Below are 57671 nucleotides of genomic sequence, written 5' to 3' on the forward strand. Positions count from 1 at the left end.
TTTGACAGACAAACAAATAAAATTATAGCAATTGGCAGGCAGGCCATGCAAATGGAGGGTAAAACCCACGATAACATCAGAACAGTAAGGCCCCTTAAAGATGGCGTTATTGCTGATTTCAATGCTGCTGAAGCCATGATCAAAGGTATGATCCGCATGTTAAATGGCGGTAAAGGCTGGATGTTTCCTTCGTTAAGAATGGTAATCTGTATTCCCTCCGGTATTACTGAAGTTGAAAAACGTGCAGTAAGAGACTCTGCTGAAATTGCAGGTGCTAAAGAGGTTTACCTGATCCATGAGCCTATGGCTGCTGCTGTGGGTATTGGTATCGACGTGGAAGAACCAATGGGCAACATGATCATTGATATAGGTGGTGGTACAACTGAGATCGCGGTAATCGCTTTATCAGGTATTGTGTGCGATCAGTCTATCCGCGTTGCGGGAGATAACTTTGACTCTGATATTGTAAACTACATCCGTCGCCAGCACAACATTATGATTGGCGATCGTACTGCTGAAAAAATTAAAATTGAAGTTGGTGCTGCATTACCTGAATTACAGGATCCACCAGCTGATTTTGCGGTACAGGGAAGAGACTTGATGACTGGGGTTCCTAAACAGATCACCGTATCTTATACTGAGATTGCGCATTGCTTAGATAAATCAATTTCAAAAATCGAAGAGGCTATTCTTAAAGCTTTAGAGATTACTCCGCCAGAGCTTTCTGCTGATATTTACCAAACAGGTATCTACTTAACAGGTGGTGGTGCATTGCTTCGTGGTTTAGATAAACGTGTAGCTGCTAAAACGAAATTGCCGGTTCACGTTGCAGAAGATCCTCTTCGTGCAGTTGTACGTGGTACAGGTATCGCCTTAAAAAACATTGGCGGTTTCAAATTTTTAATGCAATAATTAAATGAAGATAAACTAAGGGCTTCCCTCTTATATTTAGAATATGCGTAACCTTTGGATTTTTATAAGCAGATATAACGCATTTTTCTTCTTCATCATTTTCTTTACTGTTGGAGTTGTTCTTACCGTAAGAAACAACTCCTACCAACGAAGTGTAACCATTAACTCGACAAATAAAGTTGTTGGTGATGTGTACAACAACCTTAATGTATTAAAAAAATACATTAACCTGGGTTCTGTAAATGATAGCCTGGCAGTAGAGAATGCGAAACTGAAGACGGAGATACTTGCCCTTAAAAATATAGACACGGCTAAGGATGTTGTAGTAAAAGACACGGCCGGAGTACCTCAATACACTTATCTTTCGGCCAGGGTTATTAAAAACTCCATTACCAACCGGAATAACTTTATCACTATTAATCGTGGCAAAGCCGATGGCATGGAAACTAATATGCCTGTCATTTCGCCAGGAAGGGGCGTTGTAGGCTTTGTACAGGATGTTTCTGAGCACTTAGCTACTGTACGTTCGCTACTACATAAGGACACGCACATTAGCGTGAGCCTAAAGAGAAACAATGCGGTAGGATCGTTAGTATGGGGCGACAGAAATTCCGATTACAGAAAGGCCTATATTAAAGATATTCCTAATCACTTTAAAGTAAATCTAAAGGATACGGTAGTTACATCGGGGTTCTCATTTTTTCCTTCGGGCATTCCTGTGGGCACAGTTAGTAACACTGGCATATCCACCGGAGATAACTTCATGACCATTGAAATCAATCTGTTCAATGATTTTAGTACCTTACAATACGTTTACGTCATTAAAAATAAACTAGCAAAGGAACAAACAGAATTAGAAGCGAAATTACCCAATGAGCAGTAGATTAGTATTAACAAACGTAGTCAGGTGGTTTATACTACTTTTATTTCAAATCCTTTTACTAAGGAATTTGAGTTTCTACAATATGGCAACTCCTTTTGTTTACATATTGTTTTTGCTATTGCTTCCATTTGGAATTCCCAACCTGTTACTTTACTTAATCGCCTTTGTTACCGGTTTAACTCTTGATGCATTTTATGATACATTGGGTGTTCATACCGCAGCTTGTGTAACTTTAGTTTTTGTAAGGATACTGTTTATTTCTGTAACGGTAAGCAGGGATGGCTTTGATGAACCGGAACCTACTCTGGGAAATATGGGCATTAAATGGTTTCTTCTATATGCTTTTTTATGCACTTTTGCACATCACATTGTGCTGTTCTTTTTAGAAACATTTAGATTAACTGAATTTTCATACACGCTACTAAAGTGTCTTTTAAGTGGAATTTTCACACTGTTTCTTGTTACCTTGATCGAGTTTATATTTTATAACAGAAAGGTACGCTAATGGATAATCTGTTTAACCGAAAATATATTGTACAAGGATTATTCATTGTTGTTTCATTGATATTATTAGGTACACTTTTTTATATACAAGTATTTAGCGACAAATATTTCCTTTCTGCAGAGAGTAATGTGTTGAGAAAGCTTTACACTTTTCCGGCCCGTGGAGTTATTTTAGATAGAAACGAAAAGATTCTTGTACAGAATGAGCCGGTATACGATTTAATGGTTATACCTAACGACGTAAAAGAATTTGATACGCTTGCTCTTTGTGGCATTATTGGTATTGATACCATAAAATTCAAAAAGAATTTTAAGAAAGCTTTAAACCAGTCGAGATACCAACCTAGCATATTTGAAAAACAACTTTCCGTAAGTATTTATCAATCGCTGTCAGAAAAACTATATCGTTTCCCTGGTTTTTTTGTACAAAGCAGAACGATAAGACAGTATCCCGATAGCATAGCCGGTCACTTTTTAGGGTATATAAAAGAAGTAAGCCCTACCGATATTGAAAGATCTGAAGGCTATTACAGACCTGGAGATTACATAGGAAAAACAGGTGTAGAGAAAGCTTATGAAACTGCGCTAAGAGGTGAACGGGGTGTAGTAAATATGCTTTATGATGCGCACAATGTACCAAAGGGTAGTTATGCGGAAGGGAAATTCGATACTTCGGCGGTTTCAGGAGAGCAATTGATATCTTCTCTGGATGTAAGAATCCAGAAACTAGGTGAAGAATTACTGAAAAATAAGGTAGGCAGTATAGTAGCAATAGAACCTGCTACTGGCGAAATCCTCGCTTTTGTAAGTAGTCCGGGTTATGATCCGAATTTAATGGTTGGCCGCCAACAGGGCAATAATTATATGGATTTACTTAAAAATCCAAACCGTGTGCTTAACATTCGTCCTATACAAGGTTATTATTCGCCAGGATCTTCTTTTAAGCCTTTAGATGCGCTGATTGGGCTACAGGAAGGCGTTATTGATGAGAACACCACATTTAATTGCCCGGGCTATTTCCGTGTTGGAAACCACACTACTAAATGTGAGCACGTTGACGGAAATATTGCATTGCGAAGAGGTCTTGCCAGATCATGTAATACTTATGCATGTTATGTATTTCAGAAACTATTAACACAGAAAAAATTTAATAGGAATCAGCAAGTAGCATATGATTACTGGCAAAAGAAAGTAAAGCTCTGGGGCCTTGGCGATACCCTTGGTATAGATTTACCGGGAGAGCGTAAAGGAAGGCTATACGACGCATCTTATTATTCAAAAAAGTACAGCAAGTATTGGGGCTATTCAACTGTAATTTCGTTAGCCATTGGGCAAGGCGAGATGGATGCAACCCCTTTACAGATGGCAAATATTATGGCGGCCATTGCTAATAAAGGTTATTATATAAAGCCTCACCTGGTTAAATCTATCGGAAAAGATCATGTGATTAGAAAGGAATATCTAAAGAAAAACTATGTTGGTGTTGATGCAGCACACTTCGGGCCTGTAATTGATGGGATGCAGGAAGCAGTAAATTCGCCATGGGGTACTGCTTTGGCTTCGAGAATAGATGGAATTATAATGTGTGGAAAAACAGGTACTGTACAAAATCCACGTGGCAAAAACCACTCCGTATTTATTGGCTTTGCCCCCAGAGATAATCCAAAAATTGCCATCGCAGTTATTGTAGAAAATGCTGGCTACGGGGGCACTTATGCGGCGCCAATTGCAAGTTATATTACAGAGAAGTATCTTAAAGATAGTATACCTCCAAACAGAAGAGGTGGAGTAGAATGGATGAAAAAACAAGTTATTCTTCCTGCGCTACCAAAACCAAAAGTGAAAACCAAAGCAGCCCTTATTGATTCTGCTAAAAAAGCGGATTCACTTAAAAAAAGCATTAATGCTGTTGAACCAAAAAAAGTGATAGATAAAAAAAATGACTAATCAGCAAAGCAACAGATTCTTCTTCAATGTAGATTGGATTACTATCCTAATTTACATTGCTTTGTGTGCGGTTGGTTACGTAAATATTTATGCTTCAGTACATAACACGACTGACACCTCTGTGTTTAATTTTGGCAGCAATTACGGAAAACAATTGATCTATGTTATTGCGGGTCTGGTGTTGGGTTTTTCAATTTTGCTATTGGATGCCAAGTTCTTTAGCGTCTTCTCGCCTATTGTATACGGTGTTACAGTACTACTACTCATTATTGTTTTGGTGGTTGGTAGAAATGTCGGTGGTAACCAGGCCTGGATATCACTAGGTGGTGGGTTTCGATTGCAACCCTCTGAGTTTGCGAAGTTTGGTACGGCTCTATTGCTCGCCCGGTATATTAGCAGCTTCAGTCCTAAATTCAGAGATTTAAAATCTATAGCTTTTGCGGGATTGATTATGGGCATTCCTCTTGTGCTTATCATGCTTCAGCCTGATGCTGGATCGGCTCTTGTATTTTTGGCTTTCATGTTTCCAATGTACAGAGAAGGTTTATCTGGTTACTTTTTGCTGATCTTTTTAGGAATGATTGTGTTATTTGTGGCCGACTTCCTTGTTCCATTAAAAGTATTAATTCCTACTATTCTGCTTATTGGAGGTTTCTTTGTTTATCAAAACAAGCGAAAACAGAAGGTTATGTTTTCTGCAATTCTTGTAACAATAATAGCAATTGCTTATTTATTTGTGGTAAAACTAGCCTACGAGAAGGTTTTGAAACCGCATCAACGTACAAGGATAGAGCTGATATTAGGATTAAAGATAGACCCAAAGGGTGTTGGTTATAATGTGATACAATCTAAAATAGCTATCGGTTCGGGCCAACTTACAGGTCGTGGTTTTTTACAGGGGACCCAAACTAAATATGGTTATGTTCCAGCTCAGAGTACTGACTTCATTTTCTCTACAATTGGAGAAGAATGGGGTTTTGTAGGTTGCTTTGTAGTGATTGGATTGTTCTTATTCCTCTTACTTCGCTTAATTAACCTTGCAGAGCGACAGCGATCTACATTCTCCAGAGTATATGGTTATTGTGTTGCCAGTATCCTGTTCTTCCACGTATTCATAAATATTGGTATGGCCATAGGCATTGTGCCTGTAATTGGCATACCCCTACCCTTTATCAGTTATGGAGGATCATCGCTTTGGAGTTTTACAATATTGTTGTTTATATTCCTTAAGCTGGACTCAAACAGAATGGGCTTTATCTAAGCCTATGAAAAACGCTGACTTAGCAATTCGTAAAATTTATCTACAGTAGTCTGTTTTGAAGCCCAGTTGTTCTTCTCTGCATAGTTATTTTTTAGGAACGTATCTGCAGTCTTTAAATCAGGCATTTTATTGATCAGGTCGATGGCTTCGGAATAAGCAAGATTATAGCCATTAAACAAATCCTTAATGTATAATAGTTTTTCATTAAGAGTTATTCCTTTTTTAAGATCTGTTATTGTGGGCTTGTTGCTTTCCAAATTCAAATTAACAGAGCTATTATTGTTCTTGCCTGCCAGAATATCGTTTAAGGTAGGCCTTACATTACTTACAGGCTCTTGTTGTATTGGTTCTGGTGTAGTTTCATTTACAAAAGCTTTGGCTGGCTCAGGGGCTTTAAAAACAACAGGTTCAGGAGTAGGTATTGGAGCAGGTTCTAGCGCTTCTGGTTCTTCCTGTACTTGAACGACTGGTTCTTCTTTATAAACAACGGGTTCCTGAATTGGTTCTGGTTCCTCGTCAATTGTTGCTTCTTCAATTCCGCTAGTCACAAGAGCAGGTTCCTGAATTACTTTTTCAGTCGGCTGCTGATCAGTTGTTTCAAACTGCGACTTGCTTTCCATTAACCTCTGCTTTTCAGCAATAATGCGTTCTTCTTCTTTACTTAATGGCCTGTCAAAAATACTATCAACAGATTTTTCTTCGAAGTCAAACTTATCAGTTGATGAATTATCATTTAAAATAAATTCAAAAGACGGAACGTGGTTCTTAACTTCTTCCACTTCCCGAACATTCTCTGGTTCTTGAGAAATTAAAGGCTCTTCCTTTTCTACAACACTGTCTAAAGTATGTTCAGGTATTTCCTTTACAGGCTTATTGTTATTTAACTTCTTTACAATTTGAACATGATCCGACAAAAAATTGGCATTTGCCATAAACAGTTCCAGTTCTAACTCATTCAATTGCTCTGGATTATGAGCTAAAAACTCGTACTGATCTTGAAGTTCGTTTAGTATTTGTCCTATTTTTTTGAAAATATCACCTTGGTTCATCATAATTTAATAACGGAAGAATTGACTTTTTATGTTGGTAACTTGCCATTCAAAAGTACTACAAAATTCTGATATTAGCAGGCTATAAGTACTACAATACGATGTTATTCAGCGAACAAAATTACAGAAGAGGAGAGTTTTGCGGTAGCATAGAGGTAATTTGCGGCTCTATGTTTTCGGGCAAAACAGAAGAATTATTAAGGAGATTAAGAAGGGCTCAAATTGCTCAGCTGAATGTTGAAATCTTTAAACCTAAAACAGATACCAGATATGACGAAAATGCAGTGGTGTCTCACGATTTAAATTCAATTCAATCAACACCGGTAGAAACATCATCTTCAATACTACTTTTAGATGCCAATACTCAGGTTGTCGGTATTGATGAGGCTCAGTTTTTCGATGAAGACCTGCCTGACGTATGCAACAAACTTGCTCAAAAAGGAATAAGGGTTATTGTAGCCGGGTTAGATATGGATTTTCTTGGTAAACCTTTCGGTCCCATACCAGCGCTAATGGCTATTGCAGAATTGGTAACAAAGGTAAATGCAGTTTGTGTTCGTTGTGGTAGTCCGGCGATGTACTCTTTCCGTAAAGTTGCTAGCGAATCGAAAATATTATTAGGCGAAAAGGACAGTTATGAGCCTCGTTGCAGACGGTGCTATCATTTGGCCGATAACGTTATCCTGAATTAAAAAGCATAAAGTGATTACAAAGCTAGGCCAGGGGACAATTTTTACATCGTTTTCCTCTAAGGTATTTCTCACAGCAGTCTTTTTTCTTTTTATCCTTTTTTTCCTGCTTAGAGTGTTTGTTCTTTTTATGTTTCTTTGACATGGCCTATATTATCAATAAACAAAAAAAGGTACATACTGTTTCATCAGTATGTACCTTAAAATACCAGGGTAAACTGGCTAAATTAGATTAAGCCTCGCTTTCGTATTTAATCTGGCCAACGTGTTTGTCAATCTGCCATCTTCCAGTTCCTTCTTCTCCGATTACATCAAACAATTCAAGGGCACGACGAGCTTTATATTCTTCTTCTCTTTGTTCTCTAAAGAACCAGTTTAAGAACTCAAGAGTTACATAATCCTGTTCTTTATGGCAACGAGCTGCAATGCTTTTAATAGATTGGGTTACGCTAATTTCCTGATCCAAAGCTTCTTCAAAAACCTCACGGAAAGAGTTATATTCAATTTTGATATTTGTGATGTCAGGAGAAATTGCTGTACCTCCCATATCTAAAACATATTTATAGAATTTAAGCTGATGGGCTCTTTCTTCTTCGGCTTGCTTGAAAAAATAATCAGATGAAAAGTCGTATCCATTGCGATTACACCATGAAGCCATAGAAAGATAAATAGCTGATGAGTGGGCTTCTTTTTTTATTTGCTGGTTAATAAGTGTCTCTACATCTGATGAGAGTAAGCACTTTGCGCGAATGATATCTTTCATAATTACTATCGTTTAAATGATATTATAACATCAAAAATAATGCAATAAATTAAGAATAGATAATATTAGAGTAATATGGAAAGATTCTAATTCTAAGTTAATCAGGCAACTATACGATGCAAACGATCGAATATGATGTGATTAAGCTCTAACATTACAAATGTACCTTGTAATAGCTCTTTTAAAGCAATAATTTCCAGGATAGAAAGTACATAGCAATGATCGCAAGCGCAGATAAAAATGATTTCAAGATCTGGTGCTTTGGTGCTATTTAAAAGCAAATTTTCTATATCGATCTGATAAACTGCTTTTTTAAGTTTAAGTAAGTTACGATAATCGAAACGAGCAAGTTTACCGGCAAAATCTATATACCAGCAGTTCTCACTGTCTGATTGATAGATGGCACCTTTGTTAGTATTAAATACTTCTGTAAAATTGATTGAAGGTAGTATAACTAAATCCTGCATGTTCACATTTAAACTCTTGATATTGCAAAGGTTACTATTATTTAGAATTAATCCAAATCGTTTGGTAATTTATTTTAAAAAAATTAAATGATTGGTATTCTGAGCGCCTGGCATTAAAGAGATGAAACCATCATAAGAAGACTTTCTAAAGCTACTACTTACGATGGTTTCTTATTCAGATTTGGCTTGTGTCTCGGTTAATTCAAAGAAAGCATGATTTGCTTATAAAAAGATTTACACAATTGTCTAAATATTAAGCGATTTTGACATAACCAATTTGCGTCTTAAGGCTTATCCCACCATAATCGCCCAGTTAAATCATCGGCACCATTAAATTGTCGCTGGATCGCTTCAGAATAATGTGCTTTGTTGTTAGATGATTCTTCTGTTGGATACGCCTGCCTTCTAGGAATTGCTTTAGCTGGATTACCTACGGGTGAGCTCAGTTCAGGATAACCAGTCCTTCTCCACTCAGCCCATGCTTCAAAGCCGTTCATAAATAAATGAACCCAACGCTGGTAGGCAATTTGTTTAAGGCCATTTGCAGGATTATATTGAATTTCGGCATGTGCTTTCATTTTTGCCAGACCACTAATATCATCATTGTTCCATTGCCTAACGGACTGTTCAATTCCCATGTCGTAATTTGTTTTAGCTTCGACATCTGCCCCTGGAATCCAGTTCATTTTTGCAGCTTCAGCTTTAGCAAAAAGAGCCTGCGCAAAAGTAACCAGGTAAACCGGGGCGTCCTGTTTACGAATAGCTAACCCCAGTAACGAGGGGTCCTTTTTATCAACGCCCTCTACAAGTCCAAACTCTAACCCTGTATAGTCTCCGGCTTTATTGGCATCCCCATAAACCTTGAGTCTTGGGTCGTCAAGTGGTTTTATATAATCTACCAATGGTTTGCTTAAAGCCCACCACTTACGGTTTTGGTTTGAAATCTGATCATACCAATAGTTTTCATTAGCCGCATTCGCCAAATGTTTGTAGACAAGATTATCTTCATTAGACTCCATAATACCCGCAGCTAAAGCCTTATTGAATTCCACTTTTCCTGTATTCGGATCTATCTTTGAAAGTCTGAGTGCTATTAATAAATGAAGGGTATTTCCCAGCTTTTTCCATCGCTCCATGTTTCCGTTATAAACAATATCGTTTGAGATATCACCTGCAACAATTTGTGAATTTGCTTCATCCAGTAACTTAAAGAGACTATTATAAATTGACTGTTGTGTATCATAAGCGGGGGTATAATTATTTTTTCCCTTTAAAGCCTCACTAAATGGAACATCTCCCCATCTATCTGTTATATGCCAGAAAAAATAAGCTTTTAAGATCTTGGCAACCGCAAGCTGGTTACTTATGGGCCCCTCTGATGGCACTAAAGATGGAGAAGTTAGAACCGATTCCAGGTTCTGCAACGGGCCTGTATACAGCGTATAAAAGCTGAAGTTAACATTATTATAAAGAGAGAGATCGGGATATAATGCTTCTGACAGAAATTGAGCATAATACTCTCCCTGAGGGGATGAGCTCAAAGTAGGCAAACTAAGCTCTGAGTTTGCTATTAATTGGGTACCAGAGGCAACCGTTGGATTATTTGTATCTCTGTTTATGGATTCGTCGAATTTATTACAACCAGAAAACAAGAACACGGTTGCCGCTACGAATAATACTGATTTATTTATCTTTTTCATGACTGCCTATGTTAAAAGTTAATATTCAAGTTAAGGCCATATGAACGAACCGTGTTCAGTCCTCCCGTTTCAAGCCAGCTAATGGATGAACTTCCACTTGATAGTTCTGATGGGTCCAGTCCTTTTGGTGCTTTTTGCCATATCATAACAGGATTACGTGCAATAAAAGCAAGCTTAAGTGATCGGAAAGGCAGTTTAGAAAACATTTTTTTGTCGAACGTATATCCTATACTTAATTCTCTTAATTTAATATATGAGGCATCATATAGATACTCTTCATACACATTTGTTCCTAGAGTGTTTCTGTAGTAGGCCCTTGCCTCAACATAAGGACTGGCTTCCTGTCCACTAACATCAGTGCCATTTATTACAGTGCCTGGAGCATACACGCCATTAATCTTTATCCCTCCACCCTCAGCTACAGCATCACGAATATTATGTCCCTTGTCATTCATAGCAGCAGTCTCTTCCGCCTGTCCTGATTTTTGGGCAAGCATTTTGGACCAGCTAAAGAATCGGCCTCCTTTTTGGAAATCAATCATCGCCGCTATACTAAATTTCCAGAGGTTAAATGTATTTAGAAATCCGCCAGTGTATTGAGGTAGCACTGTTCCAAAATTATGAGTAGCGGGTGTGTAAAGTGGCATATTATTAGCTCCTAGCAGAATTTTACCAGTTGCAGGATCACGCTGGTAGGCCTGCCCGATAAGGCTTCCGTACGAGCCCAGTTCATAAGAATTAAGGAACACTGACTTACCGGCATAGGTATTTGAGCTAATTGGATAAACCTTTGAATCAGTACCCAACTTTTTAATCAGGTTTTTACTATGTGCAAAGTTAAAAGCAGCATCCCATGAGAAATTTTGAGATCTTATCGGTGACCCATTTAAGGTGAGTTCAACCCCTTTGTTTTCTATCTCACCTGCATTAATTATAGTAGTATTAAATCCAGTTGTACCCGAAACTTTTAACTCAATAATCTGATCCTTATTTTGCTGTTTATACAACGTAAAGTCAACTCCTAAACGATTATTCAAAAACTTCAAATCAAGACCGGCTTCATAAGAATGAGCAAATGATGGTTTTAATTCAGGATTTTTAATATCATCAGGGACATAAATAGTATTTATAGTCCCTAGAGGACCATCATATATACCACCAATTCCATATACAAATGACGTTCTATAAGGACTAACATTTGATCCGGCGATTGCATAACTAAGTCGTACTTTTCCATATGAAAGCGGTTTCCATTTTAACAATTCGCCGAAGACCATGCTACCCGAAACCGATGGATAGTAGTAAGAATTATTCTTTTTAGGCAAGGTGGATGTATTATCATTTCTGATTGATGCATCTAAATAATAGATGTTTTTATATCCAAAAGATGCCATTGCATACAAGCTTCGTATCTGTTGCCTAAGTAGGTACGACGTAACAGTAGGCCTATCCTTTGAGGCCGCAATATTATAAAAGTCGGGACTAATTAAACCCCCTTCTGTTTTTTCAAGTAAATAGTTATACTTACGGGTATAAATATTAGAACCAATATTGGCAGCTAATGAAAAGTCATCCCAGCTCTTATTATACTGACCAAGAAATTCATAATTCATTTCTTTGTTCTGGTATTTGCCAGTAGAGAATGAACTTAAATAACGACCACCTACGGCAGACCGCTCCTCAATATTCTGAATATAGCTATCAGTTCTGACAAAGCCGCTTAATTTCAATTCAGGCAAAACCTGATAAGTTAAACCAATATCACCAAATATGCGATCTCTATCATCATTATTTAGGTTCTCATTCGCTTCAAAATACGGATTATTCCAGTATAAAGGCTGGTAGCTATCTAACGAACCATCGGAATTAGGCACATCCAAGTTCCAGTGCAGAAACGTGCCGTCAGCGTATTTATAGTCTTTCAAACGTTTCATATCTATATTCCGTTGAAACCACTGCACAAAATTTCTTGACCCTCCATCATATCCTTGTGAAGGTCTTTGACCTTTATTACCTGCGTAATTTATGTTAGCAGATGCCGTAAGCTTAGTTGTTACATCAAGGGAAGCATTTAGTCCTAGATTGTTTCTTCTAAGCCAGGTATTTGGTTCAATTCCATTTATATTTCCATTGGTATAACTTAGCCTGAATGTTGAATTTTCTCCACCTCCGGAAACAGATATGCTATTCACCGCATTGTTTCCTGTTTCAAAAAAATCCTTAATATTATTAGGATGAGGAACAAACGGAGTTTCCTGTCCGTATGTAGGATCCTGAGGATAGAAACTGAATACTTGCCTAACTGGTGTACCATCCATTTTTGGGCCCCAGCTCTCATCATAATCCATCTGAACATATTTCTGGCCGTTATCAAGCGTATTCCAGGTTTGTTTAGAACCTGCCCCATATAAATTTTGCATTGGCATCAGATTCCCAACCTTTTCAATTGAAAATGCAGAACTAAATTGAACATCGACTTTTTTAGGTCCTTTTGCTCCCTTTTTTGTAGTGATCATTATAACGCCATATTGCCCGCGTAACCCATAAAGCGCTGATGCTGCTGGCCCTTTTAATACGTTCACTGATTCAATATCGTCAGGATTTATATCCTGAGCAACGTTTCCATAATCAGCACCGGTATAACTTCCATCACTACCTGAAGCACCTCCCCCACCATTAGAGAAATTACTGTTAGATATCGGTGTTCCATCAACCACTATTAAGGGTTGATCTGAGCCTGCAAGGGAATTAACCCCACGGATTTTAATCTTTTGGGTACCCCCCATGCTGGCTCCTGATGACCCTACAACTTGCACTCCTGCAATTTTACCGGCAAGGGAACCAATTACATTCTGCTCTTTGGTAAGCGTTAGGTTATCACCTTTTACCTCCTGAGTGGAATAACCAAGAGAGCGCTCACTTCGTTTAATACCCAGAGCAGTTACTACCACTTCTGATAATGACTCAGAGTCTTGCATCAATGAGATATTGATTTCGGTACGACCATCAATAGCTACTTCCTGACTAATAAACCCAAGGTATTTTACAACAAGAGTTGTGGCATTTGCAGGGACTGAAATACTATAAGAACCGTTGGATTGGGTTGAGGTGCCAGTTGAAGCACCTTTAACGAGCACGCTTGCGCCCGGAATTCCTGTTCCGTTACTTGCATCCATTACCTTACCCCTGATAACTTGCTGGGCAAAACTATAAAATGCGAGAAAAAAGGAACAGGAAAAAATTAGGGAAAATTTCTTCATGTCGGTTAGTTTTTAGGTTTGTTAGAGAAAAATACTAAAAAAAATGAAGAAAATGCGACTAACCTGATGAACTCAGATCAAAACAGGATTAATCTTTATTAAAATACATCACAAATTGATTGTAGCTATCAATTTTATTACAATCTGGAAGCCATTATCTCACTGATCTTTCCATTTACCTTAACTTTTACCCTTTTTGGATGGCTTGAGCTGATGCGATAACTGATAATCTTACCCTCTTTCCAACTCATATCAACTGTAAAATTTCCTCTTGCTCTTAGACCTTTAATCGATCCATAAGCCTTCCAGGCATCAGGCACAGCGGGCAAAAGATCAATAAAGCCGTCATGACTTTGTATTAGCATCTCTGCAATTCCTGCTGTTGCGCCAAAGTTTCCATCAATTTGAAAAGGAGGACCTGCCGAAAGCATATTAGGATAAACACCACCACCTGCACCGTAATTGATATCAGTTCTCAAGGTGGGTTTTAAAATCTCTTTAAACAGCTTAAATGCGCGATTCCCATCATGTAGTCTGGCCCAGAACAATAGTTTATAAGCAATGGTCCAGCTAGGGCCATCATCGCCTCTTACTTCAAGTGTTTTTTTTGCTGCCTCAGCAAGATCTGGGGTTGAAAGAGGTGTAATTAATGCCGCTGGGTATAAACCATATAAATGTGATATATGACGGTGCTGTAAATCTGTTTCTTTATAATCTTCTATCCATTCCTGAATTCTTCCATCCTTACTGATTACCCCTGCCGGAGGAACAGATTTCAGTTTTTCCTGCAGTTCGTTTCTAAACTCTGCGTCTACATTTAAAAGCTTTGAGGCTGTTATTACATTAGTAAACAATTCTCTTACAATCTGATTATCAATGGTAGGTCCCATGGATATACTTGCCGTTTTACCATTTGGAAGGTAGAACGTGTTTTCGGGCGATACCGATGGCGAGGTTACTGACCAACCAGTTTTTGGGTCTTTTATCAATACACTTTTATAGAATTTAGCAGAGCCTTTTAAAACCGGGTAAATGCTTTTTAAATAATTAACATCCTGGCTAAAAGCATAGTGATCCCACAAATTATTACACAACCAGCCTGATCCCGCATTTGTTGCCCCCCATGAGGCACTCTCTCCTGGCTCTGTAAAGCCCCACACATTGGTAATAACGTGGGCAATCCAGCCATCGGCATTGTAATATGCCTTTGCGGTTTTCTCTCCTGGTTTTACAAGACTCTTAACCAATTCTGCCAGTGGCAAATTCAATTCTGAAAGGTTTGATACTTCAACCGGCCAGTGGTTCATTTGCACATTCACATCTAAATGGTAATCGCCATTCCATGGTGTATTGATTTGGTTTGCCCATAACCCCTGAAGGTTTGGGGGAAGCAAGCCTACTCTGGTACTGCTTATACTTAAATACCGACCAAATTGAAAAAATAAGACAGGTAAAGATTTATCATCTGCAAAGTTCTTATAAAAGAGGTCTAACCTTTTATTAGTGGGAAACTTAGCTGATTTTCCCTGTCCCAAATCTATATTTACTCTTTTAAAAAGCTTGGCATAATTTAAGATATGTTTCCCTTTTTGGAGTTCATAAGGAGTTTTTAAAGCAGCAGATAACAATTGCTTTGTTTTCTCTTTAAATGCAAATCCTTTAAAATCTGTTGCAGCAGAAACGTAAATAACTAATTCTGTTGCATTTTTTACAATAAGAACATTCCGATCTACTGTAACCTTTCCCCCCTTCAACTTTGTATTTACCCTGGCCTGATATTGCATCCCCTTGCCATCAGTCCCATTATCAAGTTGACCATACATTTGCAATTCAGTTCCCTCGGTTTTTACTACTGATTTTTCTGATCTGCTAATAGAGATTTTGCAATTTAATTTTCCGGGTTTATCAGCTGTTATTTTGATCACATCAATATCCCCACTAAAGCTTGTAAAATACTCTCTTCTATAGTTTACTCCATCTACTTTATAGCTGCAGTTGGCTATCGCTTTATCCAGAGATAATTCTCTGTGATATGCTTCAGGAGTTATTTCGTCAGGCTTTAGGTTTCCGTAGTTAAAGTCAATTTCGAGATTTCCGAGCACCTGGTATTTGCCCCATTTTTCGCCTCCAGAACCCAGTCCTTTACAAACAAAATCTTTATTTACAAGATCCTGGGCTTCATCGTTTTTTCCTTGAAGTATCAACTCTCGTATCTTCGGCAAACTTTTGTAAGCTTCGTAATTATTAGCATCCTGAGGACCACCCGACCAAAGTGTAATGTCATTTAATACAATCTTCTCTTTCGATATCCCGCCGTCTGGAGTCATACCTAATCTTCCATTACCTAGAGGCAAAGTTTCTTCCCATATTTGTGCAGGTTTGTCGTACCATAAATTTAATGGCTTTTGTTGCGCGCTAACTTTTAAAGTAGCATAGGCTGTTAAAAAAAATAGCGAAAATAGTCTTCTAGTCATTCGGTTTGTTATACTTGGTTGCTATATGAAGGTAAAAGTAGCTGGTCTTGATTTCTTTTAAAATGTACAAACTTTAAAAAAGAATGGATTAAACTATCTTATCTCTGTTGAAAAAGTTAAGGATTAAACAAAAATAGACGACAGACACAAATAAAAAAATAGCAAAAACATTCATCGACATGAACTATTCACTTATCAATAGCATTATCATATCTTAAGAATACACTAATAAAATACTATTGCTAGACTAAGAATGATCAATCCCATCAAATAGCAAACCCAAATAAGAAGAATAATCCCTATACTTGTTAGATACATGACACATGAACGAGAAAAAAATACAAGATGGATTTGAGGGAGAAAAATACATCAGTATCCCAGCCTCTGCGTGGAAAAGTGTAATTAAGGGTAATCGCGTAATGAATCAACTATATGTTACCTATATCGGTTATTTCCCAAAAGCGGCTTACCATTATAGAGAAAGACCCGAGGGCTGTACCGATAATATACTGATCTATTGTACCAGAGGAAAAGGATGGTTCATCATCAATGACAAGCGCTTAGATGTTGGTCCGAATGAGTTTATTATTGTACCAGCTACAAAAGTAGCCATGAGTTATGGAGCAGACATAAATGATCCATGGACAATTTATTGGGTACATTTTAGTGGGAAGGACATCGATACTTTTAACAAGGAATTTAACATTAATCTTTATGATGGTGCACAGCAAATTTTATTGAATGAAAAGGGCATCCAAATTTGGGAATCCATGTACCAAAATTTAGAACTTGGTTATAGCAAAGAAAATCTAACAAATACAAATTTATGCATGTATCATCTTCTGGCTACTTTTCTTTATCCCGAAAAGCATAGTAGCGTTAAAGTTCAGGATGAAAAGAATATGATTAAGGAAACTGTGGCGTACATGAAGAGCAATTTAAGTGAGAGACTTACGGTCGAAGATCTTGCGAGTAAAAACAACTTGTCTACCTCACATTTTTCAAAAATGTTTAAAAAGTCTACAGGTATGTCTCCAATGGATTACCTGATTCACCTGAAATTGCAAAGGGCATGTGTACTCCTATACAATTCGGAAACCAAAATAAAAGAGATAGCTACTTCTCTTGGTTATGACGATCCTTTTCATTTTTCACGATTATTCAAAAAAAGTATGCGCATTTCTCCAAATCAGTACCGGACCAACAGAAGGAAAAAGCTTGGATAGAGAATAACAAAAAAAAATAAACACACAGATAATCAACTACTAATGCGACAAAGTGAAATTATTTTAAAAAAAGATTTTGTCATCCAAAAAAAGACACTACATTTGCAATCCCAAACGGGAAGTAGGTACGGTAGCTCAGTCGGTAGAGCAATGGACTGAAAATCCATGTGTCGCCGGTTCGATCCCGGCCCATACCACTACTTAGAAAAGCTCAATTTCATAACGAAATTGGGCTTTTCTGCTTTAAAAGGCACATTTCCGCTCCAATTTCAATGTCAGTCTATTCAGACTTAGTTTACGAGTTAAACAGGTTTTATTGTTTAATTCACCGAAAATGTTCCACAATAGTTCCACAAAAAAAAAGAACTGGAAAATTTTCGGTCTAACACCCAAATCGAATGGCAACTGTTCGACCAGTGGTCAACCCGCACCAGCAAAAAAAAGACGGGACATGGAATGTAAAAATCATTGTGACCCACAACAGAAACAAAGGGTACATTGAAACCCAACACTTTGTTGTTCAAAAGCAATTGAGAAAAGACTACACCATCAAAGATCAGTTTATCCTAAGCGCTTTGAATCCTGTACTCGATGGGTACAGAAAGAAGATCAGCGAACTTGGAGAAAAACTAAACGCTCACACCGCTAAATCGCTAACAGATTTACTGAAGAATGGCGAGCTAAAGCCGGAATCAATTAATTTCATCGCTTTTGGATGGAGTGTCGTTAAGCTCATTGAGCAAAAGAAACGCAAGGGATGTCTCGGTAATTTCAAAGCCGTGATGTATGGTCTTCAGGATTTTTTCAAATCCGACGTGGTCCCGATTACCGAGTTTACATCAAAAATGCTTTTTAGGTATGAGGAGCACCTTCGCATGCCCAGGGTAATGATGCGGCCCGACCAATTTGGAAATATGCGACCAAGGAACTCTAATGGGGTCACTGAGGGTGGTCTACACAATCACATGAGAGATCTCAGAACGATCTTCAACGATGCTATTAAATTCTATAATGACAAGGAGCGCGGCGTAGAGATCATTAAGCTCTACCCTTTCGAAAACTATAAGCTAAAAAGCGCTCCCGAGCGTGACAAACCAAAGCTAACCATTGAACAAATAAAAAAAATCAGGGATTTAAAAGTGTTGAGCTTTGAGCAGATCAGAGTGCATCAAAAAGCCATCCTCGAAAATCCGGAATATACCATGAAAGACATGGTTTATGTATTGCGGGATTCCAGAGAGCATCAGGCAATTGAATTAGGCATGCTGAGTTTCTACCTGTGCGGAATGAATGCGGTTGATCTTTATAACTTGCCTCCGGCAGATGAGGTTACGATCCATAGGTTGAACTATAATCGGTCTAAGACGAAGGACAGGAGAAAAGACCGGGCATTTATCAGCTTGCATATTCCTGACATTGCTATTCCACTTTATGTTAAGTATGCAGGAAAGCTTCAACATAAATATGCCAATTCATTGTTCTTGGATTCTGCGTTGAGTTATGGCATGCGCAAAGTTGGGGCAAAACTGGGGATTCAAAAGCTGGAGTTCTATGATTTTAGACATGCGTTTGGAGACCAGGCTAGGAATATTTGTGGTTTTAGTACAGAAGACGTAGGTAAGGCCCTTAACCACAAAGACAATGCGAATAGGATTACAGACATTTACATTGCTAAAAACTGGAATCTCTTAGATAAAATTCAAGGCGCGGTAATTGGTTTATATATCGACAAAATTGAAGATAATGGATTTTGTAATCCAACTTCATTTAGTTTTCGAAGCACAGGCAAATACATTTAATAATTAATTCTATTAATTGCATTTTGCAGTTCGGTTAATTTTATCTACAATTGCATCGAGAGCGTTAAATTTTGAAAGCGGTACATGTAGCCATACAGTATCGCTTTCTATTTTTATAGGTCAGCTGCGAAAACGATTACACTATCGACTAATCAAATGTCAGTCTCTGATGACTTCGATCCTATAGTGGTTCGAATCCCCACAAGTTCACAAACAAAGTTTCCCATATGCGAAATATTCTTGAAAATCTTTATAAGGTCTTTAGATGTTTCTAAAGGAAATTGAAATATTTAGATAAGAAACAGGCTTCAAACTATAAAAAACCACTTTATTCCGAAATGGGGGGTCAGTTTGCGAGATGAGATGTCGTTTAAAGGTTCTTCCGCAATTTTACCTCATATAAGGGCGGCCAGGCCGGAAGACTCATAATCAATGAGCTAAAGTATTGAAAATAAGTTTTTTTTAAGCTTTATGGATATGCCAATAAATTTTTTACAACATCCTATTCGGCTATAAAGAAAATAAAAGGCATATCTCCATTAAGTATATTAAATGAAAATACAAGGCTTAGTCTTTAAAATTAACTTCTCATTGGGGATTTTACTTCAAAAGTATTAGGGCAACAATGATCAGGTTGAAACTTTTGAATAGTTCCCCGCTTGAAGTCTGGTAACATTTAGGTTTTTAGCGCTTGATTCCGTCAGTATTATCCAACCTGGCAATAATGCCCCAACCATAGAAATAATTTGCAAGCGCTATCATTATCTCGTTTTTGCCTTTACGCAGAGGAAGTTTAATGGTGGCGTTTTCTATAGTGCATCTTCCCTCCGGACTTTTTTGTGCGGGCGTACCAAAGTAATTTTTATCAACGTATATAATTTGACCATTCAAGAAGAACCATACCTCGTCATTAAAGCCGAAATTTAGAATTCTTTCCTGATCCTTATCGGAATCGATTGTCGTTTTAAGCCATGTAAGTCGCCGGGCATCATTTTCTTTCAGTCCATATATTCTGGTAAGGTTAACAATTCCACGCGCTTCAGCTTTTATCGGTGACCATTTTGTATTACTATCTGGTAACTCCGAAGTAGTTAGCTTTCCATACATACTTGGCAAAGAGAATTTTATTTCTTGTCCAAAAGGAAAATCTTTCGCAGGCGCCACCATCCAATCTCTTAAATATCTTGTGTCACCAGTGGTTGTAATATAACCAGATTCGGAACTTAGGGCCTCCGTAGCATTTGGTTTGATTGTAAAATTGGCATATATAACATTTCCCGAAAGCGAAATGCCGCCGGAGTTACGCCCACCTTCCAATTCAGGAACAATGAGCGCAGGCTTGGCCATATCATTTATATAAACCCTCATCTGTTTACCGGATACAACCAATTTTACATGATTCCATTTATTTTGATGTATCGTGGCACCTGCCTGATACTCATCGGTCAAGTCCCAGATACTCATGCCATCTATTAAGGCCGCATATTGCAATGTTGTTCTGGTTTCTGGTTTTACAGTCCCAAAAGAACGGATATAAAAATTCTCGCCATTTTTATGGTCTTCGGACATGCGAAAATTAATTCCCGGAAATCCCATGCCGCTAAGTTCTACATCAAATTCAATTGTACCATTGCTGAAATTGTGATTTTTTAAAAACACCTGAAATGCACCTCCATTTTTCCCCCTTATAACACGCGTATTTTTGTAGGTTATAAATTCAGTTGTAGCGGTGTCACTTTTCCAATATTCAATTTCCATTGGTATTTGAATTTCGCCGCTTGAATCTGATTTTGTTGCCTTTATCGATTGGGCATAAATTTGGAATGAACACAAAATTCCTGATAAAAATAGAACTGATAATTTCATATTAGTCTTCATGATAAAAAGATCAGGGTTAAAAGCTAACTAACTTAATGTCAGGGAAAAATAATCATTTAATTTGTGAAGGCATTGGATAGTTGAAAAAAGATCAACTGTCCAGAAGCTTCAATCAAGTTTCAATGCATATTGACTTGGAATCCCATGTGGGAAATCTAGACTTTTCCAGAACCGGTAATTCAACGCTGCACTTTTACAGAAATAGTAACCGACTATCCATTAAATTTTCCGGCCAGGCAGGTATAGGCTGTATCTTTCGGAGATAGTGTCTATCCCTTATTCCTATCTTTGAAATAAACAGGTAATTACAAGTCCTGTCTAGCACTAAGTGGGATTCATAGCCTTAAGCAGAAGCATTTTTCCAGGGTCACTGAATTTAATGCCCTGAGTGTTTTTTTTGCCAATGTCGCTCATCTTAGCCAGTGTTTTCTGAAGGATGCTGATCATTTTTTCTGCTGGTTGCGTTTTAATGAGTGCATCGTATTGGAATTCTAAAAACACAAGGCACAAAGCATCCTCTATTACCTGTACCTCATAATCATTTTTTATACCTTTTTTCAGTATGATTTCCTTGACGCGCTTTATAATGTCTTCGCTATAATCAATGGAGCGAAGTATTTCTTCACACTTTTTTGAATGAAATTTCGAAAGATCACTTCTCCATTTTAAATAGCCGATCCGGCCCTCGGGGTAGGTTTTTCTTGCGATTTCCCAACGGCCAATATGTTGACATCGGGAGGCAAGCTGCAAGGCTTCACCTGCATTTGGTTCAAGTTTTAGTACCCATTGGTGGAGCTTTAACGCATAAAAATATTCAATTGGATAAGTCTTGCCCTGATAGGTAATACTTCCGGGAGACCGCTGGTTATATTGATCAAAAAGAGTGTAGGCCTGTTGAATATTTGACATGTTTAACTGTAATTAGAATTTATTGCCAAGTGGCATTTGTTTTGGCTATCAGCTTTAACTCCATCTGTATATTTCGGAGGTAGTGATTCTTCGTTGCTTTTGGTGTCTTTTACTAAGATTGCTTTACACAAAAAGCATTAGATGTTAAATATAGACATTTAAATAATCTTTCCTATGACTGATTTTTCTCACAAGATTTCGATTTACTAAACGGCCTGTTTAGGACCCAACCGAAGTGTTTACATTTCTGTCTGGTTCGGCTGGACTACGAGTAATACCTGATTGTCTTTAATTTTAAGATAGCCTTGATCAAAGCAAAAGTGATAAACATCCCCCTTTTGAGTGATATGGTAACTGGTTAGGTAATTGAAATTAAATCCCAGGCCGTTTAACTGTTGTTCGCTGACTATGGTCTTGCTCTTGGTGTTCAGCTTTCGCAAAATCTGATAGTTGTGGCTGAGGATCTTGGCTATCTTTTTAACAAACTCAGGATGCTCCCCTCGCCTCTCCATTTTCACTTTATTGTTGTAGTCAATACGACAGGCATCGTTACAAAATTTCTTATCGGTTCTGCCGTAGAGAATTTCTTCGCCGCAGTTCCGGCATTCTTTAGGAACAGGAATGACACTATTAATCATGAGCGTATTAATTAAATAGATACACCATCAAAGTTATGTAATTCAGACTGTTACCACCAAATACCAGTCCCATTTTATCCGTGTAAAAAATAGTTACATGGATAAACACGGGTTTTATTTAAATAATTTTCGGCTACGAATTTTGCAGTTTCGAGGTTTGGACCGACTTAAATCCAAATCTTATGAAAACAGGAATTTTAGAAAGCGAATATTTTGGTAACGGCAGAAGAACTTACTTTCTTGATTTTGCCAGGGCAAGTAATAACAGCAATTACATTAAGATCACCCGATCGGACAGGCAGGCGGATGGTACTTATAAAAAAAGTTCTGTCAGTATTTTCCAGGAGGATTTTCATTTTCTAATCGAAAGTTTCTCTATGCTTTTTACGAGCATGATTCACAGAGAAGCGAGATCAGATCAGAAACCTGAATTCCCTTCTTCTGCTAAAATAGAAACCAGACCAGGGGGAATTAAAAGCTGGTCCGCTGAAATGCGTCCTCGTGAAAAGTATCTCGCTGGAGGTCCTGGGGGTTTATCAGACGCGGAATTGCTGGCACTGCTTATTGGTTCAGGCACCACAAAACAGACCGCCGTAGATCTTGCTGCACGTATTCTAAGATCAGTGAACGGAGATTTGAATGCACTTTCAAGCTGCTCAGTGAAAAGATTGTCTAAATTTCCTGGAATAGGTGATGCAAAGGCAGTGACGATTATGGCTGCAATGGAACTGTCCAGACGGAGCAGGCAACTGTTGTTGCCTTTCAATTTAAAAGCAGGTTAAATGCACGATGCTCCATTTCTGCGGCCAATTAAAAGGCGGCGAATCGGAGCATTCCTTCATTCATGTGCATCGCATAATGCCACCTTGGGACACCCTTAGGGACTTATAGCACTTCGGTGAGCTAAATGCGCTGCGTGCGCTTCCTTTTAATCATCCTGCAAAATCAATTGGCTGGCTGAAAAGAAGAATTGAAGCCCTGGTTCCGTCATTGGGCGGGCTCAGCACCATGTGAAAGTGCTTTCTTGCAGCGGATTTAAATCCATCCGGAATAGGCTATCTTTAATATTTCATACACCGATTCTACGCTGTAGTTTTGCCAGCTGTTCCTGAGATTGTGGCTGGTTAAGGATTGCCGTGTCTTCTATGGGCCGTCATAGACTGTTTCGATTAGCCCGTATAAAATACCATCCGCCGGTGGCAGTGATTATATTGACAATGGACGGTGCTATCGTTCACTGATTCGGCAATACGACAGAAATACTGGACGGCCTCTTAAAACCACCACGTTTGACGACCAGCATAACGGAGATAAACTTAGTATGCTCAATTATGATATTCATACCGGAAATGTACTGGGATTGGGTGGAAAATTTCTGGTATTTTTTGCGAGCTTGGTTGCTGCCAGTTTGCCTGTTACAGGATGTTGCATTTAGCTCGGAAGAAAGAAAGGGAAATACTGATTTTTCGGGAATCTATGTGTGCGCATTAATTAGATCCAGTGCATGGGTGTAAGTTTGGTGTGAAAACAATTGCGGTATGCAGGTCATTTACTGAAGTTTTCAACTGGAAACCGCGAATGCGAATCATGATAAAGATGACATAAGGGAAGAAAGGAAAGCAGTTGTTCACTCTTTAAGCTACATAACCTCATTCAGAATTCCGGGCTGGCTAAACAACTCACTAAAAGTGATATAGATCATATTTATTTTCGTACCTTCTTTCCATATTTGGTTAGGATACGCTTATATAAGAATCAATAGCTGGATTAAACAAAAATTAATATGGCAATTGTTTACTGAAAATTAAATTGGGTTTAAATTTATTAATCATAGAAAATGTTAGGAGACCTTAATAAAAAAGAGCTTATTGATTTACTGGAAAGTCAGGTCATTGGCAGGATCGGTTGCCATTCCGATGGTGAAACGTATGTAGTACCGGTTAATTATGTGTACAAAAACAACGCGATCTATGCGCATTCAGGGAATGGAAAGAAAATTAAGATGATGCGTGCCAATCCAAAGGTATGCTTTCAGGTAGACCAGATCAAGGATACCTTTCGCTGGAAAAGTGCCATTCTTTGGGGAGATTTTGTTGAACTGACTGGTGAGGAACGTCAGCAGGCCATGCAGGGTATTATACACCGGATCATGCCTTTAACCAACCGGCCTTCACAAGAAACCTCGCATGGAATTAAGACTGAGGAACACACCAGCCTTGTCGTATTCAGAATCGACCTGACAAAAGCTACCGGAAAATATGAAACCCATAACTTATGATCATAATTTCGTTTCACCTGTGATAGGAGAACATTTAAATGCTTCTATTTTCAAATATTTATGGTCATACCAGTTCCTTCAGGTCCTGTAAGGTCAAACCCTTAAATGGAATATAAACCGCATCTGTCAAAAAGGGATCAATTGCTGCCGGACTTCCCGCTTTTCTTTTTCCCGGAATAGAAACTATCCTAAAACATGGTGTGCAAGTACTTTCTGTACCTCAAAGACATTCACTGATTTATTGAATTTCTTACGGATACTTGGAATAGTTTCACTGGATACCCAGATTTTTAATTCTGCATCCAGGTCAAAAGTACCAGCTGTTTCCACACTAAATCTGCTAATCGCTTTATATGCAATAGAAACGTACTCCGTCTTGCTTCCCGTCAATCCCTGGACATCAACAATGATCAGTCTCTTATTGGTAAAGATGAAAGTGTCCCTTATCAATTTAAAACCCATTTCAATCTCTTCATTAGCTGTAAGCAGTGTCCCGTAGTTTTTCCTTACCTCGTCCTGACTTACCGCGCCGGCATTGCCCATTAATGCTGAAAATAACCCCATATTGTATATATTTTTAACTGATTTAAGATTAGAGGAAGCAAGAGGAATAAAGTTACAGTACGTCCGATATTTTGAGTTTATTTTTCATATACCGCTGCTTGACAGGCACAATTAGAAAAGGTAAACAAGTCCTTCTAACACTTTTCGCTGAAGAACTGTTTGAGGGTTATCTGGCTTGTTTTACGATTCATTATATCATCGTATATACTGATCAGTTTGAGCATCCAAACCCGAAATTTATTTTGACAGTTGAGCTGCTATCCATTACGAAATTCCCGCTCGGTAGTTTGCCCTTGGCATCGGCATACAATATCGCCGAAAAACATTAAAAAGCCATTATGCCCGCCATTGACCTTCGTAGCCTTCTACAAAAGCCTGCTCGTATTCGCATCCAGTTTGTAAACAATCGGCTTGGTAGCTGGCTGCTGCCTTGCCATATTTGTATTTGCCAGGCAGAACAGTACGGCCAATAACACTAAATATTTCTTTTCATTTTTTTAAGGTTTAGCATTTAATTTTTCCAGCGCGGCATGAGCCTCATTGTCTTTACTGTCATTTGATTTTACCGACTGTTGATACGCGGCTATGGCACCAGCATTATTTCCAGCCGCCAGCTCAGCTTTGCCCAGCAAGTTATAATTCTCATAAAATTGGAGGTTCACTTTGATGTTAAACTTCAAGATCGCCACAGCATCTTCATTGCGCCCCTCAGCCAACAGCTTTTCTGCAGTTTCCCTCAGGCCATTGCGGTTTGGGCTGCGCAAATTGTACACATAATAATTCTTTGGATCTTTAACCAGATTCTGATACAGCTTGGTCGCCGCCCCAACACCATCTTTGATTACTGTATTGTAAACCAATTCCCCATAATCCTTTTTTGGCTCATTAAGCCCCGGTTTATTATCCAGCACATCCTTTAGGTATTCATTGGAGATCGCTACAGAAACATTCCCAACCTTAGAACCCGCACTGCCCGTAATGATCCCGATCAGGTAACCATTGGCATCAATTACCGGCGAACCACTGCAGCCGCCCTTATGCGTCTTCATGTCCCGCTCAATGAGGATATCCATTCCGTATTTCTGATATACTTTTCCTTCATGAACCGTACACAGGCTGTCATCATAGGCACAACTCAGGATATACACCTTCTCTCCCGGCTTCACTTGTGTATAGCGGGGTTTCAAAGGGTATAAATTTGACGAACTCTTTTTCACTGTAAATACAATCCAGTCTCGGTCCTGTATGGTAGAGCCCTTACCCTCCAGCACTTCATTCGGGTCTTCATTCAGCAACTTGCCGATCACTGCCGAATCCTGTGTGTCACCTTTTGGCCTCATCACCCATTTCTTAAGCGCAGCATTGACTTCAGTCGCCTTGCTTTGTTTATTTTTTGCGATCCAGAGGATGTGCTTGCCAGTCGCCGCCAGCGTGTCCTTACCATTGTCAATTAAAAAAGCCGTACCCGCATACTTAAAAGAAGAATGAACGTAGCGGTCACCATTTTTAAACTGCACCTCGTTGATCAGCGCAATCTTCGGCCACTCAGAAATCGGCTCGTCTACCCAGCTTTCCTTTCGCTGGCCAAAACCCGCCAGCGAAAAGCACATCAGCATCTGAAATAATAAATTAGTTTTCATCTGAATATAGTTATTTACCCAAACCTAATTTAAACAGCCCATTTCGGCACCAACAACATTGTAAAAAGAATTGTAAAAAATGTAAATTCAGATTAAATAGTGCCGCTATCATCTTTAAGAACCAATTTCGGTAGGTTTCTCAGCTGAGTGACAGCAGTAAGACACAAGAGAAACAAAACAAATAAATAATACTACTAAATATAAATATCTCAAATCTATCTATTTGATCTATTCAAAATCCATTAGCTATTGCAAGTATCGACCTCCCATTCGTCAACACCTGGGTAGTAAAGTTTAACAAAAAATTATATAAATCCTATCTAAAGATCGTCTGGTTCTCAAAAGGTTCTAGAAAAAACTAGATATAGACCTTGGATTATTTACAAATGGATTCATCTAGTGTTTCTATAAATGCTACCAACTCATCGAACTTCTTTGTTCCGTTAAGAATACCGTCAAAAATCTCAGAAGAATTTTGATCGAAATCTCGTGAATTAATTGGGGACTGTATGGCTGCAATCACAAAATTGTACTTTGTCAGATACCTTATTCTGAGTTCAGAAGATTCACGTTCTAAAACCTTGCCTTTAACCTCTGCCGCTCCGTCGTCATATTGTTCCCTGGAGATTTTGTGTTTTCCATTGAAAATTGCATACTCTTCCCAGTCGTATCCGTAATTTGCAATTCGATGTTTTCTATGTTCTTTGGAATTTTTATAAACACCAGTTGGAGATTCAGCTTTAGTTTGAACATAAATGAAACTGTGTTTGCTATTGTCAGCTCTAGAAACTGCAATCTTTTCAATCGTGTGTTCATAATAATCAAGCAATATTTTATTTCCGTCAACAATCTTAAATGTCTTTATATTAGCATTCTTGCCACCTCGGAACCACCAAACAGGATTATTAATTTGGGGTGATTCTGGTGAAAACCTCAATGGCTGTTTCAAAACGATTCCTAACCTACGTGCAGCTTCAGCACCTGAATGCCATTTTATCCCCGGTAAACCAGGAAACGCATCTGCCAGTCTGTAATCAAAAAAAATAGTCGATCTATCGTGTATTATTTCGAGTTCGGCAGGTTCGTCATCTTTTTCAACTTCAGGTTCTATATTAGCTTTTATCTTTCCTGCTAAGGTTAAGATAAAGGGTATTAGAAACGATAATCCAATTACCACTACCAAACATAAGGTCAGCCAATTAACAGAAATTGTTACTTTTTCAATTAAAAAAAACCAAAACTTCTTTAGGGATGACAAAAGGCTGGCATTATCGATTAACGACTTTATCCCGATCCAACCCAGGGTCAAAATGGAACCACCAACTGTAATGATTATAGCGGATATAACCTTACTCCATACCGGATCGTTCCAGTTATTCTTAATCAGTACAATTATTTTTTTATATAGACTTTTCATTGAGCGTATTTGAATATGCAAAAATAGAGATTATTATTAACCAGTGAATAAGATTCACTGACACAGGTTTAGCAATTTACAAAAGCATCCTGTTAAACCCCACCTTTGCGAATTTGCAAAGTCTTGCTCTTTTCTACAATCAGCGAATCCCTACATCCAACAATTTCCCCATTATCATAAATTAGTGTAAATGGATCACTGAAGTTAAAGGTGTAGAAGTCCAAATTGTGGGATTGTAGACCATCCTTACTTGCTGGATAGTTGTTATACTGGAGTTTGTTATGTTTAGGTTTCAACGCGTTGATCAGCGCTTTTTCAGCATCTAAATAAATTACATTGTCTTCAATCGGCTTTTTACCCATTAACATGTTAACCGCAATGTCCATTTCATCATCATCAGGAGAGAAAGTATTCATGAAAATATTATCCTTAAATGACAGGAAAAGTATCGCTATCTCTTCCGTAGGCAAGGCTCCGTAGTGAAATGGTCTTTCAATTGATAATATATCTTGCAGGTGAGAATGTCCTGTCAGCCTTTTTATTATGTCCTGTTCCGTAGCCTTACCAATATAGTGGACCTTATATTTTAAGAATAGGGTTACATCACCTTTGATGTTGATTTCCAAAGCATCCCGCAAATAATGATAAATTAATTTCTCAGGCGATATCCAATAATAATCATCTCCGGTATTGACCACAAAATTAGCCATTGATGAAAATGGCATCTTGTAGTCATAAACGACTTCAGACTTTGGGTAGGTATAATTAATTGCAATATCACACCGACTTCCAAAAGGCACATTAAATTCATCCTGAAATAAAGGAAACTCACATTCCAGCTTTTCTTCCCTGCCTTTTTGATGAAGTTCAAATTTTAAAACAGGATTTTCTGGATCGCTACCATCAATATAAAAATTTTCAAAAGTTAATACTGGTCGTTGTGCAATTACATATAACTTACCTGAATTGATGAAGTGCTGAATGATTGCATCATCTTTTACCATGACAAAATCATAATTACTCAAAGGAGTGTATGCCAACTGTAATACATTAAAAAGTCGCTGTTCTGCCATAAGCTATTTAGGATTTGATAAGTTCTTTCTTGCCTGTTGAGCAACCATTTCTAATGGCCGTCTGACCATAACCTCTTCCCATAAGTGTTCACTAACAACCATTATCTGATTTTCATTAAGTTTTGCATTACTGAAATCGGCCATGACTTGTTCAGAAATGTCACCTTCGGCTTTGAAAAGTATAAAACCAAATTTATCGACATTTAAAGATGCAGGGTTGCCAGAGTTAATTGCTGCCAGAACATTTGCTGTCTCGTCTTTATATGATTCAGCAGTAATGATTGTGTAAGGATGCATAGTAATGTTCCTTGCCTTTAAATTTGCATCTAAATCAGAATTTGTTAAAGCTTTAAATTCTAATAGAGTACTTCTTAAAGATTCTGTTAAACCAGGGTCGAGAACGTAGTCTTGAAATATTTCCAAAGATGAAACTGTTGCTCTCCAAAACATGGAATAAACTAAAAGACGCATAATCACCGGATTGGGCGTCGCCATTTCAACTACCTTTAAATATGATTTTATATTCGTCTTTTTAAATTTGCCGCTGGCAACCTTGGCTTTCCAAAATTTTAAAGATGGCGCAGAAGCAGTTTCGAGCAAGCTAAAATAATATTCACATTCATCGCATAGGATATAGTTTTCTTTGGGTGAATCCTGAACAGCTCTAGGCTTGAGTGAGAGTTCGTTTTCTCCATTAAATGCAAATCCACGTCTTTGAGCTCCTTTAGCACCAAAAAAGCCTGTTGAAATAAACCTTGGTAAAATATGTGAATTGGTTTTGTTGGCGGCATTAGCCTGGCACAACAAACACTCATCAGTGGACTTCCTCATAATGCTGATCAAATTGTTTCCCGTGTTGTGTGAATGGAAATGTATCTACTGATTTCTTCGACCCCAATCTCCTTGAACATTTTATTTGTAATGGAATTGCTTAAATCTGAAATTATGCCACATTTCGATCCTTCTTCAGCAGTGAGCTGACTTGCAATCTCATGAACTAGACATTTAGCATATCCTTGACCACGGTTTAAATCATTGGTAAAAAGACTTCCGATGATAGGCAATTCAGTATCATTGTCAAGAACGGATGCAATGTTTTGATATTACCATCAACTTCCCAGTGACATGTAGTCGCGTTCTGGATGCCCTGAAGGGCAATAGTTCTGGCATAGTTTCGATCTCTTCCTTCCCGTTCACCCCATTCTTCCAAGCCATACTGGTAATACATTTCCCCGATCACATCCAAATCCGAATTTCCCGAAAAACAAGCTTCCCCACTGCATGGACGAACTAGTGGTATAACCTCATTACAATGATAAATAACCCTTTCTTTATATACTTCATTTTCTACCCCACTTTTTTCAAATAGTCTTGAAATCAGTTCGCTAGTGCCGCAAAAGGTAAACCGTTTCGTAAACTTTGCAATTTCAATTTTACTCAATAAACCATCAATTATAGCATCTGACCATTTTAATGCATATAGGTAGTAAACTGAATCACCCCAAACAGCAATTGCATTTCCCTCATCATCGTCTAAAATATTATAAGCCTCGTAAACGGATTGTCTACCCGCATTCAATTCGTCGAAATACTGAATCAAATGATAGTATGCTAGTCTGTTTTTGTAAATGACCTTTTTATTTTCATTAAAGAAATCTTGAACCTTAGGGTATTCAACGACCTTAAACATGTTTCATAATATTTGATTAGATGTACAAAAGAAAATCAAAACCAATCTAAAAATCTGTATGCGCCAGAATGTGGGCTGATTATTTCAGTCTGCTAATTTAATTAAGCAATTTTTCGTTCATATACAGTCACTTTAAAAACAGGAAGTATCCACACAGCTATGCCAGTGCCTAAACTGTAACTGAAATCGACAGAATCTTTTTTCAATACAACACCTTTGGAGTCATAAGCTTTCTTAGTTAATCTATTAAATGCAATGACTCCATTAGAATGATAAGCATTGCCTGTTAATTTGTTGTATGCTTGAACCCCGTTTGCGTGATAAGCATTACCAGTTAACCGGTTATAGGCCTGAGATCCGTTACTATGATAACCATTGCCTGTTAATTTATTAAAGCCTTGTGAACCATTATCATGATAGGCATTACCTGTTAATCGGTTATATGCCTGTGCTCCATTTTTGTGGTAAGCATTGCCTGTCAACTTATTATAAGCCTGTGCTCCGTTATCATGATAGGCATTACCTGTTAATTCATTCCATTTAATTGCGCCGTTAGTGTGCTTGAGATTTACCATAAGATTTGTTTAGCTTTAAGATGATCAACTTGTATAAACCTGTAAATGAACATTGCCAACAGTATGTAAATAATGTGCTGTTGTTCCCAGTATCTGAAGTATATCCGCAGATGCCCCCGCTTTAGCCAACCCTGGTTGTACAATGTTTATATGAAAGCGAAGTTCTTTAGTCCATTTGGCTGCATTAAGCAAATATTCCATTTCATCCTCTGTGCCTTTTACCAACCTCGAGCACTGCTGTCCATTTCGCGTCTTTATCTTTCGCTTGAAAAGATGCTCAAAAAATTCCCTACCTGGGCGATACTTCCAGTTCAGCGATTTCTGTGCCTGTCCACAAACTTGATAAAAATTCTCAATGTTGTTCCCAACCTGACCGTTTCTGGCATATTTTAAATGATATAAATGAATGTCGATATGACTCGCAGAATCATTGATACCGATAATATCAGCAATCTCGCCGCTGCCATCGTCATCATAGATTATTTCATATTGGTTTCTGATCTGTTCAATAAACCGATACTGAATCGAATTCTGCAAATATGGATGAATCCCCTGCGATTCACGAGAAAGATTTACACCAACCCATTGTTGGCTGATGATCTGATCCAATGGAATATGATCTGCTTGCTTTCTCAATTTCACATATTGGTTTTGCATAAGTTGGCTGCCGTCTGCAAACCAGAAAAGTGGCGTCATATCCTTAAGATAGTCGACCAAATGTTCAGTTTTTGAACCACTAATGATCTCTGCCGAAATGTTGCCTATTTGTAGTATGTCGAAACTCGGCACTATCTCCCCATTTAATTGCGCCGTTCCGAGTACTAACTCAAATTCAATGGTATGTAGCTCGCTGGAGATAGAAAAGCGGAGATGCTCGCCTTGATGATCAACGATATCGATATCCAACTCCCAAAGATATGATCTAATCCCATTTAAATAGATCTGATATCGGCTCTCCGAAAACTTGTACATCTCCGGATTCCAATCAACCGCAGTAGCTGTGACGGCTGGTCGTGAGGTGATTGTCTCAACTTGTAACGTATGCTCCAATACAGTATTGGGGTTAATATCAGCATTATTTATAATATCGCCGATAGTCCTACACCAAGCAGTAAGCTCCTGTAGATTACCTCTTAGATATGACCATACCTTTCCTTTGACAGAACATCCTAATGAAACTTTGTTTCCATCTTTGTAACCTACCCCAAAGATGTTGTTTTTGATTAATGTGCCTTGTTCAAGCATGTGCAAACCATCTTGTACACCTTTTCCATAAAAGGATTGGAAGCTAATATCACCTGGCACACCTTTTCTAGCACCTACATTAAAGAGTGATAGCCTGTATACTTCATGAAAAATACGAAAGACGTTCATTCCCGTAATTTTTACCTGATCACCTTCAAATATCTCGTCCACCAACGTTTCAGAAGAAAAATTCTTTATGGATGTATTGACAAAAACCCGGTTAATTTCTGGACGTAAATCCCAAAAAACCACAATCATATCCCAAGTAAGGTCTTGAACCGTATCAAATCCACCCCATTCAACTCTTGCCACTTTACCCAAAATAATAACCAAAGTATTCTGTTCTGCATTATAATCCGAATACTGATGATCATAAGCATTAAGATTATTAATACCCTCTCTCCAATTGTTCGGATTCCAGGTATCACCGCCATTTTTATAGACAATAGTACTAAGTGCTGGATTGATACTCTGGAACGGTATTATTGAATCTTCTAGATGATTAAATCCATCCAAAAAGTTCTTAAAATCTATTTGTTGTTGTTCAGCCCCTTCACTCAGCATAGGCAATAAAAGATTCCAATCAGCATCCTTTGCATAGAGCTGATCAAGCTCATCTTTAATCGGTGGATAAGCCATATTAGTGATGAAACTTGCATTTCCTAACTCATTATAACTTGTTCTTGTAAAGCGACCGATAAACTGCAAAGTAATCGGTATGCTCTGACGTTCATCATGGATAGCACCAATTTTAAGCTCTGGAAGATCAAATCCCTCTCCCAACATATCTACGCAGATAATGATTGAATGTTCTTTCGCTTTAATAGCCTTTATAGTGTTTTTTAAACCAGGTTTATTGTTATATACTACAACAGGCTTAAGATCAGTATGAGGTGAATAGTATTGGAGAACTTCTTCAGCTCTGTCTTTAGTCATACACCTGGCCAAGATGATGTGCGGATATCCACTTTCAATATCAGCTCTTAATGTAGCTACTGCTTTATCAGCAATCATTTTATCTGCTTTAGAGCGGTCATATTCTCTTATTGGCAGAAATTTAATCTCTTTATAATATCGCTGTTCCTGAGCCTTTCGAAGTGGAAAATTAAAAATAAACTTTCCCTTAAGCCGTTTTCCATCGTTCCTATAAGGCGTAGCAGTAAAAAGAAATACTTTACGTTTATCAAAACGCAAAATGAAATCCTGCCAGGTAGTCGCTTCAGAATGATGCGCCTCATCAACATACAGATTCGAAAATCTCTCTGACATCAACGCCTTTTGTTCTTGGGTAGCACCAGAGGCTATTGCCATCGTAGTAATGACTACATTGGATCGGGATATAAATTCTTCAAGTTCTTCAAGAGTGCTCACTCCCGAAGTTAAAATTCCTACATGCGGGTTGATGGCTTCATTCCCTACTACACCAAAGCGTTTTAATAAACCATAAGTTAGAAATTTTTCAAAAAGTTGAGTACGCAATGAATCAGAGGGAACAGTAACTAATAATTTGATTGCCGGGCTTGCAACCATCGAACAGATCATGGTTTCCGTTTTTCCAGTGCCAGTAGGCATAACTACTATACCAATATCATCACCACTATACTGGTGAGCAAGAATAGAATGTATAGCCCCAAGCTGTGGGGTACGCAGTCCATCAGTGTTATTTTCGGTATCTTCCTTAATAAAATTGAAACTCTCCGACCATGACGCAGTAACTTCTTGTGGCGTCGACTGCGTAATCGATGGGTGTTTAAGCCATTCTATCAAATTCAAATTCTCAGCTTCAAAATCCCTTTTTGTAGGAACCCTTGAAGATAATAGAACATAGGAATGGTCTTCAGAAACAAAATCTCTATTCGTAGTAATTACAAAACGCCTATCCCCACTGTTGATTATAAACGGGTCTCTACTCTCTAAAATGCAATTTTCAAGAACAGAGTTTTCACCGCAATATTGGATGATCTTATTGCCTCCAGTATTATACAGTATATTGAGGACTTTTGGAAGTTTTGTATTAATCATGGAGCTTAAATAGATAACTTACTAATATATAGATATTCTGACACTTATAGACTGATTCAGTAAATGTAAAGCCTTATTTGTGTAACACATTACGGATTCCCGTAGGTTGCTTGTTAAATAAATTTATACCTACTAGAGTATTTCCCAATCTGCTATATCGTAATCTTGCCAAGATTTGGCAAATGCCTATCGCTGTATAATCATTGCAAGAAAATTAAATTATGAAAACAGCAATTTTATACCTCCGTGTAAGTACCGATGAACAAGCATTAAGGGGTTATTCATTAAGAGCTCAGCAGGAGATGCTAATTAACTACTGCAAACTGCATGGCATTAGCATTTTAAAGATCTTCACAGAAGACCATTCTGCAAAATCTTTCAAACGACCGGAATGGATGAAGCTCACTACCTATTTGCGTAAACACCGGTCGGATTTCCTCCTCTTTACCAAATGGGATAGATTTAGCCGTAATACCTGTGATGCTTATCAGGTATTGGCAAACTTAAAAAGGATGGGAACTAACCCCCAGGCAGTAGAGCAGCCATTGGACTTAAATGTTCCTGAGAACAAATTAATGCTTGCATTGTACTTGGCTATACCGGAAATCGAAAATGACCGACGAAGCTTGAATACTCAAATGGGCATGAGGCGTGCGAAAAAAGAAGGACATTGGTCTGGCAGGGCGCCACTTGGCTATAAAAACAAGAACTACGAAGATGGGAAGAAATATATTTCACCAGAAGAGCCTTATGCTTCTGCAATCAGGTGGGCATTTCAAGAGCTTTCCTTAGGTATGTCTTCGATGGCGGAAGTTCATAGAAAGGCATTTAAACTTGGGCTTACCTGTAGCATTAATAACTTTCATTCCCTTGTACGAAATCGGATTTATTGCGGAAATATCAGAGTTCGAGAAATAGATGGAGAAGAAGAACACATCATAAAAGGTATGCATGAACCATTGATAACAGAAAAGCTATTTGACAAAGTTCAAAATGTATTGAAAGGAGACATCAAACCTAAAAAATTTGCAATTGCTACACCAGAAGATTTACCGCTTAGAGGTTTTCTGAAATGCCCTAGCTGTCATAGAATGTTAACAGGAAGTGCTTCTAAGGGTCGTAAAAACCATGTTGCTTACTACCATTGTAAATCGCCATGCAAAGTAAGATTCAATGCCAATCAGGTAAATCAGGAATTTATCGAAGAACTAAAACTCTTTAGAATCACTAAAAGGGATCAACCGAAATTCTTACAAGATATCATCAGCGCTTATAACGAAGTCAGAAATACGGCTTCCTCCATGAGGCAGAGCTGTATAGATGAATTACACAAATTAGATGATCAGATCATTAATGCTAGAGAACTTTTACTCGCTGGAAAGATCGAACCATCTGATTTTAAAAGCCTGAAAATGGATTACGATAATAAAGTAAACGCAATAAATGTTCAATTAACAGCACTTAAAGAGCGATTTAAAGATAAAATCAATATTCAACCTCTGGTGATCAATGCTATAAAAACGCTCTGCACTCTTCCTCGTCTTTATCAAACAGCTACGATTGAAGACAAAAGATACCTAGTAGAGATAATTTTTAATGGAATGTTGATTTATGACAAAGATGGGTATCGAGCCATAAATCTCAACCCGATTACAGAGATAACATATCTGAAAAACAAGGAGTTACAAAGGAACAAAAAAGGGGAAAAGTATCTTTAAAGACTCTTTTCCCCAACTACGGGTGGCCCCACTTGCTTCTGTCGACGGATTTTATGTACGATTTAACGCGTCTAGCGAACCTAAAGGGGAAAATGATGGAGATAGATCCGCAACTTTCAGAGCGGCTTTTGGGATCTTAGCATGTTTTAGTCGCATGCGGATAACTTCAATCAATTTTATACCTAGTAGAGAAGATGGAAGTTCTCTACTAGGGAATATTTCGATTAAAAACTATCTAGTAGTCATAAAGTTTAGCTTTGATGAGTAACCATATTAAATATTTACATATAATAGTTAAACCGTCTGTAATTGCGTTATCAACTGGATATATTGTAATGATCGGAAGGCGACCATTATTGTCCAATTTTATAAAGGAAGGTATAAAGAAAATTCTTGTTGTTAAATCAATAAAGAGCTTGATTGGTTTTGATACATCGAATACCATATATTTGAAACTATAAATCAACTAACTTATAGAATATATTGGATTATATTCAAAAAAATAAATGAGTAATTCGCCAATTTACAAACAATTATCATCAAAGCTCTTCGACCTGTTCTATGTCGATGATAACAAATATGGGCGACAAAATGATAATGGAACTTACCGACTAGTAAGAAATAAAATTACACCTGCTACGATAGATGATATGTTGCTCGAGCAAAAGAGCCTACTATCTTACCAGGAAATTCATACTTTACAGCATGCCTTTATCAAATGGATATGTCTTGACCTAGATATTGTTAAAGCCGCTATTGGGGAAGAAGAAGTTAAAGAATCCGATCTTCAGCTAGTTAAAAAGTCCGCTGATAAAATCTGTGAATATTTATTGAAAGAAAAAATACCTTATCTTCTTGAATTTTCTGGAAGAAGGGGGTTTCATATTTGGATCATTTTTGATGAGCTGCAAACCAAAGAAGATGGCTTTAAACTTGTTAAATTAATTAGATCCAAGGTAATACTTGAACAAAACATCAATGTAGATTTATTTCCTAAAACGCCAACTGTTACGAAAGGATCAAAAATGGTTGGGCTGGGCGTAAAATTACCACTTTCCCAAAACAAAGTTTCCAATAAACTATCTTTCTTTTTAAACAAAGCTGGAGATTTCAATTTCGACAAGAAATCTCATCCATCCGAGCCAACGAACGACTTCCTATTAGCCCAACTCAATATCATTGGAGATTATCCTTTGGTAAAAACTGAGAAGATTAAACCATACATTGATGAGTTTGATCAGATACAAAAAGAGGTTTTTTCGAAATCTCCATTCGCCTTTTTAAAAAATATTAGAGTTGAATCTCCCCCTAGAATGAGTGCGAACTTAGAAGGTGTACTTAATTCATTAAAAAAATGTGAGCACATTGGTTCAATTCTGGAAAATTATCAACAAGGGCTTAGTGGCCATAGTAGAAGTTTGATGGTTGGACTGCTTGGAAAATTGAAAAATGCAGATGACCCTAATTTGGGCTATAATTTGCTTAATGAGTTTTTCTCTGGCATTCAAGGCTATAGAAAAGATATAACTGAACAGAAACTAAAACTCGCTGAAAACTATTATCCCGTTTCTTGTCATCATTTAGGTAGATGTAAAACCTGCACTTGTGATCCAATAGACTCTCCAGTTCAACTTATAGATGGAATCGAACTGATTCCTCAACCTCCATTTAGCATTACTAATATATCCAAGGATCTTTTCGAAACCATTGTTGCTTCTACATCACGGTACAATCTTATCAATGATGAGATTCCATTGTACAGTCAATTGAAAAAGCTCGAACACATTTCAATGGACAAGGTTGAACAATACATTAGTCAAGTTTTTGAAGGTAATTTCCCAGATGTCAGTGAAGTATTCAGATTCGACAGAAACGAGATCGACAAGTTAAGAGTACTTTATAGTATAGATTATATTACAAATGTTGTTTCCTCCTACTTTCTATTTGTTTTAAATAACCTTTTTTACTCTGAAGTTTCACAGAACTCCTTCGGTTATCGCATTGCTCCAGGATTTTACAATTCTAATATTTTTTCTAATTGGTTCGTCAGCTGGTCAATTTTTTCAAAAAATGTTCAACAAATCTTAGAGGGAGAGGAATTTAAAAATTACTATCTAATTAAAGTCGATATAAAAAGCTTCTACGATCGTATTGACCTCCAACGATTACAAATTAAGCTTTATGAAGAAGCTCCACCTAAGATTGATGCCAAAATAAAAGAACTTGATGATCAAAGCCGATATCGATACCATAATATTGTCAAGTATCTCTTGCGTATTTCCAGACAAACAACTGGTAATGCTGATAAAGGGCTTCCACAAGGTCCAGCATATGCACGTTACCTTGCTGAACTATATTTGATAGGACTGGATCGATTAATTGAGCAGGAACTTATTAAAGATAAACGTCGAGAATTCTACTACAGATTTGTCGATGATGTGTTTATTTTCGTCGAAGATAAAGAAAAAGCCAAAGAGGTATTGCAAAACATACAAAAATGGTCTTCTGTTAATGGGCTAGAATTAAACCCTTCAAAAACGGAAATCAGCAATGTTCACGAGTATTTCATTTCAGGTAAATTTAAGCGCTTTCAAGATGATGCGAAATATTCAATAAATAAAGCCAATAAGAATAAAAATCTGTTATCTGAAATTGAGATTCAGGAAGCCATTGCAAAATTGGATGGTATTACTGAGGATGCAAAATTTGGCATCAAAGATAATATCAGATTTTTTTACTACCAGTTCTCCGGTGATTCAAGATTGAAGCACATCAGAACTAAACTAGCGGGCATTCTGCCATTTTCCGTGTCAGGTCGGGGAACGCTTTTTATGCTTTTTTACAGTGACCTTTTTGATAGTTTACCAGAGATATTTTGGGGACTAATTAAGCAACAAGAACGTATCACAGGTCTTTCCTTGGGGCAATACTTAAATACGATTCTATTGAAAGACAATTCTTTGATCGAGCATACCGAAAAAGTAGAGACCCTGCTTGCATCGATGTATGAAAGAATCGATTTAAACGATGTCCATCGCAGTTTAATACTTACTTTGGCCCTCAAATATAAACTTAAAATACCAACAAAATTTCTAACTCAATGCTCCAAACCCCTTATACATTCGGCAATGGAAACACCTGAAATCGCCTACACAGAGGATAATTATCAGGTGCTCGAACAAATGTTGGCTGAAAGAGATAAAGTCGATTTTATCTCAACGGTATACCAGATTGTAACCAACCATCAAATGACAAGTGATGTTGCACAGAACCTTGCCAAATACGTCATAGCCAGATTTAGTGAATGGCGCGATAGCCCTGAGATGGTTGAAAATTTAAAATCTCCTGTCGTTGCGCTTGAGTATTACCATTCACTTTGTTTTTTAACATTATTTGAGCATTCAGATGACCCCTCAGCCCTATCAGTTGCTTGGGAAAATCTACTAAAGGTTTCTAAAGAGATAGATTTAGGTGAGAAAAAAATAACTTTTGATTGGATTAATAATGCCATTGAAAACTATTCGGGTGAATTCTCTGCCAGCAGCTATAACCTATTGTTGGCTAAAAAGGAAGGTTCGGATCTAAATAAGTTTGAATGCAAACACAATTTCATTGACTTATTCCTTGAGATATTATTGATTTTCCATTTCGCCAAGAACTTGAGCTTGGAAATGTTCCAAAAGGGAGCCCACTCCATTATTGATAAAGATTCGATGTTCGGAAAATGGTTAGTGAATGACAATGCAAAATTGTATCCCATGAGAGATATGTTATGTGTAAAGAACCTGTCTTTGAATGGTTTAATAGTATTGACCAATGATAGCCATGTTTTCATTAAAAACATCAACGGAGAACTACCACTGGGTCAATTCGAATACTTAACCATCAATTCAAGTGACGATGGCACTGAATGCGAAATCTTAATGGAGGATTCAACAAAGCTCGAAATATATGAAACTGCGCCAAATTTTCATTCATTAATTATCCTCATAGCAGACCGAATCAGGAAAGATGAAACGTTTAAGAAAGATTTCAAAACAAACTATCCTGTCTATTACAATAATCCCTTTTTAATAGAGAATAAGCCGCTAATTCCTTTCTATTCCGTTTTTGAGAAAAAAATAGCGATGTCGGGAGTTGCGCAATCAAATGACGCGAAAGCATATTGGGAAAATCTATTCACGTTAGCTAAAGAACATAACCCAAACCTCTGGGCGCTTCAGGATAGCGAAAACCCTTTCAATTTTAAATTGAGTGCATTAAACGAACGATTTTTCCCTAAATCTGAGACCATTCTTACCAGTGACCAAGAAAAATTAGAATTTATCTGCGCTTTTGCTGAATTGGAGAAAGTTAATCCAAATACAAATGCGTTTCAATTTCATTATGCCTGGTTGCAAACTGTTTGGAAATTTGTAGAACGGACAGCTTCAAATGTGAATAACAAGTTCAATCAGTTATTAAGCATACATTTTGCTCAATTTGTTGCAGAAGCAGAGATTGCAATCGATGTATTATTTGCTGTAGATCACCGAACCCAGCCAAAAAACACCACACTGCAAGAATTCAATGATAGTATACGGGCCTCGTTTATCTTGTTCCAAAACGAAGTGGATTTAGGTGACTTTAACTTAGTGACTTTGCTAGATGAAGAAACAAGCCTCTTCAGCGATGTAATTTATGAAACTGAAAAAATTAGACCAGCTGACTTTTTATCAATAAAATTGGAATTTGCACAATTTTATAATATAGAAAAAGGAGAAAGAGACATCAAGGTTCACTACAAAACCGAAGATCTTACGTCACTACCTGTATATTTATTCGATCGCAATACCTCTCAATTTTGGTCCAAAACTTACCTGGAATTGCAGCCACTAATTAATGGCAAAAGGTACTACACTTACAAAACCGAGAAAGGTGTCTGGGTTTACATTACTGAACCTGAACTATCCAAGGCTTATGAGCGCGTATGCGAAAGAAGGGTCATGTATGAGAATGCAAAATCCGTTGTTAAATTCAAAAAGGTATTCCCCAAGGATCAGGATTATTTGCAAGCAAAAAAAGAATTTGAGGCCTATCAGTCCGCAGCATTCGTGCGCATGTTAACACCACACTATTGGTCAACTTCAGATGTAAGCGAAAGAGTAATAAATTGGCTAAGCATCTTTAATGAAGAAAGCATTAAGGGTTCTCAGCTCGCAAAATATATGGCCGAACATGAACCTGTCATTCAAATACCAAAATTACATCGTGCGATTATGGAGGTGGCACTTATTCATAAAGGTCCTACAGATGAAAATATTGAGGAATTTAAAAACACTACGTCCAAATATATAGAGGATGGGGATTGTATTTTCCCACTAAAACATCCTGGAAGGGATGAAAATGGATTGTTACGGCTAATTAATAAAGCTAATTTTTTGCCCCGGGCATTTGATTGGGACAAAAATGCAAAGGTGCTTTTTAATTCAGACCTAACAGGAAAATCAATTGTACTCATTGCAGATTTAACAATTTCAGGTAGTCAGATGCTTAAAGCTCTAGAATATTATTTGAAAGACTATAGTAAAATTGAAGAACTGAATGAAGCAAACAGGGTCGCTGAGGAACACAATCTAAAGTACTTCAGATATGCCTCGATAGAGGAAGCCAATAAATGCTTACAAAATTTTAAAAACGCAAAAGAAATTGTAATTCTTTCGCCTATGGTAACAGAAAAATTCGTCAAGGCCATTACCCAACATCCGATGCTTGTTGATAGGGTGAAAATAAAGGCAATGACAACTTTGCGAGATGATGAATACCTTCTAGGCACAAGTGCATTGGATGGGCAAAATAGAACTCTTTTTGATACTCTCCTCAAGGATGAACAATTAATAAAATCATTGTTTGAGGTTCCAAAAGAACTCGAATACGAAAGGACAGTAAAAGATACTTCAAAATTAAATGTTCTTTTACGCGTTGGCTCTATGCCCAGAAAACACATAAGGTTATTTTCATTAAAATCTAAAAATAGTGGCTTAACTCTTTTCGACTACATAGAAAATTGGGGTATAATCAATTAAACTAACTGCAAAAATTAGTTTAAAAGTCACTTTATTTACTGGTATGACTGCAGAGGGTCGCCGAAATTTTGGCTGACTTCTGCATACTACAGCTGCTCAAAAGTTTGGAAACCATCCTTTTCAAATACATAAAAAACAGTAAAGACAAGATCTGCTATTTCCTAGCATTCGGTTGAGCCAAATAGAAATTACTTGTACTTACTTAAATTGCTACAGATAATCGTAGATTTAAATCATCAAATTATCAGCAATCATGGCAAAAAACAGTCAAAGTTTTCGTGCAGAGAATCCGGATGAAATTGTATTTCTTAGACTCAACAGGCTTAAAAGCACGAGACTTTGTGAAAATTTGTTGCGAGACAAGCTAAGTGAAACACCAAATGCAGCAATCACTGATGAGGTAATAAAAACTAAAGCTATTGGATTGTCTTCGGTAATAGAAAGTGCGTTGGGCTATTGGCAATCGCCTTCCCAATCACTTAATTCCAAAGTCCTGTCACGTTACTATTTTATGCTTCAACTGACTATAGCTGAACAGGTAGCTAGTGTTGTTAATATAGATGGGCTTCGAGAAATTCAACGTCATACAGAAAATGGTCACGGTTTAAAAACTTTCCTCATACCCAACGGTAAAGTCCATAATAACCTTTTAATTTATGCAACACAGGGCGAACATTTTAACTCTTACGGAAAATTTCTGGGATGGGATATGAAAAAATGTATTCAAGACAAAGGAATAAAAAAACAGGATGATATAACTCCTGACGTTCGCGAGAAAATGCTTAGCCTTTCTCAGTTATTCAGAACGATACCCGAGTTAAGAACAGTAATTGAAGAATACTTAGATGAAGCACCACTATCTTTGCATGTTGGACATTCCCAGTCTAACATGATTGCTCAGTCCGAGTTTAATGAAATGTTTATTAAAACTCACCACCGGCTCCCTACACTTGAAGATTCCCAAAAATTAGACAAAACTACCGATGTTGGAATCTACACAGAATCCTCTAAAATCGACATTCCCTATTTGGAAAGCCTAGGCATGCCACTTCGTAACTTTAGGACTTACAGTGATACGGTTTCTAAAACCGATACAATTATTGGTTCCATTTCTCACCCTGGCAATATGACCTGGTGGAAACTGTTTCCAACATATTCATCTCAATACGTTCCGACCAGCTTTGTAAAACTGATCTGGGGAGAACGCTATCATTCTGTTGCAGTAAATTACGTATTACTTTATGCGCTTAGTATCATAGTAAGATATATGCCAGATGTCTGGTATCGCATAACCAGTGGCGAAGACAATCATATTGGATCTTTAATCGACTATTATATTTCCGTAATGGATCACGTGCTGCCGTTGCAAATGCTCGAACATATACAAGGGACAAAATTAAATATTCATAGTCAAGGCAGTTGGATGGGAGAAATATAACTAGCAATTAAAAATCATAGAAATATATTTATTGGTTTTGCATAGCCTTCGAACAAATCTGTGTGTGACAATCAATTTCTCGTAGTCCGGCAAGACAAACATGTAGCAACGATGGAAATCAGATTTTCTCCCTTCACGGGTTGTTCCAATCCAGTTGTCCAAGCATCTCCTCCAATCCAATATCATTGCGATCATCATTTACTTTATATGCCTTAGTTAACATCTCTTCGTAAATCGCTTTTGTATCTCCCTTCGCATCAGTAAGCATTCGATGCATGGTCAAAGTCTGAAAATCCGCCCATGCAAATATTTGTAGCCAAGCAAGATCTAAGTCTGTTCTTTTGCTCTTGTTCTGTAGCCAGTACGCCCTGTTAAGGCAGAACGCAGCATAATCAGCCAGTTGTAACATCGGTTCCTTTTCGGAGGCAACATATCTGATTGTTTTATCGATGAAATCACTTTTAAATTCATTCATTTCCTGGATACTTCCATCCTTCTGCCTTCCAGCATCAATAACTATCTCTACAGGTGGGTAACCATTCCTGTTTTTTTTCAGAAAATAATGGCAACGAAGCAACAAATAGCACAGCGTGAGGTCCTCATGCCTGGTCATATCAAAACCATCGATCAAATGCTTTCCTTTGGGCCGCACGATTTTACTTCGCTCATAATCGGCACTAGTCATCGTCATGTGGAGGATAGGATATTTCATATCCCGGAAAATAGTGGCAAAATGTTCGAATATCTGCAAGCGGGTATCAAGAGATACACCTTTATATGCTCTAACCCCACTAAAAATATCAGTGAAATGAAATTCTTTTGCACCATAAATACCGAAGTTCTCTCTGATTAGCACTGTCATAAATGAATGCGCTTGGATGCGTTGCTCTGAAGTTAGTACAACTGCGTACCAACTTTTACGATCGGTAGTATCGTATAAATTTTCAGTTTGTGTCCCGGGATTTCCGGAGTCATCAATAAAAATTCCTGCTCTCATTTCAATGGATTTTCAGTATAAACCTAAGATATTTATGCCGGAACCTGAAATATTTCAGATCCTTGTTCTTATCATTTAATCATGCCCAGCTCTATCACAATCAATTTTATACCTAGTAGAGAAGTTTGAAAAGTTCTCTACTAGGCATTTTTAAATCAAAAATTGACTAGTAGGTATTTTATTGTTGATGTAAATAGACCGATATAAAATTGGGTTAATATTAATATGATTCTCCACAATCGCTTCGCCATTAATCTCATTTACAAATTGAAGGGAAATCATTATGCCTACATAATAATTAGGCTCACATCAAAGAAATTATCAGAATTTTCAGGATGGTAAATCTCTATAACAACAAGACCATTTTTAAATCAGTATGATTTGAAATGCTTCAGTATATTGTCAAGTGTCATATTGGTATTCAATGTTTGGAAGGCCATCCTCTTCATTCAGTAATTAATAGTTTAATATAATTTCGAGAATTTTAGCTTTTAGCGACACGGCTTTTGAAACGTCCATTCCGCTAATGGCATTTGTAGAATTTTTAGAAGCTGTGGGTAGCCAGTTTACGATACGGTTAAATAGGTTATAAAGTATACTCATATAGACTTGTTTCTGCTCAAACTTGCTATCAACTGAAGAGAGTTGTGTTTCGCATCGCTGAATTAATTCCGAATAAAACTGCGCAGTCTCATCAGGTGCGGTACCAGACAATTCAGAAATGATTTCTTCTATGATAGTTGCCGTTACCTTCATTTCTTCCTCAGACTGCGTAGCCGCACTTGCAGAAATACCCACTGTGTGTGGTTCTTTCCATGCTTTGGAAACAATATGGGCGATTCTACCTCTCAAGCTTACATTATCATTCTTTTCAAGTTTTCTGCCTTGCAATAAGGTTAGGAGGAAATCTTTGCTAAGTACAACGTTGCCTCGCCCTTTCTCAATGTCCTGTCTGGTTTCAGAACTTAAAATATCTATGACGGCATCGATCACAAATTGTATTGCAGATAGTTCCCGAAGATTATTGGATTTGATTATATCGCCCGTAGTTGTTGATTTACTTTTTTTCGTTGATTCAGTCTCTATAGTGATACTTTCTGGAAATTGACTATCGAGCTGGAAGACTGAAGCAAACTTACGGTCCGACCTGCCGTCGAGAGTGAACTCTTCTCTATATTTCGACGAAATGGTAAATAAAAGTGCGTTGCCTTTTTCTTTCAATTCAAATTCGCTCCAGCTGTTGACCATATCTTTCCACAGACCGATAATAGGCTTAGCACTTTCATTAACTTTTGGATCTTCAGACTTCGAGCGATCCATCATTCCCTTTGATGTTAGCGAGAGTACTGCGGTACCAGGATCATCTGCAAGAACGCTGGCATATCTGGCTGACCAGCGACCCTTTAATTGCGGACCATCACTCAATAAGGCCATTAGTAGTGTGGGGCCGATTCCTCGTATGACTTCTCCAACTGGTTCCTGTCTCGCCAAATCTTCACAAATTAAAGCGGTTAAGGCAAGCCAGTCATTTGGAGCAAGAATGGTTAACCGGCGCTGTGAGACGGTGCAATATTCAAACCAAAGGCTGTCAGCAGTAAAATGCCCTTCTAATTCATATTGACGGATTTGATTTCTATCGAGTTGCCAGCGATGGTGTTTACGCTGGGTATTACTGTGCCATTTTCCTGCAAAGTGTATGGCTAGACGAACTTCATTCAAGAAAGTATCATTAATGGCTTCATTTACTGTTTTCTCAGAATAATTACTCATTACACCTGCTACGATTATTGGCAGCCTGGCCAGACATTGAGCTTTAGCAAATCGGTAGTGTAATTCATTTAGTAAAAAATCATATTCTTTATCAGATAGAGACATTTCAGGAAAAACCAGAATATCTACCTGTTTATTTTTTTTACTTAATGTCAGAACTTCTTCTACTAGATTTATCAGAAAAGGTTCTTGGATTTCACGTCCCGAGACATTTGCTTTGAAATACCTAACTGGCTGATAATTGTCCCCCATAAGTTCAAAATCGTTTGACTCGACTTTATAAGGATATGGAACTGCTAAAATGTTAAGGCTTTTGTTTCGCTGCTCCAGCCAGGGAAAAGTTCGCCAGAAAACTTCAACCTCAGTGGCATGAAAAGTTAGGTAATGGGTAACTGATCTGGGTACCATACCTGCCTGGGGTGTTCTCATTTTCGGTAGGACAACTCCGTGAAATTTGGGAATAGTGCTCAGTGAACCAGTATTGATAAGAAGTAAATTAGCAACGCAGAAAAAATTTCTATGAGGCAAATTTTGCTTAGCGAGTGGCTGTCCTAAGAATCCCAAACCCTCACAACACGTATCGGCCAGCACATACATAAACAAAAGCGCCTGAGTAAATTCTTCTACCCTTTTCCAGGAGGGCAGGGCATTTTGCTTGTAGATATTACCTAATACCCTCACATGATCCAGCTTAACACTTTCATTGCTTTCCCAGTCATCTATTAATATTTTGTAATGTTTGGCAAAAACTGGGTGTTCAAGAAAAGCTTTCGTTGGCGCATTCTGCAGCAGGAGTGAGTTAGAATATTTAACCCAGAGCAAAGCAATACGTTTTATGTCATTTGTCCATGTTGGATTATTCCATATAAGGGGATCCATCAGCAAAAGTTTGTAGGCTCCCGTGCGATTGATAATGGTGGCACAAAGGGCAAACATATCTGGTGGCCATTGGATCCAGCTTTTAAGATTCGATTCCGGATTGATACCCAGGGCAATTTTTTTTAAGGTTACATCTTGAGGGCTATTCATCGGTTAAATTAAGAATGGTTAGGTATAAATATATCAAAAACACACAAATAGACCGCGAAGCAAAAGCCACATAATTCTAAAATCAATTATGGCCTGTGTCCAGGTAGTCCCAAGATACCCAATAAATAGATTTTAAATTGTTCGTCAGGTTCGTCAATCATCTTGAGTAGGGACGTAAACGTCTCATGCTCATAATTTAGAAAGATTTGGTTCTGATGCCTTACAGACGACTTGGGAAGCCTGCTAAATTTCCCAACGTCAATTGTGACATTGTTTTCGGCAGCAATTTGAGGTAACATTGTACCCAATTTTTCAGGAAAACTGGAAATATCCATTTTCATATCTGCAAGAAGGTGCGCGGGAGCTTGGTTAATTTCTAGGATTTTAATACTGTTTTGAGCTGCAATTTGAGACATGAATCCATGTGAACTAATAGATTGAGGCGTATCTCTAAAATTAACGTTGATTCCCCTGTTTGTAAAGACTAGATAACCTTGACTTTCTAAATATTGCAATAGTATATTCTGATAGTCTGTAATGTTGGAGTTGACATAGAATATATACTCTAATCCCCGTCTTCTCATTGAAGAAATAATTTCTCGTAATGATACATTGCTGCCCTGAAAGGGCAATATTGTATAATCTGAGCACATAGTGACGAGTTCAGATTTAGAATAGAAATCCGTATATGTGGCTTGCATCTGTGCATTGTTGATGTCATAGAACTGAAGATAATATTGTAAGTAGCTTACAACTGCAGGAACAATTTTAACATTACCTCCTTCTAAAGCATTTCTAAAAAGTATCCGAAGTGCCACTGACATTTCTTGGCGGAACATGCTGGCCTTTTTGGTAGGCATTATCTTTGTTCTGGACATGTCAAAGTCGATCCCCTTCGGAAGAAAATTCACCTCTCCGCCTATAATAAAAGGAAACTTAAATGGAATTATTTCAGGTAAATCTGTTCCTATCTTAAAACCACTATTTGACGAAATAATGGGCGTAGGATTTGCCTGGATTCCCAGTTTCATTACAAATGTTGGAGATTCACGCTCAAACTTGTATGCAGCACCTTCTACATTCCAATTGCTTGGGACATCCATTACAGCATTATCAAGCTTTATTTCAAGCCCATTGATATGCCTAAGATATTCAAGTGCCTTATCTAACGCTGCTCGTGGACTATATCCCGACTTCATATATATGCGTATACGCGTCCCAGAAAGAGACCTCGCATTTTCAATCGAAGGCTTTATGTAATTAAATCCTTTAAATACATCGTTAATCTCAAAGATTATTTGCTCGTCGTCATCACTTTTGGTATCAACAATTACCCTTTCTGCAACAATAAACGTACTCATAAACCCAATCCCAAACTGCGATATCAGATCAAAATTGCCCGAGCTATCGCTAAATTCTTGGCTAATACTTTTACCTATTACCGAGAAATGATTCTTCAAGATCGCTTTGGTCATTCCATCACCATCATCGCAAACTTCTAAATAGTTTTCTTTACTGTTTACATTGACCGCAATGCGAGGGACAGCCGAAGTTTTCTTTTCTCCAACCCTGTTACAAGCATCAACCGAATTCTGAACCAACTCCCGCACGAACATATACGGCTCTGGATAGAGCGATTTACCAATCAAGAGGCCCACAATCTTATGAACATCGGCGGAGTAACTGTTCGGAAGATCCTTATCCTCGTTATTAGACTGTTCTGGTTTTGCAAATTCGGTATAGGCATAAGTATTTGGTAAAAAGCCCTTTTCCTCACCTCCTATTATCGAGTCCGTGTCTTTATCAAAACGATATCCTGTACTTTTTATAAATTTTCGTGCATGCAAGATATATGCCCTCGTATCTATATTAACATCCAAAATATTATATCCGGGTTGATACTGGCTATGCTTTTCATCTGCGGAATTAAAAGCACTTCTTCCGTTAATAGCATAATAGCTACCAGATGTCGAAGTCAATGATTTCGCCTCATGTTTGTGACTGTGCCCAAAAAAGAGAATGTCATAAGGCTGTGATGCTAAAATATTTTCAATTTCCTCTTTTTCGCTCTCGTTGAAAGCAGCTAAAGGATGGTGGAATACCGCTATATTAAATTTAGTCTTGGCTTCTTTAAAGGTTTTATTAGCATTCCAAAGTTGATTATATCCCATAAAATGGTGTTCAGACTTCAGATCTGAGGAGCATCTCCAAGAATCATTAAAAAGTGCAAGCCCTATTGCGTTACCTTTTTCTAAAAAGATGCTTGTAGATTCGTTGTTTGAATAGTTATAGCTCTTACTATCGCTGTGAAATTTGAATTCAAAGTCCTTAAAAGTTTTAATTCGCTCATTTATATTTCGAAAACTAGCCTTATTTAGCGCCAATTCAACATTTATCGCTTCTTTGTCAAGGCCCAAAAGATAAGGTTCTGTATATTTATCAATCTTTTCCCTCTCTATATCATGATTACCAGGGATTAGTAGCATTTGATCGGCTCTGAGATTTAATGCATTCCGAATTGGGGTTATAATTTCTCGATTAAATATTTCATAACAGCTTTCAGGATTCTCCCCCTTTTTATCTACAAGAGATTCCCCTCCTTTGTCGACAAGGTCGCCGGTAAAAAGAATTAAATCTATAGGTTCTTTCTCATGGAATACATTTAAATCGTTTATAAGGGCCTCAAGGAAGAAGTTACGCAAATCCGCAAGGTTGGCCGAAGAAAGGTGGATATCGGAGAGCTGTACAATTCTCATTTTAGGTGCTTCGTAATGTGTTTTATCAAATCAATGATCATATTAAAATTTTCTATATGAAAGGCGAGCTAAAGTTATGGTTTTTTAACTAGCCGCAATTGAGCTTTAAACTTTAACTTATAATATACAACATTAACAATGAATATTTACACTTAACTAAAAAGTTAAGCATTTCTGAAGAATTCATGCAAAGACGGCCAACTGGAAGTTGATCATTTCCCTAAATTTGTCCTTTCCCAATTCAGCCCTTATGCGCGTGTGGACTCCAATTTTTACCATTCTATTCACACAGAACGATTCTGTATGTTTCCATTTCGCTAATAATTTTTTCATTTTAATTATTTATCTCTACTAGAGTATTTCCCAACCCACTATATCGTAATCTTGCCCAGATTTGGCAAATACCTATCGCTGTATAATCATTGCTAAAAATTATATTATGAAAACAGCAATTTTATACCTCCGTGTAAGTACAGATGAACAGGCATTGAGGGGTTATTCATTAAGAGCTCAACAGGAGATGCTAACTAACTACTGCAAACTGCATGGCATTAGCATTTTAAAGATTTTCACAGAAGACCATTCTGCAAAATCTTTCAAACGACCAGAATGGATGAAGCTCACAACCTATTTGCGTAAACACCGGGTGGATTTCCTGCTCTTTACAAAATGGGACAGATTTAGCCGCAATACCTGTGATGCTTATCAAGTGTTGGCAAACCTAAAAAGGATGGGAACTAACCCACAGGCAGTAGAGCAGCCATTGGACTTAACTGTTCCTGAGAACAAATTAATGCTTGCATTATACTTGGCCATACCGGAAATCGAAAATGACCGACGAAGCCTGAATACTCAAATGGGCATGAGGAGAGCAAAAAAAGAAGGACATTGGTCTGGCAGGGCACCTCTGGGATATAAAAATAAGACCTCCGAAGACGGCAAAAAATACATTGCACCAGAAGAACCTTACGCTTATGCAATCAAGTGGGCATTTCAAGAGCTTTCTTTAGGTATGTCTTCGATGGCGGAAGTCCATAGAAAGGCGTTTAAACTTGGGCTTACCTGTAGCATCAATAATTTTCATTCGCTTGTACGTAATCGGATCTATTGCGGAAAGATAAGAGTTCGTGAAATTGATGGAGAAGAAGAACACATTATAAAGGGCTTACATGAACCATTGATAACCGAAAAGCTCTTTGACAAAGTTCAAAATGTATTGAAAGGAGAAGTCAAACCTAAAAGATCTGCAATTGCAACACCAGAAGATTTACCGCTTCGAGGCTTTTTAAAATGTCCTAGCTGCCATAGAATGCTGACAGGAAGTGCTTCAAGGGGTCGTAAAACTCATGTTGCTTACTATCATTGTAAATCTCCGTGCAAAGTCAGGTTCAATGCCAATCAGGTAAACCAAGATTTTATCGAAGAACTAAAGCTCTTTAGGATTGCCAAAAGGGATCAGCACAAATTTTTGCAAGATATCATAAGCGCTTATAACCAAGTGAGAAATACGGCTTCCTCAATGAGACAGGGCTGTATAGATGAATTGCATATACTAGACGATCTGATTATTAATGCTAGAGAACTTTTGCTCGCCGGAAAGATCGAACCATCTGATTTTAAAAGCCTGAAAATGGATTACGATAATAAAGTAAATGCAATAAATCTTCGATTAACAGCACTTAAAGAGCGATTTAAGGATAAAATTAATATTCAGCCGATGGTTATCAATACTATAAAAATACTATGCAATCTTTCTCGTCTTTATCAAACAGCAACTATTGAGGACAAAAGATACATAGTAGAGATAATTTTTAATGGAATGTTGATTTACGACAAAGATGGGTATCGAACAACAAATCTCAACCCGATTACAGAGATAACATACCTGAAAAACAATGAGTTACAAATGCATAAAAAAGGGGAAAAGCATCTTTGAAAGACTCTTTTCCCCAACTACGGGTGGAATATGGGGCTCGAACCCGAATTCTGAAAAAATATTTAGTTTCTAAAATTATTAAACACCAATAACTCTTAACACTGCTCCGTTTCAGTTCAATATTTTTTAGCGTTACATCAAGAACCTATCGATATCCTCCTTCATCTTATTCACAAAGGGCTGTAGTGCTTTATAAATCTCCCTTTCTTTCCCATATAGTTTGGACTTGACACTGTTACTCGATGGCCGCATGCCCCGCTTGGTCTTAAAATTAGCGGAGACCTTTCCGGTAAACAAGTCCACATTTGCCTCTGAATAAATACCTGCATCGTATTGTAGCTTCTGCCAGCAGGACAATTCGGAAGTAGTCAGCACGGTGTTGAAACTATTGTCATAAATCACTTCTTCAATTCCTACAGGGGAGCCCTCTCCTTTCTTCAGCTCAATCACGATCCATTTGTTCAGGTCTTCAACCACATTGGCTTTTCCGGGACAAAAACTCATTAGGGTTCTGGAAGTGGTTTGTCCGACGGCCGTAAGCTGTTGCTCCAGTAGGCTGCGTTTGGCTGGCTGATCGCAACCTGCCAGTGCTGTCCTGAGTTTATTGGTATAGTAAGCAGAAAATCGTGTATGGTTGTAACCCAGTCCAATCAACAGCTGAAATAAGTCCTGGTCATTCTTTATCAATTCGGCAGTTTCAGATTCAAGCATAAATGTATACATTTTTAAATACTTATAATCATGCCAGGTCAGCTCGATATCCGGAGAAGTCAAACGGCTAAAGGGGATGTAGACTACGTCGATCAGGAATGGGTCAATCGCGGCCGATTCCAGGTGAACCTTGATCCTTTGCCACTTCTGGTTATATTCAACCGCTTCTTTCAGACAAAACAGCTTTGGCAGAATCACCTCACTGGGAAGTGCATCAAAATAATGACGAAAGACACCTTTAAGAACCTCAACGATCAGTTCGGCATCAGGGTTTATTTTTCTTTCTGGGTCATATAGCGTATCGGCAGCTTCCGAGAGTTTGGTCACGACCATCTTTAGATAACTGCGGATCTGGGTTTCATTCATCAGACTCAATACATGGTTGGGGATGGATCGCTTCAGCTTTTTACATTCATTTTTTAGCATCAGATCTGCAGTTCCTGTAAAGTCTTTCCGGTCTGATAGCTGAGCCACCACAGTATCCAGCAGCTCAAATTGGTAGTTCATCATAGGTATGGATGGTAAAATAGTTTCCTTGTTATTTGCTGCAGTACAGGCCCAATTAATAATCTGTTCGATGGTACGGGAGAGTTCGACCTGATCAAGTTCTTCATTCAGATCTATACCACTTACTACGCTTTTATTGGTTCTTGCGTGGAGCACCATGTAATAAATACCGCCTAGCAACAGGCCTATCACAGCTCTGAAGTTTACATTCGTATCCTGAAAGTAGGGGTCGGTAACCTTAAATAAATTTTCGCCGGCGAGTTCCCGGTTGGTGGAGATCTCCGTCATCAGCTCATTCGATTCACTGATCTGCCAGAGGATGATGTTCTGCATCTCCGGATTGCTCAGGAAGAACCTGAAATTTTCCTGCATCAGAGTGGTAAACGTCTCCTTGATTTCAGCAATACCGTCCGCATCGGTCAGGACAAAGCGTTTGAAGAAGGGGATCCAGTAATCCTTTTCCATAATATATGCCCTTTGTAAGCCGGCAAGGCCGGAGAAATAGCGACCAATCAAACTCCGGTTCCTGCCGCTGTACCTGGCAATTCTATTCACCCTCAAACCGGTGTGCCCTTCCAATTTCAGGATATTACCAACGGCTGAGATAAACTCCCTCATGGTGGCGGGCTTGTTCTTTATTCCTTTCTGACGCGGACGTTTTGCCATAACTTACTTATTCAAAATTTACAATCTTCGATTTGGTCACTACCCATTCCCAGGCATTCAGTACCTCATCCAGGTGCTCATAACTGTGCGTAGCCATGACACTCATCCGGATCCGGGCATCTTTCCTGGATACTGCAGGGTAGTTAATCTGGTTGGCGTAGACGCCTGCTTCAAGGAGCAGCCTGCAGACTTCCGCATTCCGGGTAATGTCTCCGATTTTAACGGGAATGATGGCGGATTGCGAAATGCCGGTATTTAGTCCCAGACTCCTGAGACCGGATCTTAGGTATTCGGTTTTCTCCCTCAGTTGATCCATCCAGTGTGGCTCCTGATCAACCAGGTCAATCGCTTTTAGGATACACGCAGCTGCAGGTGTGCTTGATGCAGAGAACAAATGCTGCCTGGACTGGAACTTCAGAAAATTGATGAGCTCGGGTCTGGCAACGACATAGCCTCCGATATGGGCAAAGGTTTTGCTGAATGTGCCGGTAATCAGATCCACTTCCTGGAACAGGTCATTCAGCTCGATTACTCCCCTACCGGTTTTTCCGATCACCCCTGTACCATGCGCATCGTCTACTACGGAATAAGCACCGTATCGTTTACACAATTCCACGATCTCCTTTAAGGGGGCGAGGTCACCATCCTGGGAATACACGCCGTCTACGATTACCATGCGGGTGCGGTATTTTGTTTGAGAAGCCGCAAGAATTCTTTCCAGTGCATAGAGGTTGTTGTGTGGGAAGGATTTCACATTGCTGAGCTGACAGCCTTCATATACACTGGCGTGAACGGCCTGATCCAATATGGCCAGGTCTGATTTTCTCAATAGGCATTGCAGGGTCGCTGAGTTGGAAGTATAGCCGGTGGTGTAGATGATGGCACTTTCCCGCTGAAAGAATCCGGCAATCTTTTGCTCCAGTGCTTCATGAAAATCCATATGACCGCCAATTGCAGGAGATGCACCTACGCCAGAGCCGTATTTTTCAATGGCGGCAATGGCAGCGGCTTTTACTTCAGGGTGCTGGGTAAAACCCAGGTAATCGTTAGATACGAGACTTACAAAGCGGGTGATGGGAATGCCGGGGATTTTCAGGGTGATCTCCGGTCCGCATCCCGATGTAGCCAGCTGCCGGTAATTCATCTGACCACGCTCACGTTTGTAAATGGAATAGTCGTTGAATAGTGATGCTCTGCCGAAAGGGTCTATTCCGGCGATGTCCTCGAAGTCTTTAAAACTTGCTTTTTCGAAATCTATTGTCATGTCTGATTTGTTTAATACTGCGAATGTAGAATTCGGGAAGTCCCCGACCGGATACATCGATCGCCGTAGTTATTAACAGCCCCTGCATACTCGAAAACAGCAGATTTTACTTCCAAAACCCTCCAGAACTGGAGCTTACCTGGCAGGTTATTTTCCATGTTTATTGGCTGGGTGAATGAGTCGGCCGGTGGCAAAAAGCGCAGATCGGTGTTCCCGCAGCAGACTGACACTGATCTTGAGAAAAGAGGAGATCTTTTCGTCACTGAGTACCGAGCCTGGGTCGATGAGTTTCGGATAGCACTTGTAAAAGGATTCAACAAGCTGGATGCCTTTAATCAACAGTATTTTACGCATTTGCGCTTCCTTGCGGTTATGCTGGGAAATGATCAGGGAAGCCAGTTCATGTGCTTCGGGGAAAATCGAGTAGACGGCTTTCATCTGTGCATGGGTAATGTAGGCGACAAAAGTGCCCGCTGTAGCTTCAATCAGGAATTCCGAAGGGCTCTGATGCATAAAGTCAGGACCGGCCTTTATTTCATTTTCTTCAAAAATGCTGAGTAGCTGCTGGCGCCCATCCTCGCTTTTGGTTGACCTGGTGAGGAAACCTTCCGAAATAAAAAAGGCGGAATGAACCTGATCACCAGGCTTATAGATAACAGTAGCTTTCGGGTAAAAAGTGCCCTGATACTTCATGACCTGCTTCAGGTATTGATACAATTCAGGTCGCTGCGATTTAACGGATTCCAGGATGCCAAACATTCTTTCTAGGATGATATCTATACTATTCATTTATTAAATTATGTACAATGCAAAAAACAGCTGCGCATCTTGCTGTGTCTTAATAATAGCAGTGCAGCGTCCATCCGGATCACAACTGCACTGCTTAACCTAAATTCTCAGAGACTTGATTGTCCTGATTTCGGGCAGGCTAACCAGACCGGCCCGCATTATTAACTATAGTTAACCCAAATTTGACTTGGTTTCTTTGTTCGTTTTTACCTGCAGGTTAAATGCGATATTTCTGCTTCTGTGATTGTGGTATCAAAAATCGGATCTGGCATGGGCAAACTCTGCCTGGTATATTCTTTTTCAAATTCCCTGTTCTGATTAACGCAGGCAAAAATCCTTAGGATCAGTTTATACCTCAATGCATTCAACACCGCCATTTTTGGCTTCCCCTCCTGTTCCACTTTTCTCAGGAAATAAGGCCTCAATTCTGGACAATGCCGCATCGCCAGAAGTGCGCACATGTGGAGCAAGCTTTTCATTTTTTTATTGGCCAGGGGGGATACCCTGGATCTCACCTTCATCTTTCCGGATTCCTTTGGAAACGGTGCCACACCAGCATAACAGGCAAATTTCTTGGGATCTTTAATGTCCCTAAATTCATTGGTGCAGACCAGCATTTCAGTTGCCGTAACCGCTCCCACATAATCCACGGAAACAATGATATCCCTAAGCCGGCGCAATTGATCATCCTCATTGATCACCTTCAATATGGCCTCCTCAATATCCATTAGATCCAGCTTCACCGCTTCTATACTGCGTGTACACAACTTTAAATTCTCCTTAAAGATGCGCTTGTTCACGAAGCTCCGCTGCTCATGCACGGAAGTGGTCAAACCAACAGACAATCCCTGGAGCCTAAGCCTTAAAGCGGTCAGTTCAGCCAGCTGGTCAATTACCGGGCGTCTTGGAGACCAGAACCGTAGGTTTTCCTGATGTAAATAGGTGTACTCGGCAATACGCATGGCGTCAATCTTATCATTTTTACCGCGGATATTGCCCAGGGAATTCTTAATCTTCATCGCATTCTCTACGACAATATTGGCCTTAAAATGCTGCAAAACCTGTAACAAATGATTCGAATAAAAACCTGTATTTTCCATGCAGAAGATCGTCTTACTGACCGTGAAGCCCTGACGCGCCTTGAGCTCAGTGATAAAATCTT

General features: G+C 38.4%; 40 protein-coding genes and 1 tRNA gene (2 of these 41 cut by a window edge). 16 read left to right on the top strand and 25 right to left on the bottom strand.

The genetic code is table 11. The features are described from left to right. The 5 genes in view from HQN86_RS12240 to rodA are tightly spaced (at most 43 nt apart) and all read left to right on the top strand, a layout consistent with a single transcriptional unit that may run on beyond the window. Positions 1-912, top strand: the 3' portion of a protein-coding gene (locus HQN86_RS12240; RefSeq protein WP_048907325.1) for a rod shape-determining protein. Its footprint begins 111 nt before the window's first position; the window shows 912 of its 1023 coding nt (coding positions 112-1023); its start codon lies off the left edge, out of view; the stop codon is at positions 910-912. A 43-nt stretch (positions 913-955) separates the two neighbouring features. Next, positions 956-1795, top strand: a complete 840-nt coding sequence (mreC, locus tag HQN86_RS12245; RefSeq protein WP_172661247.1) for a rod shape-determining protein MreC — start codon at positions 956-958, stop codon at positions 1793-1795. Then, a complete protein-coding gene (locus HQN86_RS12250) occupies positions 1785-2300 on the top strand; it encodes a rod shape-determining protein MreD (RefSeq protein ID WP_172661248.1) in 516 nt (171 codons plus the stop codon). The genes mreC and HQN86_RS12250 overlap by 11 nt, the downstream gene beginning before the upstream one ends. Next, the gene (gene mrdA, locus HQN86_RS12255) at positions 2300-4246 is read left to right on the top strand and encodes a penicillin-binding protein 2 (protein WP_172661249.1); all 1947 of its coding nucleotides are present in this window, start codon (positions 2300-2302) and stop codon (positions 4244-4246) included. The genes HQN86_RS12250 and mrdA overlap by 1 nt, the downstream gene beginning before the upstream one ends. Next, complete coding sequence (rodA, locus tag HQN86_RS12260; protein WP_172661250.1) at positions 4239-5507, top strand: rod shape-determining protein RodA; 1269 nt, start codon at positions 4239-4241, stop codon at positions 5505-5507. The genes mrdA and rodA overlap by 8 nt, the downstream gene beginning before the upstream one ends. Positions 5508-5509: 2 nt before the next feature. On the opposite strand, the gene HQN86_RS12265 is transcribed toward rodA, so the two are convergent. Further along, positions 5510-6559, bottom strand: a complete 1050-nt coding sequence (locus tag HQN86_RS12265; RefSeq protein ID WP_172661251.1) for a hypothetical protein — start codon at positions 6557-6559, stop codon at positions 5510-5512. Between the two features lie 98 nt (positions 6560-6657). Here HQN86_RS12265 and HQN86_RS12270 point away from each other — a divergent pair, with 98 nt between their 5' ends. After that, positions 6658-7248, top strand: coding sequence for a thymidine kinase (locus tag HQN86_RS12270; protein ID WP_048907331.1), 591 nt, complete (start codon positions 6658-6660; stop codon positions 7246-7248). A gap of 229 nt (positions 7249-7477) precedes the next feature. On the opposite strand, the gene HQN86_RS12275 is transcribed toward HQN86_RS12270, so the two are convergent. The 5 genes from HQN86_RS12275 to HQN86_RS12295 form a co-directional block, all read right to left on the bottom strand. Continuing rightward, the gene (locus HQN86_RS12275) at positions 7478-8008 is read right to left on the bottom strand and encodes a ferritin (RefSeq protein WP_172661252.1); all 531 of its coding nucleotides are present in this window, start codon (positions 8006-8008) and stop codon (positions 7478-7480) included. A gap of 101 nt (positions 8009-8109) precedes the next feature. Continuing rightward, the gene (locus HQN86_RS12280; RefSeq protein ID WP_048907333.1) at positions 8110-8475 is read right to left on the bottom strand and encodes a hypothetical protein; all 366 of its coding nucleotides are present in this window, start codon (positions 8473-8475) and stop codon (positions 8110-8112) included. A gap of 284 nt (positions 8476-8759) precedes the next feature. Continuing rightward, a complete protein-coding gene (locus HQN86_RS12285) occupies positions 8760-10175 on the bottom strand; it encodes a SusD/RagB family nutrient-binding outer membrane lipoprotein (RefSeq protein ID WP_172661253.1) in 1416 nt (471 codons plus the stop codon). An 11-nt stretch (positions 10176-10186) separates the two neighbouring features. Further along, positions 10187-13435 (bottom strand): SusC/RagA family TonB-linked outer membrane protein, encoded by a 3249-nt coding sequence (locus HQN86_RS12290; protein WP_172661254.1) that lies wholly within the window; start codon positions 13433-13435, stop codon positions 10187-10189. Positions 13436-13572: 137 nt separating this feature from the next. Next, positions 13573-15909 carry a glycoside hydrolase family 95 protein gene (locus HQN86_RS12295; RefSeq protein ID WP_172661255.1) on the bottom strand — a complete coding sequence of 779 codons (2337 nt, stop codon included), beginning with the start codon at positions 15907-15909 and terminating at the stop codon, positions 13573-13575. A gap of 323 nt (positions 15910-16232) precedes the next feature. Here HQN86_RS12295 and HQN86_RS12300 point away from each other — a divergent pair, with 323 nt between their 5' ends. The 3 genes from HQN86_RS12300 (at position 16233) to HQN86_RS12310 (ending at position 18934) form a co-directional block, all read left to right on the top strand. Beyond that, positions 16233-17135, top strand: coding sequence for an AraC family transcriptional regulator (locus HQN86_RS12300; protein WP_172661256.1), 903 nt, complete (start codon positions 16233-16235; stop codon positions 17133-17135). A 124-nt stretch (positions 17136-17259) separates the two neighbouring features. After that, positions 17260-17332 (top strand) — tRNA-Phe (locus HQN86_RS12305). Between the two features lie 201 nt (positions 17333-17533). Continuing rightward, positions 17534-18934 carry a phage integrase SAM-like domain-containing protein gene (locus HQN86_RS12310; protein ID WP_172661257.1) on the top strand — a complete coding sequence of 467 codons (1401 nt, stop codon included), beginning with the start codon at positions 17534-17536 and terminating at the stop codon, positions 18932-18934. Positions 18935-19618: 684 nt separating this feature from the next. On the opposite strand, the gene HQN86_RS12315 is transcribed toward HQN86_RS12310, so the two are convergent. From HQN86_RS12315 to HQN86_RS12325, 3 genes are all read right to left on the bottom strand, one after another. Continuing rightward, entirely contained in the window at positions 19619-20812 is a 1194-nt protein-coding gene (locus HQN86_RS12315) for a DUF1080 domain-containing protein (RefSeq protein ID WP_216854391.1), read from the bottom strand. A 324-nt stretch (positions 20813-21136) separates the two neighbouring features. Then, complete coding sequence (locus tag HQN86_RS12320) at positions 21137-21721, bottom strand: DUF4202 domain-containing protein (RefSeq protein WP_172661258.1); 585 nt, start codon at positions 21719-21721, stop codon at positions 21137-21139. A 239-nt stretch (positions 21722-21960) separates the two neighbouring features. Further along, positions 21961-22359 carry a hypothetical protein gene (locus HQN86_RS12325; protein WP_216854392.1) on the bottom strand — a complete coding sequence of 133 codons (399 nt, stop codon included), beginning with the start codon at positions 22357-22359 and terminating at the stop codon, positions 21961-21963. A gap of 182 nt (positions 22360-22541) precedes the next feature. Between HQN86_RS12325 and HQN86_RS12330 the strand changes: the two genes are divergently transcribed. The 3 genes from HQN86_RS12330 (at position 22542) to HQN86_RS12340 (ending at position 24637) form a co-directional block, all read left to right on the top strand. After that, a complete protein-coding gene (locus HQN86_RS12330) occupies positions 22542-23141 on the top strand; it encodes a UPF0758 domain-containing protein (RefSeq protein ID WP_172661259.1) in 600 nt (199 codons plus the stop codon). 458 nt (positions 23142-23599) lie between these two features. After that, positions 23600-23794, top strand: coding sequence for a PepSY-associated TM helix domain-containing protein (locus HQN86_RS26980; RefSeq protein ID WP_317171714.1), 195 nt, complete (start codon positions 23600-23602; stop codon positions 23792-23794). A 402-nt stretch (positions 23795-24196) separates the two neighbouring features. Beyond that, positions 24197-24637, top strand: coding sequence for a pyridoxamine 5'-phosphate oxidase family protein (locus tag HQN86_RS12340; RefSeq protein WP_172661260.1), 441 nt, complete (start codon positions 24197-24199; stop codon positions 24635-24637). A 183-nt stretch (positions 24638-24820) separates the two neighbouring features. Here the strand turns inward: HQN86_RS12340 and HQN86_RS12345 are convergent, their stop codons facing one another. From HQN86_RS12345 to HQN86_RS12385, 9 genes are all read right to left on the bottom strand, one after another. Then, a complete protein-coding gene (locus tag HQN86_RS12345) occupies positions 24821-25201 on the bottom strand; it encodes a PH domain-containing protein (protein WP_172661261.1) in 381 nt (126 codons plus the stop codon). Between the two features lie 497 nt (positions 25202-25698). After that, positions 25699-26811, bottom strand: a complete 1113-nt coding sequence (locus tag HQN86_RS12350; RefSeq protein ID WP_172661262.1) for a S1 family peptidase — start codon at positions 26809-26811, stop codon at positions 25699-25701. Between the two features lie 406 nt (positions 26812-27217). Continuing rightward, positions 27218-28258 carry a hypothetical protein gene (locus HQN86_RS12355; RefSeq protein ID WP_172661263.1) on the bottom strand — a complete coding sequence of 347 codons (1041 nt, stop codon included), beginning with the start codon at positions 28256-28258 and terminating at the stop codon, positions 27218-27220. A 92-nt stretch (positions 28259-28350) separates the two neighbouring features. Next, positions 28351-29331 (bottom strand): hypothetical protein, encoded by a 981-nt coding sequence (locus HQN86_RS12360; RefSeq protein ID WP_172661264.1) that lies wholly within the window; start codon positions 29329-29331, stop codon positions 28351-28353. 3 nt (positions 29332-29334) lie between these two features. Continuing rightward, positions 29335-30174: a hypothetical protein gene (locus HQN86_RS12365; RefSeq protein ID WP_172661265.1), complete on the bottom strand. Its 840-nt coding sequence runs from the start codon at positions 30172-30174 to the stop codon at positions 29335-29337. Next, positions 30171-30395 (bottom strand): GNAT family N-acetyltransferase, encoded by a 225-nt coding sequence (locus HQN86_RS27155; protein ID WP_172661266.1) that lies wholly within the window; start codon positions 30393-30395, stop codon positions 30171-30173. The genes HQN86_RS12365 and HQN86_RS27155 overlap by 4 nt, the downstream gene beginning before the upstream one ends. Then, positions 30359-31021, bottom strand: coding sequence for a hypothetical protein (locus HQN86_RS12375; protein ID WP_172661267.1), 663 nt, complete (start codon positions 31019-31021; stop codon positions 30359-30361). The genes HQN86_RS27155 and HQN86_RS12375 overlap by 37 nt, the downstream gene beginning before the upstream one ends. Positions 31022-31122: 101 nt before the next feature. After that, positions 31123-31596 carry a hypothetical protein gene (locus HQN86_RS12380; protein WP_172661268.1) on the bottom strand — a complete coding sequence of 158 codons (474 nt, stop codon included), beginning with the start codon at positions 31594-31596 and terminating at the stop codon, positions 31123-31125. A 24-nt stretch (positions 31597-31620) separates the two neighbouring features. Further along, entirely contained in the window at positions 31621-34863 is a 3243-nt protein-coding gene (locus HQN86_RS12385) for a DEAD/DEAH box helicase (RefSeq protein ID WP_172661269.1), read from the bottom strand. Between the two features lie 221 nt (positions 34864-35084). Between HQN86_RS12385 and HQN86_RS12390 the strand changes: the two genes are divergently transcribed. From HQN86_RS12390 to HQN86_RS12400, 3 genes are all read left to right on the top strand, one after another. After that, entirely contained in the window at positions 35085-36581 is a 1497-nt protein-coding gene (locus HQN86_RS12390) for a recombinase family protein (RefSeq protein WP_172661270.1), read from the top strand. 506 nt (positions 36582-37087) lie between these two features. Then, the gene (locus HQN86_RS12395) at positions 37088-42646 is read left to right on the top strand and encodes a reverse transcriptase domain-containing protein (RefSeq protein ID WP_172661271.1); all 5559 of its coding nucleotides are present in this window, start codon (positions 37088-37090) and stop codon (positions 42644-42646) included. 253 nt (positions 42647-42899) lie between these two features. After that, the gene (locus HQN86_RS12400) at positions 42900-44084 is read left to right on the top strand and encodes a YaaC family protein (protein ID WP_172661272.1); all 1185 of its coding nucleotides are present in this window, start codon (positions 42900-42902) and stop codon (positions 44082-44084) included. A 133-nt stretch (positions 44085-44217) separates the two neighbouring features. On the opposite strand, the gene HQN86_RS12405 is transcribed toward HQN86_RS12400, so the two are convergent. The 3 genes from HQN86_RS12405 to HQN86_RS12415 form a co-directional block, all read right to left on the bottom strand. Next, positions 44218-45081, bottom strand: a complete 864-nt coding sequence (locus HQN86_RS12405) for a DUF3800 domain-containing protein (protein ID WP_172661273.1) — start codon at positions 45079-45081, stop codon at positions 44218-44220. Positions 45082-45537: 456 nt separating this feature from the next. Then, entirely contained in the window at positions 45538-47880 is a 2343-nt protein-coding gene (locus HQN86_RS12410; RefSeq protein ID WP_172661274.1) for a hypothetical protein, read from the bottom strand. 86 nt (positions 47881-47966) lie between these two features. Beyond that, a complete protein-coding gene (locus HQN86_RS12415) occupies positions 47967-50636 on the bottom strand; it encodes a metallophosphoesterase (RefSeq protein ID WP_172661275.1) in 2670 nt (889 codons plus the stop codon). A 439-nt stretch (positions 50637-51075) separates the two neighbouring features. Here HQN86_RS12415 and HQN86_RS12420 point away from each other — a divergent pair, with 439 nt between their 5' ends. Beyond that, positions 51076-52572: a recombinase family protein gene (locus HQN86_RS12420; RefSeq protein ID WP_172661276.1), complete on the top strand. Its 1497-nt coding sequence runs from the start codon at positions 51076-51078 to the stop codon at positions 52570-52572. Between the two features lie 132 nt (positions 52573-52704). On the opposite strand, the gene HQN86_RS12425 is transcribed toward HQN86_RS12420, so the two are convergent. From HQN86_RS12425 to HQN86_RS12440, 4 genes are all read right to left on the bottom strand, one after another. After that, positions 52705-54456: a TetR/AcrR family transcriptional regulator gene (locus HQN86_RS12425; protein ID WP_172661277.1), complete on the bottom strand. Its 1752-nt coding sequence runs from the start codon at positions 54454-54456 to the stop codon at positions 52705-52707. A 7-nt stretch (positions 54457-54463) separates the two neighbouring features. Continuing rightward, positions 54464-55720 (bottom strand): aminotransferase class I/II-fold pyridoxal phosphate-dependent enzyme, encoded by a 1257-nt coding sequence (locus HQN86_RS12430; protein WP_172661278.1) that lies wholly within the window; start codon positions 55718-55720, stop codon positions 54464-54466. Positions 55721-55867: 147 nt separating this feature from the next. Continuing rightward, on the bottom strand, positions 55868-56509 hold the full coding sequence (locus HQN86_RS12435) for a Crp/Fnr family transcriptional regulator (RefSeq protein WP_172661279.1): 642 nt from the start codon (positions 56507-56509) through the stop codon (positions 55868-55870). A gap of 206 nt (positions 56510-56715) precedes the next feature. Continuing rightward, positions 56716-57671: the 3' portion of an IS110 family RNA-guided transposase gene (locus HQN86_RS12440; protein ID WP_172661280.1), read on the bottom strand. It continues 136 nt past the right edge of the window; 956 of the gene's 1092 nt are visible here — the last part of the coding sequence; its start codon lies beyond the right edge, outside the window; it ends in the stop codon at positions 56716-56718.

The organism is Pedobacter panaciterrae, assembly GCF_013204795.1.
In the GTDB taxonomy this organism is placed as follows: Bacteria; Bacteroidota; Bacteroidia; order Sphingobacteriales; family Sphingobacteriaceae; genus Pedobacter; species Pedobacter panaciterrae.

Bases quoted from the DNA above. Each gene is read 5' to 3' on its own strand.
- HQN86_RS12375 (WP_172661267.1), bottom strand. From the start codon at position 31,021: ATGTTTAAGGTCGTTGAATACCCTAAGGTTCAAGATTTCTTTAATGAA.
- HQN86_RS12330 (WP_172661259.1), top strand. From the start codon at position 22,542: ATGAAAACAGGAATTTTAGAAAGCGAATATTTTGGTAACGGCAGAAGA.
- rodA (WP_172661250.1), top strand. From the start codon at position 4,239: ATGACTAATCAGCAAAGCAACAGATTCTTCTTCAATGTAGATTGGATT.
- HQN86_RS12310 (WP_172661257.1), top strand. From the start codon at position 17,534: ATGGCAACTGTTCGACCAGTGGTCAACCCGCACCAGCAAAAAAAAGAC.
- HQN86_RS12385 (WP_172661269.1), bottom strand. From the start codon at position 34,863: ATGATTAATACAAAACTTCCAAAAGTCCTCAATATACTGTATAATACT.
- HQN86_RS12340 (WP_172661260.1), top strand. From the start codon at position 24,197: ATGTTAGGAGACCTTAATAAAAAAGAGCTTATTGATTTACTGGAAAGT.
- HQN86_RS12275 (WP_172661252.1), bottom strand. From the start codon at position 8,008: ATGAAAGATATCATTCGCGCAAAGTGCTTACTCTCATCAGATGTAGAG.
- HQN86_RS12400 (WP_172661272.1), top strand. From the start codon at position 42,900: ATGGCAAAAAACAGTCAAAGTTTTCGTGCAGAGAATCCGGATGAAATT.
- HQN86_RS12355 (WP_172661263.1), bottom strand. From the start codon at position 28,258: ATGAAAAGTCTATATAAAAAAATAATTGTACTGATTAAGAATAACTGG.
- HQN86_RS12430 (WP_172661278.1), bottom strand. From the start codon at position 55,720: ATGACAATAGATTTCGAAAAAGCAAGTTTTAAAGACTTCGAGGACATC.
- HQN86_RS12405 (WP_172661273.1), bottom strand. From the start codon at position 45,081: ATGAGAGCAGGAATTTTTATTGATGACTCCGGAAATCCCGGGACACAA.
- HQN86_RS12390 (WP_172661270.1), top strand. From the start codon at position 35,085: ATGAAAACAGCAATTTTATACCTCCGTGTAAGTACCGATGAACAAGCA.
- HQN86_RS12360 (WP_172661264.1), bottom strand. From the start codon at position 29,331: ATGGCAGAACAGCGACTTTTTAATGTATTACAGTTGGCATACACTCCT.
- HQN86_RS12315 (WP_216854391.1), bottom strand. From the start codon at position 20,812: ATGAAGACTAATATGAAATTATCAGTTCTATTTTTATCAGGAATTTTG.
- HQN86_RS12325 (WP_216854392.1), bottom strand. From the start codon at position 22,359: ATGATTAATAGTGTCATTCCTGTTCCTAAAGAATGCCGGAACTGCGGC.
- HQN86_RS12270 (WP_048907331.1), top strand. From the start codon at position 6,658: ATGTTATTCAGCGAACAAAATTACAGAAGAGGAGAGTTTTGCGGTAGC.
- HQN86_RS12300 (WP_172661256.1), top strand. From the start codon at position 16,233: ATGAACGAGAAAAAAATACAAGATGGATTTGAGGGAGAAAAATACATC.
- HQN86_RS12425 (WP_172661277.1), bottom strand. From the start codon at position 54,456: ATGGCAAAACGTCCGCGTCAGAAAGGAATAAAGAACAAGCCCGCCACC.
- HQN86_RS12320 (WP_172661258.1), bottom strand. From the start codon at position 21,721: ATGTCAAATATTCAACAGGCCTACACTCTTTTTGATCAATATAACCAG.
- HQN86_RS12250 (WP_172661248.1), top strand. From the start codon at position 1,785: ATGAGCAGTAGATTAGTATTAACAAACGTAGTCAGGTGGTTTATACTA.
- HQN86_RS12380 (WP_172661268.1), bottom strand. From the start codon at position 31,596: ATGGTAAATCTCAAGCACACTAACGGCGCAATTAAATGGAATGAATTA.
- HQN86_RS12395 (WP_172661271.1), top strand. From the start codon at position 37,088: ATGAGTAATTCGCCAATTTACAAACAATTATCATCAAAGCTCTTCGAC.
- mreC (WP_172661247.1), top strand. From the start codon at position 956: ATGCGTAACCTTTGGATTTTTATAAGCAGATATAACGCATTTTTCTTC.
- mrdA (WP_172661249.1), top strand. From the start codon at position 2,300: ATGGATAATCTGTTTAACCGAAAATATATTGTACAAGGATTATTCATT.
- HQN86_RS12415 (WP_172661275.1), bottom strand. From the start codon at position 50,636: ATGAGAATTGTACAGCTCTCCGATATCCACCTTTCTTCGGCCAACCTT.
- HQN86_RS12265 (WP_172661251.1), bottom strand. From the start codon at position 6,559: ATGATGAACCAAGGTGATATTTTCAAAAAAATAGGACAAATACTAAAC.
- HQN86_RS12280 (WP_048907333.1), bottom strand. From the start codon at position 8,475: ATGCAGGATTTAGTTATACTACCTTCAATCAATTTTACAGAAGTATTT.
- HQN86_RS12435 (WP_172661279.1), bottom strand. From the start codon at position 56,509: ATGAATAGTATAGATATCATCCTAGAAAGAATGTTTGGCATCCTGGAA.
- HQN86_RS12345 (WP_172661261.1), bottom strand. From the start codon at position 25,201: ATGGGGTTATTTTCAGCATTAATGGGCAATGCCGGCGCGGTAAGTCAG.
- HQN86_RS12350 (WP_172661262.1), bottom strand. From the start codon at position 26,811: ATGTGCTTTTCGCTGGCGGGTTTTGGCCAGCGAAAGGAAAGCTGGGTA.
- HQN86_RS12410 (WP_172661274.1), bottom strand. From the start codon at position 47,880: ATGAATAGCCCTCAAGATGTAACCTTAAAAAAAATTGCCCTGGGTATC.
- HQN86_RS12290 (WP_172661254.1), bottom strand. From the start codon at position 13,435: ATGAAGAAATTTTCCCTAATTTTTTCCTGTTCCTTTTTTCTCGCATTT.
- HQN86_RS12295 (WP_172661255.1), bottom strand. From the start codon at position 15,909: ATGACTAGAAGACTATTTTCGCTATTTTTTTTAACAGCCTATGCTACT.
- HQN86_RS12285 (WP_172661253.1), bottom strand. From the start codon at position 10,175: ATGAAAAAGATAAATAAATCAGTATTATTCGTAGCGGCAACCGTGTTC.
- HQN86_RS12420 (WP_172661276.1), top strand. From the start codon at position 51,076: ATGAAAACAGCAATTTTATACCTCCGTGTAAGTACAGATGAACAGGCA.